At 69.5% G+C, this 56,158-nt stretch carries 55 protein-coding genes, 1 tRNA gene and 1 riboswitch (1 of these 57 cut by a window edge); of the genes, 23 read left to right on the forward strand and 33 right to left on the reverse strand.

The features are described from left to right. Nucleotides 1–181 precede the first annotated feature (181 nt). Nucleotides 182–1,414 carry a VCBS repeat-containing protein gene (locus LW840_RS11390; protein ID WP_291277003.1) on the forward strand — a complete coding sequence of 411 codons (1,233 nt, stop codon included), beginning with the start codon at nt 182–184 and terminating at the stop codon, nt 1,412–1,414. Beyond that, the gene (locus LW840_RS11395; protein WP_345780905.1) at nt 1,411–2,469 is read left to right on the forward strand and encodes a Gfo/Idh/MocA family oxidoreductase; all 1,059 of its coding nucleotides are present in this window, start codon (nt 1,411–1,413) and stop codon (nt 2,467–2,469) included. Before LW840_RS11390 ends, LW840_RS11395 begins: the two co-directional genes overlap by 4 nt. Before the next feature lie 17 nt (nt 2,470–2,486). On the opposite strand, the gene LW840_RS11400 is transcribed toward LW840_RS11395, so the two are convergent. The 3 genes from LW840_RS11400 to ptsP are packed head-to-tail and all read right to left on the reverse strand — an operon-like array spanning nt 2,487 to nt 7,733. Continuing rightward, complete coding sequence (locus LW840_RS11400) at nt 2,487–3,341, reverse strand: Cof-type HAD-IIB family hydrolase (protein WP_291262486.1); 855 nt, start codon at nt 3,339–3,341, stop codon at nt 2,487–2,489. After that, the gene (ptsG, locus tag LW840_RS11405) at nt 3,338–5,146 is read right to left on the reverse strand and encodes a PTS glucose transporter subunit IIBC (protein ID WP_291277005.1); all 1,809 of its coding nucleotides are present in this window, start codon (nt 5,144–5,146) and stop codon (nt 3,338–3,340) included. Before ptsG ends, LW840_RS11400 begins: the two co-directional genes overlap by 4 nt. Nucleotides 5,147–5,174: 28 nt before the next feature. Next, entirely contained in the window at nt 5,175–7,733 is a 2,559-nt protein-coding gene (ptsP, locus tag LW840_RS11410; RefSeq protein ID WP_291277006.1) for a phosphoenolpyruvate--protein phosphotransferase, read from the reverse strand. 121 nt (nt 7,734–7,854) lie between these two features. Between ptsP and LW840_RS11415 the strand changes: the two genes are divergently transcribed. Together LW840_RS11415 and LW840_RS11420 are read left to right on the forward strand one after the other, a co-directional pair. Continuing rightward, entirely contained in the window at nt 7,855–8,583 is a 729-nt protein-coding gene (locus tag LW840_RS11415; RefSeq protein ID WP_291267924.1) for a CIA30 family protein, read from the forward strand. A gap of 92 nt (nt 8,584–8,675) precedes the next feature. Next, nucleotides 8,676–9,407, forward strand: a complete 732-nt coding sequence (locus tag LW840_RS11420) for an AAA family ATPase (protein ID WP_291277007.1) — start codon at nt 8,676–8,678, stop codon at nt 9,405–9,407. On the opposite strand, the gene LW840_RS11425 is transcribed toward LW840_RS11420, so the two are convergent. The 5 genes from LW840_RS11425 to thiM all read right to left on the reverse strand — a co-directional run bounded on the left by LW840_RS11425 (nt 9,355) and on the right by thiM (nt 13,514). Further along, nucleotides 9,355–10,404, reverse strand: coding sequence for a hypothetical protein (locus tag LW840_RS11425; RefSeq protein ID WP_291277008.1), 1,050 nt, complete (start codon nt 10,402–10,404; stop codon nt 9,355–9,357). The two genes, LW840_RS11420 and LW840_RS11425, sit on opposite strands and share 53 nt — an antisense overlap. Before the next feature lie 77 nt (nt 10,405–10,481). Then, the gene (locus LW840_RS11430) at nt 10,482–11,246 is read right to left on the reverse strand and encodes a 3-oxoacyl-ACP reductase (RefSeq protein WP_291277009.1); all 765 of its coding nucleotides are present in this window, start codon (nt 11,244–11,246) and stop codon (nt 10,482–10,484) included. A gap of 2 nt (nt 11,247–11,248) precedes the next feature. After that, a complete protein-coding gene (gene thiD, locus LW840_RS11435; RefSeq protein ID WP_291277010.1) occupies nt 11,249–12,064 on the reverse strand; it encodes a bifunctional hydroxymethylpyrimidine kinase/phosphomethylpyrimidine kinase in 816 nt (271 codons plus the stop codon). After that, entirely contained in the window at nt 12,061–12,723 is a 663-nt protein-coding gene (thiE, locus tag LW840_RS11440; protein WP_298399220.1) for a thiamine phosphate synthase, read from the reverse strand. The genes thiD and thiE overlap by 4 nt, the downstream gene beginning before the upstream one ends. Then, nucleotides 12,714–13,514 carry a hydroxyethylthiazole kinase gene (gene thiM / locus LW840_RS11445; RefSeq protein ID WP_291268763.1) on the reverse strand — a complete coding sequence of 267 codons (801 nt, stop codon included), beginning with the start codon at nt 13,512–13,514 and terminating at the stop codon, nt 12,714–12,716. Before thiM ends, thiE begins: the two co-directional genes overlap by 10 nt. A 48-nt stretch (nt 13,515–13,562) precedes the next feature. Continuing rightward, nucleotides 13,563–13,660, reverse strand: a riboswitch (TPP riboswitch). 121 nt (nt 13,661–13,781) lie between these two features. Between thiM and LW840_RS11450 the strand changes: the two genes are divergently transcribed. From LW840_RS11450 to LW840_RS11465, 4 genes are read left to right on the forward strand one after another with little or no spacing between them, the layout of a single operon-like run. Then, nucleotides 13,782–14,720: an ABC transporter ATP-binding protein gene (locus LW840_RS11450; protein WP_291273224.1), complete on the forward strand. Its 939-nt coding sequence runs from the start codon at nt 13,782–13,784 to the stop codon at nt 14,718–14,720. Next, nucleotides 14,717–15,586 (forward strand): ABC transporter permease, encoded by an 870-nt coding sequence (locus tag LW840_RS11455; RefSeq protein ID WP_291277012.1) that lies wholly within the window; start codon nt 14,717–14,719, stop codon nt 15,584–15,586. Before LW840_RS11450 ends, LW840_RS11455 begins: the two co-directional genes overlap by 4 nt. Next, complete coding sequence (locus tag LW840_RS11460) at nt 15,583–16,524, forward strand: ABC transporter ATP-binding protein (protein WP_291260308.1); 942 nt, start codon at nt 15,583–15,585, stop codon at nt 16,522–16,524. Before LW840_RS11455 ends, LW840_RS11460 begins: the two co-directional genes overlap by 4 nt. Further along, entirely contained in the window at nt 16,524–17,315 is a 792-nt protein-coding gene (locus LW840_RS11465; protein WP_291260307.1) for an ABC transporter permease subunit, read from the forward strand. Before LW840_RS11460 ends, LW840_RS11465 begins: the two co-directional genes overlap by 1 nt. 234 nt (nt 17,316–17,549) lie before the next feature. Here the strand turns inward: LW840_RS11465 and LW840_RS11470 are convergent, their stop codons facing one another. Continuing rightward, nucleotides 17,550–18,185 carry an LON peptidase substrate-binding domain-containing protein gene (locus tag LW840_RS11470; protein ID WP_291260306.1) on the reverse strand — a complete coding sequence of 212 codons (636 nt, stop codon included), beginning with the start codon at nt 18,183–18,185 and terminating at the stop codon, nt 17,550–17,552. A 128-nt stretch (nt 18,186–18,313) separates the two neighbouring features. Then, complete coding sequence (locus LW840_RS11475; protein ID WP_291277013.1) at nt 18,314–18,799, reverse strand: MarR family transcriptional regulator; 486 nt, start codon at nt 18,797–18,799, stop codon at nt 18,314–18,316. 140 nt (nt 18,800–18,939) lie between these two features. Here LW840_RS11475 and LW840_RS11480 point away from each other — a divergent pair. The 5 genes from LW840_RS11480 (at nt 18,940) to LW840_RS11500 (ending at nt 25,164) form a co-directional block, all read left to right on the forward strand. Then, nucleotides 18,940–19,010 (forward strand) — tRNA-Cys (locus tag LW840_RS11480). 65 nt (nt 19,011–19,075) lie between these two features. Then, a complete protein-coding gene (locus LW840_RS11485) occupies nt 19,076–19,777 on the forward strand; it encodes a methyltransferase domain-containing protein (protein WP_291277014.1) in 702 nt (233 codons plus the stop codon). 155 nt (nt 19,778–19,932) lie between these two features. Further along, entirely contained in the window at nt 19,933–22,989 is a 3,057-nt protein-coding gene (locus tag LW840_RS11490; RefSeq protein ID WP_291260303.1) for a TonB-dependent receptor, read from the forward strand. A 25-nt stretch (nt 22,990–23,014) separates the two neighbouring features. Beyond that, nucleotides 23,015–24,367, forward strand: a complete 1,353-nt coding sequence (locus tag LW840_RS11495; protein ID WP_291260302.1) for a RagB/SusD family nutrient uptake outer membrane protein — start codon at nt 23,015–23,017, stop codon at nt 24,365–24,367. 26 nt (nt 24,368–24,393) lie between these two features. After that, entirely contained in the window at nt 24,394–25,164 is a 771-nt protein-coding gene (locus LW840_RS11500; protein ID WP_291260301.1) for a DUF4397 domain-containing protein, read from the forward strand. Between the two features lie 105 nt (nt 25,165–25,269). On the opposite strand, the gene LW840_RS11505 is transcribed toward LW840_RS11500, so the two are convergent. Continuing rightward, a complete protein-coding gene (locus LW840_RS11505; protein WP_291268757.1) occupies nt 25,270–26,199 on the reverse strand; it encodes a hypothetical protein in 930 nt (309 codons plus the stop codon). A 261-nt stretch (nt 26,200–26,460) separates the two neighbouring features. Then, complete coding sequence (nhaA, locus tag LW840_RS11510; protein WP_291260299.1) at nt 26,461–27,648, reverse strand: Na+/H+ antiporter NhaA; 1,188 nt, start codon at nt 27,646–27,648, stop codon at nt 26,461–26,463. Nucleotides 27,649–27,788: 140 nt separating this feature from the next. Here nhaA and LW840_RS11515 point away from each other — a divergent pair, with 140 nt between their 5' ends. From LW840_RS11515 to LW840_RS11550, 8 genes are read left to right on the forward strand one after another with little or no spacing between them, the layout of a single operon-like run. After that, nucleotides 27,789–29,309, forward strand: a complete 1,521-nt coding sequence (locus LW840_RS11515) for a S41 family peptidase (RefSeq protein WP_291277015.1) — start codon at nt 27,789–27,791, stop codon at nt 29,307–29,309. Next, nucleotides 29,306–29,818 carry a hypothetical protein gene (locus tag LW840_RS11520; protein ID WP_291260297.1) on the forward strand — a complete coding sequence of 171 codons (513 nt, stop codon included), beginning with the start codon at nt 29,306–29,308 and terminating at the stop codon, nt 29,816–29,818. The genes LW840_RS11515 and LW840_RS11520 overlap by 4 nt, the downstream gene beginning before the upstream one ends. A gap of 60 nt (nt 29,819–29,878) precedes the next feature. Continuing rightward, a complete protein-coding gene (locus tag LW840_RS11525; protein WP_291277016.1) occupies nt 29,879–32,074 on the forward strand; it encodes a hypothetical protein in 2,196 nt (731 codons plus the stop codon). Then, entirely contained in the window at nt 32,071–32,694 is a 624-nt protein-coding gene (locus LW840_RS11530; protein ID WP_291266226.1) for a class I SAM-dependent methyltransferase, read from the forward strand. Before LW840_RS11525 ends, LW840_RS11530 begins: the two co-directional genes overlap by 4 nt. 2 nt (nt 32,695–32,696) lie before the next feature. Then, nucleotides 32,697–33,530, forward strand: coding sequence for a serine O-acetyltransferase EpsC (epsC, locus tag LW840_RS11535; protein WP_291266234.1), 834 nt, complete (start codon nt 32,697–32,699; stop codon nt 33,528–33,530). A gap of 28 nt (nt 33,531–33,558) precedes the next feature. Beyond that, nucleotides 33,559–34,476: a cysteine synthase A gene (gene cysK, locus LW840_RS11540; protein WP_291266225.1), complete on the forward strand. Its 918-nt coding sequence runs from the start codon at nt 33,559–33,561 to the stop codon at nt 34,474–34,476. Next, the gene (locus LW840_RS11545; RefSeq protein ID WP_291266224.1) at nt 34,473–34,952 is read left to right on the forward strand and encodes a hypothetical protein; all 480 of its coding nucleotides are present in this window, start codon (nt 34,473–34,475) and stop codon (nt 34,950–34,952) included. Before cysK ends, LW840_RS11545 begins: the two co-directional genes overlap by 4 nt. A gap of 54 nt (nt 34,953–35,006) precedes the next feature. Further along, nucleotides 35,007–36,152 (forward strand): DNA recombination protein RmuC, encoded by a 1,146-nt coding sequence (locus LW840_RS11550; RefSeq protein WP_291260292.1) that lies wholly within the window; start codon nt 35,007–35,009, stop codon nt 36,150–36,152. Nucleotides 36,153–36,221: 69 nt separating this feature from the next. On the opposite strand, the gene LW840_RS11555 is transcribed toward LW840_RS11550, so the two are convergent. The 4 genes from LW840_RS11555 to LW840_RS11570 all read right to left on the reverse strand — a co-directional run bounded on the left by LW840_RS11555 (nt 36,222) and on the right by LW840_RS11570 (nt 40,436). Further along, nucleotides 36,222–36,851, reverse strand: coding sequence for a hypothetical protein (locus LW840_RS11555; RefSeq protein ID WP_291260291.1), 630 nt, complete (start codon nt 36,849–36,851; stop codon nt 36,222–36,224). Between the two features lie 89 nt (nt 36,852–36,940). After that, complete coding sequence (locus tag LW840_RS11560; RefSeq protein WP_291277017.1) at nt 36,941–38,695, reverse strand: putative ABC exporter domain-containing protein; 1,755 nt, start codon at nt 38,693–38,695, stop codon at nt 36,941–36,943. Beyond that, nucleotides 38,692–39,438, reverse strand: a complete 747-nt coding sequence (locus LW840_RS11565; RefSeq protein WP_291260289.1) for an ABC transporter ATP-binding protein — start codon at nt 39,436–39,438, stop codon at nt 38,692–38,694. Before LW840_RS11565 ends, LW840_RS11560 begins: the two co-directional genes overlap by 4 nt. A 35-nt stretch (nt 39,439–39,473) precedes the next feature. After that, entirely contained in the window at nt 39,474–40,436 is a 963-nt protein-coding gene (locus LW840_RS11570) for a hypothetical protein (RefSeq protein WP_291266221.1), read from the reverse strand. 89 nt (nt 40,437–40,525) lie between these two features. Between LW840_RS11570 and LW840_RS11575 the strand changes: the two genes are divergently transcribed. Beyond that, complete coding sequence (locus LW840_RS11575) at nt 40,526–41,785, forward strand: HDOD domain-containing protein (RefSeq protein ID WP_291268753.1); 1,260 nt, start codon at nt 40,526–40,528, stop codon at nt 41,783–41,785. A 48-nt stretch (nt 41,786–41,833) separates the two neighbouring features. Here the strand turns inward: LW840_RS11575 and LW840_RS11580 are convergent, their stop codons facing one another. Further along, entirely contained in the window at nt 41,834–42,703 is an 870-nt protein-coding gene (locus LW840_RS11580; protein WP_291268752.1) for a flagellar motor protein MotB, read from the reverse strand. Between the two features lie 3 nt (nt 42,704–42,706). Then, nucleotides 42,707–43,564: a flagellar motor stator protein MotA gene (motA, locus tag LW840_RS11585; protein ID WP_291260285.1), complete on the reverse strand. Its 858-nt coding sequence runs from the start codon at nt 43,562–43,564 to the stop codon at nt 42,707–42,709. Nucleotides 43,565–43,606: 42 nt separating this feature from the next. On the opposite strand from motA, the gene LW840_RS11590 reads away from it, so the two are divergent. Then, nucleotides 43,607–44,266: a hypothetical protein gene (locus LW840_RS11590; RefSeq protein ID WP_291260284.1), complete on the forward strand. Its 660-nt coding sequence runs from the start codon at nt 43,607–43,609 to the stop codon at nt 44,264–44,266. A 2-nt stretch (nt 44,267–44,268) separates the two neighbouring features. Here the strand turns inward: LW840_RS11590 and LW840_RS11595 are convergent, their stop codons facing one another. The 15 genes from LW840_RS11595 to LW840_RS11665 all read right to left on the reverse strand — a co-directional run. Next, on the reverse strand, nt 44,269–44,541 hold the full coding sequence (locus LW840_RS11595) for a carbon storage regulator (protein ID WP_291260283.1): 273 nt from the start codon (nt 44,539–44,541) through the stop codon (nt 44,269–44,271). A 2-nt stretch (nt 44,542–44,543) separates the two neighbouring features. After that, nucleotides 44,544–45,992, reverse strand: coding sequence for a flagellar hook-associated protein FlgK (flgK, locus tag LW840_RS11600; RefSeq protein ID WP_291266217.1), 1,449 nt, complete (start codon nt 45,990–45,992; stop codon nt 44,544–44,546). Nucleotides 45,993–45,995: 3 nt separating this feature from the next. Beyond that, nucleotides 45,996–46,541, reverse strand: a complete 546-nt coding sequence (locus LW840_RS11605) for a flagellar protein FlgN (protein WP_291266216.1) — start codon at nt 46,539–46,541, stop codon at nt 45,996–45,998. After that, nucleotides 46,541–46,888, reverse strand: coding sequence for a rod-binding protein (locus LW840_RS11610; protein WP_291266215.1), 348 nt, complete (start codon nt 46,886–46,888; stop codon nt 46,541–46,543). The genes LW840_RS11605 and LW840_RS11610 overlap by 1 nt, the downstream gene beginning before the upstream one ends. Further along, nucleotides 46,885–47,979, reverse strand: coding sequence for a flagellar basal body P-ring protein FlgI (locus tag LW840_RS11615; RefSeq protein WP_291277024.1), 1,095 nt, complete (start codon nt 47,977–47,979; stop codon nt 46,885–46,887). Before LW840_RS11615 ends, LW840_RS11610 begins: the two co-directional genes overlap by 4 nt. A gap of 2 nt (nt 47,980–47,981) precedes the next feature. Next, entirely contained in the window at nt 47,982–48,662 is a 681-nt protein-coding gene (locus LW840_RS11620) for a flagellar basal body L-ring protein FlgH (protein ID WP_291266213.1), read from the reverse strand. 8 nt (nt 48,663–48,670) lie between these two features. After that, nucleotides 48,671–49,210 (reverse strand): flagellar basal body P-ring formation chaperone FlgA, encoded by a 540-nt coding sequence (flgA, locus tag LW840_RS11625; protein ID WP_291268750.1) that lies wholly within the window; start codon nt 49,208–49,210, stop codon nt 48,671–48,673. A 24-nt stretch (nt 49,211–49,234) separates the two neighbouring features. Then, a complete protein-coding gene (flgG, locus tag LW840_RS11630; protein WP_291260276.1) occupies nt 49,235–50,023 on the reverse strand; it encodes a flagellar basal-body rod protein FlgG in 789 nt (262 codons plus the stop codon). A 37-nt stretch (nt 50,024–50,060) separates the two neighbouring features. Further along, nucleotides 50,061–50,801: a flagellar hook basal-body protein gene (locus tag LW840_RS11635; protein ID WP_291277018.1), complete on the reverse strand. Its 741-nt coding sequence runs from the start codon at nt 50,799–50,801 to the stop codon at nt 50,061–50,063. A gap of 178 nt (nt 50,802–50,979) precedes the next feature. Beyond that, the gene (locus LW840_RS11640) at nt 50,980–51,420 is read right to left on the reverse strand and encodes a hypothetical protein (RefSeq protein WP_291266210.1); all 441 of its coding nucleotides are present in this window, start codon (nt 51,418–51,420) and stop codon (nt 50,980–50,982) included. Nucleotides 51,421–51,481: 61 nt separating this feature from the next. Next, nucleotides 51,482–52,264, reverse strand: coding sequence for a FliA/WhiG family RNA polymerase sigma factor (locus LW840_RS11645; protein WP_291277019.1), 783 nt, complete (start codon nt 52,262–52,264; stop codon nt 51,482–51,484). Between the two features lie 2 nt (nt 52,265–52,266). Continuing rightward, nucleotides 52,267–53,142: a cellulose synthase operon protein YhjQ/BcsQ gene (locus LW840_RS11650; protein ID WP_291266209.1), complete on the reverse strand. Its 876-nt coding sequence runs from the start codon at nt 53,140–53,142 to the stop codon at nt 52,267–52,269. After that, nucleotides 53,142–53,999, reverse strand: coding sequence for a hypothetical protein (locus LW840_RS11655; protein ID WP_291260271.1), 858 nt, complete (start codon nt 53,997–53,999; stop codon nt 53,142–53,144). Before LW840_RS11655 ends, LW840_RS11650 begins: the two co-directional genes overlap by 1 nt. Next, nucleotides 53,992–56,085 (reverse strand): flagellar biosynthesis protein FlhA, encoded by a 2,094-nt coding sequence (flhA, locus tag LW840_RS11660; protein WP_291260270.1) that lies wholly within the window; start codon nt 56,083–56,085, stop codon nt 53,992–53,994. The genes LW840_RS11655 and flhA overlap by 8 nt, the downstream gene beginning before the upstream one ends. A gap of 10 nt (nt 56,086–56,095) precedes the next feature. Then, nucleotides 56,096–56,158 carry the 3' portion of an EscU/YscU/HrcU family type III secretion system export apparatus switch protein gene (locus tag LW840_RS11665; RefSeq protein WP_291260269.1) on the reverse strand. 1,035 nt of this gene lie beyond the right edge of the window, so the window shows 63 of its 1,098 coding nt (coding positions 1,036–1,098); its start codon lies beyond the right edge, outside the window; it ends in the stop codon at nt 56,096–56,098.

Raw genomic sequence — 56,158 nt, forward strand, 5'->3', positions numbered from 1 at the left:
CCGCCCCTCGGCACCGCCCGCGCCACCGGTGCCGCCCGCCGTTGTTGCCCAGCACCTGACGGCGACCAAGGCGCGCATTCTGCTCATGGTCGCGCTCACGAGGACGCAGGACCCGCGCGAGATTCAGCGGATCTTCAACGAGTACTGACGGGACTACGCGCCGGCGCCGTACCTTCTGCCGATGACCATGCTCCCGTTCGGCCGCCCCGGGTTCCGTCCCTTCATGGCGCTCGGGCTATGCGTGGCCGCAAGCGCCGCCGTGGCCTCGCAAACCAGCGCCCCCCGCGTCTTTGCGCGCGTGCTGTTGCTCGAGACGACCAGCGAAACCTCCGCCAGTGTCAGCCTCGGCGATATCGACAACAACGGTACGCTGGACGTGGTCCTCGCCAAGGGGCGGCATTGGCCGCTGGTCGACCAGATCCTGCGCAACGACGGCAGGGGGCACTTTTCCACCCAACCGCTGGCCGACTCCGCCGATCGCACGTACTCAGCGGCGCTCGCCGACCTCGATGGCGATGGCGATCTCGATATCGTGGCGAGCAACGACAAGCCCGACCGGAAGCTCATCTACCTCAACGATGGGGCGGGGCACTTTCGCGTTGGCGGCACCTTTGGCGAGGCCGCGTGGAACACGCGCTACGTCACCGTGGCCGACGTGAATGGCGACCAGCGCCCCGACTTGATCGTGGCCAACCGGAGTGCCAACCCGGCAGTTCCCCGGCCAAGTTTTGTGTGCCTCAACCGTGGCGCGGGCACATTTGATACGTGCGCGCCGCTCGCCACCCAGTCGGCCACCATTGTGGTGGCCAGTGATCTCGACGGTGACGGCAAGACGGATCTTGTGGTGCCGCACCGCGACGGTGGCCAGAACCTGATCTTCTGGAACGACGGCACCGGCGTGTTCCGTGACCCGCCAACACCACTTGGCCCGCCCACGTCGCAGATCCGTGCCGCCGCCGCGGCCGACATCAACGGCGACCGCGTGATCGACGTGGTGGTGGGCGATGAACGCAACGGACTCTTCGTGTACATGGGCGCGGGGTCGCGCGCGTTCGATGCGCCGGTTGCTCTGCCCTCGGCAGGCGGGGCGCCCTATTCGGTTGCCATTGCCGATATGAATCGCGATGCGAAGCCCGACCTCGTGGTGGGGCGGCAGGAGGCGGTAGGGTCGGTGCTCTTCAACACCGGTGGGGCGCGTGTACCGCGCTTTACCGATACGCCGTGGGGCGACGGCAAGGGTTCGGTGTACGGCGTGGCGGTTGGGGATTTGGACGGCGATGGCTGGCCGGATATTGCGGCGGCGCGTTCAGAGGCGCCGAACGCGGTGTGGTTCAGCGGCGCCATCCAGCAGCGTACGCCGAAGCGCAGTTACCAGTGGTTGCAACAGGTGAGCAAGAGCGGGGTGGTCCGATAATCCGCGTCGCGCTCATCGGGTTCGGTCCCGGCGGGGCATACTTTCACGCGCCGCTCATTGCGACGACGCCGGGGCTGACGCTCCGCGTTGTGGTCACAAGCGACGTGGGGCGTCGCGCGCAGGCGCTGCGCGACTATCCCGGCGTTCACGTGGTCGCCTCGGCGGCAGCGCTGTGGGATCGGTCGAGCGAGATCGACCTCGTGGTGATTGCCACGCCAAACCGCAGTCATGCCCCGCTCGCCTTGGCGGCGTTTGCCAACGGCATTCACGCGGTCGTCGACAAGCCGTTCGCCGTGAGCGCAGCGGAGGGACGGGGCATGGCCGGTGCCGCGCGCGCTGCCAACCGGCTGCTGATTCCCTACCAGAACCGGCGTTGGGATGGGGACTTCCTCACGGTGCGCGCGTTGCTCGCACAGGGAGCGTTCGGCACGGTCCATGGCTTCGAGAGCCGATTCGACCGCTGGCGTCCGCAGCCAACCGGCTCATGGCGTGAGTCCGGCGAACCAGGCGTGGCTGGTGGGTTGCTCTACGATCTCGGGAGTCATCTCATTGACCAGGCGCTGCTGCTCTTCGGACCCGTGGCCGCGGTGTACGCCGAATTGGACACACGGCGCCCGGGCGTGACGGCGGAGGATGACGTGTTCGTGTCGCTCGCGCACGTAAGCGGTGTGCGGTCGCACCTCCATGCCAGCGCGCTCGCGGCGCAGGCCACGCCACGCTTCCGTGTGAGCGGTTCGGCGGCGTCATTGGTGAAGTGGGGCCTCGATGTGCAGGAGGTAGCGCTCAAGGCGGGAGAGAAGCCCGGCGGTGCCGCGTGGGGCCACGAGCCGCCGGAGCGGTGGGGCATGCTTGGCAGCGAGACCGCGAAGGTGCCGGTGCCAACGCTCCCCGGCGACTATCCGGCGTTCTATGCGGGGGTCGCCGCCGCCATTCGCGGTGACGCGCCGCCGCCCGTGCCAGTGGACGAGGCCATTGCCATGCTCGATGTCATCAACGCGGCGCAGCGCTCGGCGCGTGAGCGTCGCGTGGTGGAGCTGGCACCCGCGCGCACGTAGCGAGCGCGTAGCGTCCGTCAGCCACGGCTGGCGATCGCCATCTCCAACGCCTCGGCCACCCCGTCCGCCTCCACGTCGGCCACGATATGCGCGGCCAGCGCCTTGGCCACCGGCTCGGCGTTGCCCATGGCCACGGGCCACCCGACGATGCCGAGCGCCGGGGTGTCGTTGAATCCATCGCCGACGTACATGACCTCGTCGAGTGCCACGCCATACTCGGCGGCGATCACGCGCAGCGCATACCCCTTGTCCACACCACGACGGGTGAGGTTCACGAAGACGTGCTCCGGAAGCGCCGGACCCGTTGCCGGCGAAACTTCCAGCCCATCGTGCGGCTCGGCGACGAGGGCGTTCAGCTCGTGGTGCGGCACGATCCACTGCGCGCGCACGATGGGCGGGGGAAGCGCTTCGTACCGTTGCGGCGCGTAGGGCAGGCCGAGCACTTCGGCATGCACGCGTGCCACACGCGTCTCGCTTTCCGTGACGTAGTGCGTATCGGTATAGAGTTCGAGCAGGCGATTCGTTTCGCGGGCGCGCGCAACGAGCCTGCGGATGATGTCGTCGTCCAGCACCGCCGACTGCGACTGGCCGTCGTGCAGGCGCACGATGCTGGCGCCGTTCTGGAAGCAGTGCCATCCCGTGGCGTTCACCCGGTGCGCCAACTCGCGCGTGACCCCAAAACCCGGACGTCCCGAGCACATGGTGAGCTGGATGCCGGCACGGCGCGCCATCTCCACCGCGTGCCAGACCGCATCGCGCACCGTACCGGACGCCCCGAGCATGGTGCCGTCCACGTCGAGGCACACCATGCGCACCGGGCGGCGTGAGTCGAGACCGATCGCCCCGGCCCGCTGCTGTTGCACGTTGCTCACCGCGCTGCCGACACGGAGGGGGCCATGGCCGCCGCGATCCCGGCGGCGTCTTCGCCAACGATGAGGTGTACCACGCCACCGTCCAGTGGCATCACCCCGCGCACACCGGCCGCCGTAAGCGCAGACTCATTGCGTCGTGACGCATCGTGCAACACGACGCGCACGCGAGTGAGTGCCACGATGTCGGCCTGGGTGATGTTGTCGGTGCCGCCGAGGGCGGCGGTGATGGCGGTCGCGCGGGTGCGATGCCCGTGTGTGATGACGACTGTTGGTGCGCCGAGGATGGCCGCCGATGCGACACGGGGTCCGCGTGCAGACGCCAGTGGCATCGTGCGCATGAACTCTTCCATGTCGGTCTTGAGGTTCTCCGACCGGGTCCCGAAGATGGCCTGCATGCCGTTGCCCACCTGCATTACGCCGGATGCGCCCAACCCCTTGAGGGCCGCGGCACTGGCGCGCGAGACGTCGTGCAGGTCCACCCGCAACCGGGTGATGCAGGCGTCGAGGTTGCGGATGTTGTCCGGGCCCCCGAAGGCCGCCACCAGTTGTGCCGCAAGGCTGCCGGGCGTGGCCGCGCCGGTGCCCGAGGGTTGCTCACCGTTCGCGCTCTCGTCGGGCACCGCGGCACTGTCCTCCACCTCGCGCCCCGGCGTCTTGAGGTCGCGCTTGAGGATCATGGTGCGGAACAGCGCGAAGTACATGGCCGCCCACAGGGGACCAAGCCAGAGAAACCACAACCCGCGCGTGGAGTTGGGAAAGAGCACGATGTAGTCGATCAGCCCGTGCGAAAACGTGGTGCCATGCCGAATGCCCAGCTCCACCGCCACGAAGTACGCCGCGGCCGCGAGCAGCGCATGCATGGCATAGAGCAGCGGCGCCACGAACATGAACGCGAACTCGATGGGCTCCGTGATTCCGGTGAGGAACGAGGTGAGCGCCGCCGAGATCATGATGCCGCCGACCTTCGTGCGATGCTCCGGCCGCGCGGTGCGCCACATGGCGAGGGCAGCGGCGGGGAGTCCCCACATCTTGAAGAGGTAGCCACCGGCGAGATAGCCGGCGGTGGGATCACCGGCCGCAAAGCGCGGGATTTCTCCGGTGAGCACCTGCCCCGTGGCCGGATCGGTGAACTGTCCCACCTGGAAGAAGAACGGCACGTTCCAGATGTGATGCAGCCCGAAGGGAATGAGTGACCGTTCCACGACGCCGTACACGGAGAACGCCAACGCGGGGTTGCTGCTGGCGGCCCAGTGCGAGAACAGGTCGATCTGGTGCCCAATGGGCGGCCACACCACGCTGAGCACGATGCCGGTCACGACCGCGGCGAGAGCGGTGAGAATGGGCACCGACCGCTTGCCGGCAAAAAAGCCCAGATACGACGGCAGCGTGATGCGATAGAACCGATTGAACAACAGCGCCGCGATGGTCCCGATGAGGATGCCGCCGAACACGCCCGTCTCGATGGACGGCATGCCCATGATCTGCTTGGGCTCATAGCCCACCAACGGAGCCATGACGCCCATGGTCGCCACCATGACCGCGAACCCCACCACGGCGGCCAGCGACGCCACGCCATCGTTGCCGGTGAGACCCAGCGCGACCCCGATGGAGAAGATCAACGGCAGGTTGCCAAAGATGGCTCCGCCCGCCTGCGCCATCACGCTCGACATGGCGGCCGGCAGGATGCTGAACTTGGCGCTGCCCACGCCCAGCAAGATGCCCGCGGCCGGGAGCACCGACACGGGAAGCATGAGCGACTTGCCGATCTTCTGCAGCCACCCGAAGGCGGCGCGACCCTGACTCATCTGGATGTGCTCCTCTTGGAGAGCCGCGTCATGAGTGACGCTGCGTGACGATCGCCCGCACCTCGGTACCATCGCCTGCCTCGAGGGCCAGGCGCGCCGTCTCCCGGCACTCGGCCAGCGAGAGCGAACGCACACGCGCCTTGACGGCCGGCACCAGCGGAATGTCGGCGCTGAGTTCGTCCACGCCGAGTCCCACGAGGATGGGCACGGCATGCAGGTCACCCGCCAACGCGCCGCAGACGCCCACCCAACGCCCGTGGGCGCGGGCGCCCGCCACGGTGCGCTCGATGAGCCGCAACACCGAGGGGTGCAGTGCGTCCACCTGCGGGGCGAGGCGCGGGTTGGTGCGATCCATGGCCAGTGCGTACTGCGTGAGGTCGTTGGTGCCGATGGAGAAGAAGTCGGCCTCGCGTGCAAACTGCTCGGCGATGAGCGCGGCGGCGGGGATCTCCACCATGATGCCCACGGGAATGGGCGCCACGCCCAGCGCCTCACGCTCACGCTCCACGAGCGCCTTCGCGGCCCGCCACTCCGCCAGCGTGGCGATCATGGGGAACATCATCGCCACCTTGCCGGACGCCGACGCCCGCAGAATGGCGCGCACCTGCGTGCGAAACAGCTCGGGACGCGCCAGCGTGAGACGAACGCCCCGCTCTCCAAGGAAGGGATTCAGTTCCACGGCGACATCGAGGTAGGGCAATGGCTTGTCCCCCCCCCCATCGAGCGTGCGAATGACGAGGATGCGCTCGGGACCCAGCGCGCGGGCCACGGTGCGATAGCTCTTGGCCTGTTCGTCCTCGTCCGGAGCCGTGCGCCGGTCCATGAAGAGGAACTCGCTGCGCAGCAGCCCCACCCCTTCGCCGCCAACGTCGGCGACGCGCGCACCCTCGCTCACGGCCCCGATGTTGGCCACCACCTCGACGCGATGCCCGTCGGTGGTGGTCGCGGGCTCGCGGGCCACGGCGAGCTCCCGCCCGCGGCGTTCGTCGTCCACCGCCTGCCGCGCGACGATACGGCTTTCGTCGTCGGCGCTGGGCGTGGTGTTCACGGTGCCGCGGTCGCCGTCCACCACTACCCGCGTGCCGGCCGGCAGGGCGAGAATGCGGGGATCCACGCCGGCTACGGCCGGCAGTCCCAGCCCGCGGGCGAGGATGGCCACGTGCGAGGTGGCGCTCCCCATGGTGGTGCAGAGCGCGCGCACCTTGGTGCGGTCGAGCGCGGCGGTGTCCGACGGGGTGAGGTCTTCGGCCACGACGATGGAGTCGGCGGGAACGTCCACCGGCGCCGATCCGCCAACGAGCAGGTGCAGCACCCGGCGCCCGACATCGCGCAGGTCGGTGGCACGGCCGCGCATGACCGCATGGGAAAGCGCCGAGAGCCGATCGGCCTGTGAGGTGTAGGCCTGTTGCCACGCCCAGGCGGCGGAGTCGCCCGCGCGCACCTGCGCGGCCGCGCGGTCGAGTACTTCGGGGTCCTCCAGCAGTTCCTGATGCGCCGCGAAGATGGCGGCGTGGTCGGCGTCGGCTTCCTCGATGAGGCGTTGCCGCAACCCGTCCAGCTGCAGATGCGCGGCACTCAGCGCCGACTCCAGTGCCCGCTGCTCCTGCATCGGGTCGGCCCCCCGCTGCTCGACTACCGCATCGTCGTGGCGCAGGTGGAAGACGTGCCCGATGCCCAGCCCCGGCGACGCCGCCACGCCGCGCAGCACCCCTTCGGCGACCGGCTCGGTGGTGGGGAGGGTGACAGGCATGGGGGCCGCGGGGGCAGGTTCCCCGTGCGTGGCGTCGGCACCCGCATCGAGATCCGTCGCGAGCAATCCGACCAGCGCCTGAATGGCCTCCGCGGCGTCGCTGCCGCGCCCAACCACCGTGAGGGTGTCTCCGCCGCCCACTTCGAGTGCCATGATGGAGACGACACTGCGCGCGTTGGCTTCCTGCCCGTCTTTGTGCAGACGCAGGTCGGCGGCAAAACGCCGAGCCGCCGCCGCGACCACCGCGGCGGGACGCGCGTGCAGTCCCGTGCGCGCCCCCACGACGACCGGGGGGGAGGTGATGGCCGTGTCCGCGGAGGCCGGCGCGGCGGTGGTGCCCGGGTCGGTCGTGAGTTCCACCTCGAAGAGCACGTCGTGGCCCGCCACCACCATTCCCGAGCGCGGCCGCAGCGTGGCTACGCGGTCCATGTTGGAAACGATCACCTCGGTGAGCAGCGAGCGGGCGCGCCGGGCGACGGCGTCGATGTCGAAACGGAGGAGCACCTCACCAGCGCGCACCGGCTGGCCGGCCTTGACCGCGGGGTGGAACCCGGCCCCCTGCAGCAGCACGGTATCCAGCCCTACGTGGATGACGATCTCCAGGCCGGACGCTTCGAGGGTCACGGCGTGCGAGGCGCGATGGACCTGCCGCACCACGGCATCGCAGGGGGCGACCACCTCGCTCCCGAGTGGGTCGATCGAGAGCCCGTCGCCGGCGAGCCGTTGGGCAAAGACCGGGTCGGGCACTTCGTCGAGGGGGACGATGACGCCCGAGACGGGGGCGAGCAGCGCGAGCGTCGCGCGACCGGTGGTCAACGCCAGGGGGGACTCCGGCATCAGATGGACGTGGCGGTGAGGGGCGAGGGCGGGCAGGAATCGTCGCTCCGATCGCAGCCGCACGGAAGGGGTTGGGAACCCGGTCCATCTGGTGCCGCTTTCTCGCTGTATGCATGCCGCGATGTGCTCACTCCTCCTGTCCCTGCCCTCCCTGTGGCTGGTGCTCGGCATATCTGCCGGGCTTCACGTTGCCAACAAGGAACCCGTGCCCGTGTCCGCACCAGTCACACTCTTCACCTTCGACCGCGCCGACGAGGCCGAGTGGAACGTGGTGAACGACGGCGTCATGGGTGGTCGCTCGGCGGGTTTCGTGGCCGTTGAGCAGGGCACCCTGCGCTTTACGGGCACGCTGGTCACGCAGGGCGGCGGGTTCACCTCGGTGCGGGCGCGACGCGCGGTGGACCTTACCGGTCAGCTGGGGATCGAGCTGCGCGTCCGCGGCAGTGGACGCCAATTCGAGGTGGAGCTCGACGACGGCGAGCGCGCCTATGGTCGCACCGTCTCGCGGCGGGCACCGTTCGCGACGTCGGCCGAGTGGACGGTGGTGCGCGTGCCCTTCAGCGCGCTGCGCAGCACGATTTTCGGGAGAGCGGTGAACGCCCCGTTCATTGACGTGGCGCGCATTCGTGGCATGGGGCTCTACATGGCCGACGGGCAGGACGGGCCCTTTCGCCTCGAAGTGGACTACGTGCGGTCGTACGGGGCGGGTCGCGATACAGCCCGCGTGTCGCAGCGGTACGCGCGCCAGCGTACCGGGGACACGACCCTGCGGCCGGTGTCTGCCGATGACGTCTCGGCATCGCCGCCCGCGCGCAGTACGATGTGTTGCCGGACGGCCAGCGCTTTCTGATGATGCGCCACCGCTCGGCCTCGCCGGGGGTCTACGTCGAGAACGGGTTCGCCGAGTTGCTGGCGAAGGCGAAGCCGTAGCCTTTGTTGACCATGCATGGCAGCCCCTTCCTGACACATCTGTCGTTACACCATGACCGTGTGCAGCCCGATCAGCATCCGTTCACGATCCCGCTGATCGAAAACGGGCTGTCACTGTCATTCACGACACCCGTGACCTTTCTCGTGGGCGAGAACGGCTCCGGCAAGAGTACCGTACTCGAGGCGCTCGCGTGGGCCACGGGTTTCGGGATGTACGGCGGCAGTCGCGACCATCAGTTCGTGAGTGGCGACGAGGGGCACGCCCTCGGGCGCGCACTCCAACTCACGTGGCGACAGCGCGTGACCGACGGGTTCTTCCTGCGCGCCGAAACGTTTCATCAGTTCTCGAGTCACCTCATCGATCTCGAGAGTACGTTTGCGCGCTACGGTGGCCGCTCGCTGCACGAGCAGTCGCACGGTGAAGCGTTTCTGTCGTTGTTCGAGAACCGCTTCGAGGATGGGTTGTACATTCTCGACGAACCGGAGGCCGCGCTCTCGCCACAGCGTCAGCTGGCGTTCATGCAGATTCTGCACAGTCTGGCCGGACAGGGGATCGCGCAGTTCATCATCGCGACCCATTCACCAATGCTGCTGTGTCTGCCGGGTGCACGTGTGCTCGAGCTCGAGGACGGCCACGTAACGGAGGTGTCGTATCGCGAGACCGAGCACTATCGGTTGTCGCGCGATTTTCTCAACGACCCCGATCGCTATCTGCGCCATCTGCTGGCCGACGACGCGTCGTAGCATCGGGCAGTCTCTGCTGGATCCACGCCGGGAGCAGCAGGTTGTCGGCAATGGCGGCAATCTCCTCCGCTTGTGCCCACGCGCGCTCGAGCGCCGCGAGGTCGCCCTCCAGCGCGGCCCGTTCGGTGTCTTCGTGGAGGGCCATTTCGAGGGCGAGATGCTGGTCACGGGTGCCCTCCTTCCACGAGCCGGAGAAGACACCCTTGCCCGTCCTGATGTACTGCTGAATGAACGCGTCCGCCGAGCCGGCCTCGGCGAGTCGCGTCACGGCTGAACGGACGGTGTCGGCGGAACCGCCTTCTTCGTTGGTGACCGTCAGCAACTTCCCCATGAGGCGCTTCGCCTCGTCACCCGTGACGATGCTGCGCCCCGACTTGTGCAGCACGTTGAGCTGCCAATCGCCGCTCGCGGCAGCACCAGCGCTGACCGCTTCAAGTTTCACGTTGCCGATGTCGGAGCGCCGCAAGGTGACCAGTTCGTTGCGGTAGGGTACGCGCGCCACGCGCTTGAGATGCAATCGGTACAGGTTCCAGTAGTTCAATGCACCAGGGATGACCCCGGCGAGCGGAATGGCGCCATGCAGCGAGGGGTTGATCCACTTGAGCCCCGTGAGCCCAATCATCAGGGCGGCGCTGCCACCGTAGATCGCCCACGTCCTGATTCGACGACGCTGGAGCTCGCCGCCGTACCGCCACGCCGCAAACTCGGGTCGGGTGGGTTGTCCCACCCGCACCAGCTGCAGCCCCTCACTCAGCTTGGCAAGGCCGATGTTGTCGGTGCTCGCCTTGAGGGGCGTGTCGCGATAGAGACGCTCACAGGTCTCGATGGCCTCCCACCGCTCTTCGAGCGGCGAGAGGTTCCACCGTGTGCAGCGAGGGCACACCGCCCACAGCCGCCCGCGTGCCGCGTCGAAGGCGAGCTTGCGCCCCACGGGGAAGTGCTCGACCACCTCATTGGCGCCCAGCGCGCCGTGGCAATAGACACAGGTGGCGTACATGCGCCGAACTTAACACGGAAGCGAGTGCGGACGGTGTGGTGTCCGCCCGGCGGAGTGCGGGCGGACACCACGCCACGTCAGCCGAACACCAGGCCGCCGTCTACGATGAGGTTCTGCCCGGTCACCGATCGGGCCCACGGGCTCGCGAAGAACAGCACCGTGTCGGCCAGCTCGTCGGGGGTGGTGACCCGCCGCAGCGGCGTGTTGGCGGCAATGAGGTCGAACACCACGTCGGGGGTGGCGGCGCTGGCATCGGTGGTCCGGAGCAACCCGCCCGACACCATGTTCACGGTAATGCCACGCGGCCCGAGTTCGGCCGCCGCCGTGCGGGTGAACGCCAGCAGGGCGCTCTTGGCCGCGGTGTAGTCGTGGTAGGGCACCACCGGGTTCTGCACCAGGTTGCTGCCAATGGTGATGACGCGCCCGAAGCCGGCCTGCGCCATCGCCGGCACGGCGCGCTGCAGCAGGGTGAGCGCGCCCACACAGGCCGTGTTGGTCTGCTCGAGCAGCTTGGCTGGCGTGAGGGTGGCGATGGTGTCGCGGGCGTCGCCGTTGAACCGGTAGTCGGCAAGCGCATTGTGAACGACGGTCGTGACGGGGCCCATGGTGCGCTCGACGGTGTCGAACATCGCGCCCACCTGCGAGGCGTCGCGCACATCGGCCTGCAGCGCCACTGCGCGCGCCCCCAGCGTGGCCGCCAACGCCTCGGCCTGGGCCCGACTGGCGCGATAGTTCACGACGACCTGCGCGCCCTCGCGGGCGAACGCGGTGGCAATGGCGGCACCCAGTCCGCGACCGGCACCGGAGACAACGACGACCTGCTCGGAGAGAGAACGGGACATGATCAGACCTGCCAGAGCGCGTGGAAGTGGTGGGTGGGACCGTGGCCGTGTCCCACGGTGAGCTGATGCGCCGCCGTAATGGCGGCCGTGACGTACGCCTTGGCGGTGTGCACCGCGTCGGGGAGTGCGGCGCCGTGGGCGAGTTGTGCGGCAAGCGCGGCCGACAGCGTGCACCCCGTACCGTGCGTGTGGGTGGTGGCCACGCGCGGCGACTCGAACCAGTGCACGCCGCCGTCGACCACCAGGCAGTCCGGGCTGGTGTGCGTTGCCAGGTGCCCCCCCTTGAGCAGCACCGCGCTGGCCCCCGCCTCACGCAGGGCTCGGGCCTGCTCCACCATGGCGTCGCGTGTTTCGGCAACGGCCGTGCCCGCGAGACGCGCGGCCTCCGGCAGGTTGGGCGTGATCACGGTGGCCAGCGGCACCAGGCGCGTGCGCACCGCGTCGATGGCGTCGTCGCGCAGTAGGGGGGCTCCTCCCTTGGCGATCATCACCGGGTCGAGCACGATCGGCACGCCGGGGTGCGCCTGCAGCACATCGGCGACCGCGTGGGCAATCTCGGCGGTGGCAATCATGCCGATCTTCACGGCGTCCACGCGAATGTCCTCGAAGATCGCCGCGAGCTGCTGCTGCACGAACGCCGGCGGTACCAGATGCACCCCCGACACGCCGCGCGTGTTCTGGGCCGTGAGCGCCGTAATGGCGGCCATGCCGTAGCACCGCTGGGCGGCGAAGGCCTTGAGGTCGGCCTGAATGCCCGCGCCACCGGAGGGATCGGAGCCGGCAATCGCCAGCACGTTGGGAATGCGGGAGTGGGTCACGATGAGGTCCCCGTGGGTGATGCCGTTCGGCGCGCCATGGCCATAGCCAGCGCGTGCGTCGCGGCGTGGACATCGGGCTGCCCGCAAATGGCGGACACCACGGCCACCCCGTCCACACCGGTGGCCAGCACCTGCTCGAGGTTCACGGCGTGCACCCCACCAATGGCGACGGCCGGCAACGGCGTGGCGGCCCGTGCGGCGGCCAGGTCGGCCAGCCCCATGGCCGCGGCGTGATCGGGCTTGGTGCTGGTGGCGAACACGGGGCCGAGGCCAACGTAGTCCAGCACCGACCGGTCGGCCGCCGCCGCGTGGGCGACTGTTTCGCACGAGAGGCCCACGATCGCGTGCGGGCCAAGGCGCGCGCGCGCCCGGTGCGGCCCCACATCCGATTGGCCCACGTGCACGCCGTGGGCGCCAATGGCAACCGCGGCCTCCAGGTCGTCATTGATCACCAGCGGGACGTTGGTCCCGGCCAGCACCTCCATGAGCGCTCGCCCCAGCGCCACGCGCTCCGCCGTGGTGGCGTCCTTGTCACGGAGCTGCACCATGGTCACCCCGCCACGCACGGCGTCGCGCACCGTGTCCACGACGCCCCGCGCCGCACAGAGCACCGGGTCGGTCACGAGATAGAGACGCAGCTGTGGGGTGATCACCCCCATGTGACACGCTCGGTGGCGGCGAGCTCCGCCGGGGAGGTTGCCGCCAGGGCATCGAGGAAGCGCCACCCGAACGATCCCGGGCCTTCTGCCTCGCGCCCTGCGCGTTCGCCCGCGTGGGCGAAAAGCACCAGCGCCGACACCGCCGCCTCGAATGGTGCGGCAATGGCGGCGTAGGAGCCAATGAGACAGGTCAGCGAGCAGCCGAGCGCCGTGACCTGCGGCATGAGCGGCGAGCCTCCCGTGATGGTGGCAACCCGGGCGCCATCGGTGACGAGGTCGATGGCGCCCGTCACCACCACCACGCCCCCCGTCTGCTGGGCGAGGGCGCGGGCGGCCGGTTCGGCGGCCATGACCGGATCGGCCGCATCGACCCCGCGCGCCGTGGTGTCGCCGCCGGCCAGGGCGAGGATTTCACTGGCGTTGCCACGCAGAATGGTGGGGCGCAGCGCCAGCAGCTCGCGCGCGGCCTGCGCCCGGTACGGCGACGCGAAGTGCGCCACGGGATCGAGCACCCACGGCGTGCCCACCGCGTTCGCCGCGGTGGCGGCGGCCAGCATGCCCTGCACCCACGCGGGGGAGAGCGTGCCGATGTTGATGGTCACGGCCCGCGCGATGCGCGCGAAGTCGCCACTTTCCTCCACGGTATGCACCATGGCCGGCGCCGCGCCCGCGGCGAGCAGCGTGTTGGCGGCGATGTTCATCGCCACGTAGTTGGTGATGCACTGGGTGAGCGGCGCTGCGGCGCGCAGCGCGCCGAGCGCGTCGGCCGGAGACAAGGTGGGTCGTGGCATGTGGCCTCGGGCGGCGCAGGCCGCCGCGCGCGCCGGGCTGCACCTGCGCCCATGGCGATCGCGACTCCCTCCGCCAGCATGATCTGGGTCAGGTTCAAAGGGTGCTTCTCAGCCCCGCGCAATACGGGACGCCCCTGTCGTGTACCGGGAAGGTAATCACCCGGTGCGCCGGGATCGACCCGGCGGGTGGAAACTCTCCCTGTCCCGTGGCGTAAGGGCGGTCTTCCGGGTTAGCTCTCGGAAGACCGCTTCCCTTTTTCCGTGACCGTGGCCGCTCCTCTCATCACCGCGCGTTCGCTGACGCGCCGTTATGGCGCCGTAACGGCGCTCGATGCGCTCACCGTGGCCATCGAGCCCGGGATCACCGGCCTCGTCGGCGCCAACGGCGCGGGCAAGAGCACCTTCGTGAAGATCCTGCTCGGCATCGTCGACCCGTCGGAGGGGGACGCCGAGGTCATGGGGTACGATGTCGTGCGTGAGCGCGCGAACATCCGGGCGCTGGTGGGCTACATGCCCGAACACGACTGCCTGCCCCCCGACATGAGTGCCACCGAGTTCGTGAGCTTCATGGCGCGCTGCAGCGGCCTGCCGGTGACCGCTGCCCGCGAGCGCACCGCCGAGGTGCTGCGGCACGTGGGGCTGTTCGAGGAGCGCTACCGCCCCATGGGCGGCTACAGCACCGGCATGGCGCAGCGAGTGAAGCTGGCCCAGGCGCTGGTGCACGACCCCCGGCTGCTCATTCTCGACGAACCCACCAACGGTCTCGACCCCGAGGGGCGTGACGAGATGCTGGCCCTCGTGAGTCGCACCGGTCGCGAGTTCGGCATCTCGGTACTGGTGTCGTCGCATCTGCTGGGTGAGCTCGAGCGCATCTGCGAACGCATCGTGCTGATTGAACAGGGGCGGCTGTTGCGCGCCGAGCAGGTGGGGGCGCTCACGAGCGAAACGGCCACGCTGGTGGTGGAGCTCGATGGCGATGAGGCGGCGCTGGCGGCGTTCGTGGCGCGGGTGTCCGCGGCGGGGCTGCTGGTGCAGGCCGAGCGGCAGCGCGTGCTGGTGGAACTGCCCGATACGGCCGCACCGGCAGCGCTGGATGCGGCCTACGATGCCGTGCGCGACGCCGCGGCCATGTCCGACACGGGTGTCCTGCGCCTCGAGCGCCGGCGCGGGCATCTGCAGGATCTGTTCACGGGGGCGGGCGCATGAGTCTCACCGACTCCACCATTCACGACCTCGGCTACCGCCGCTACGACGGTGAGCGTGAGGGGGCGCGCGGGGCATTCCGCGCGCTGTTCTGGCAGGGGTTCCGCGCCATGTTCGGCCTGGGGCGCCCCATGAAGACCAAGGCGGTGCCGGTCTTCGTGAGCGTCGTGACGATGCTGCCGGCGCTCGCCAGCGTGGCGGCCAGCGGCGCCACGCAGGGACAGCTGCCCATTACCTACGCGAATGTCATCGGGGCCCAGGCGCTGCTGTTCCTGTTGTTCAGCGCGGCGCAGGCGCCGGAGATGCTGTGCCGCGATCAGCATCATCGCGTGCTGCCGCTGCTGTTCACCCGCGACGTGACGCGCACGCACTACGCCCTGGCGCGGCTGCTGGCCCTGTTCACGGCCATGTTCCTGGTGGCCCTCGCCCCGCTGCTCATTCTTTATATCGGCGAGATCGGGGTGTCCAAGGACCCGGGTGCCACCTTCGCGAAGATGGGGAACAAGCTGGGGCCAGTACTGCTCTTCGCCACGCTGCTGGCGTGGGTGATGAGCACGGTGAGTGCGTTCCTGTCGAGTCTCACGGCGCGTCGTGCGTACGCCACGGCAGCCGTAATCGGTGGCTTTCTGGGCACGGTGGTGATCTCCCAGGGGCTGCAGGATTTGGCGGGCATGTCGGAGGCGGCGACCAAGATGCTCGACCCCATCGAAACGCTGCGGACCACGGCCATGCAGCTGTTCGGCGAATCGACGCGCTGGATGGAACTCACGCCGCCCCCGCCGGTCTGGGTGCACGTGACGGAGCTTGCGGCGCTTGGCCTCGTGGCCGCAGCGGCGCTCGTCTGGCGCGTGCGGCGGGTGTCCGTATGAGCGCGCCCGCGCTGTCCACCACCTCCGTGGCGCTGGTCTTCGACCACGTGTCGCATTGGTACGGCGACGTGGTGGCCGTGAACGATGTGACGGCCGAGGTGCAGGCGGGGATTACCGGCCTGCTGGGGCCCAACGGGGCGGGGAAGACCACCCTGCTGCAGCTGGCGGCGGGATTGATGGCACCGAGCGGGGGGACGGTGCGCGTGTTCGGCGAGACCCCGGTGCGCAACCCGGAGATCTTTCGCCACGTGGCGCTCGTGCCGGAGCGTGAGGCGCTGCCGGGGATGCTGTCGGCGCGTGCCTTCGTGGAGGCGCGCGCTACGCTGCTCGGGCTGCGTGACCCGCGCGCGGCGGCCAGGGCGGCGCTCGAGATGGTGGAGATGGACACCGTGGCCGATCGCGCGGTGTCCGGCTTCTCCAAGGGAATGCGCCAGCGTACGAAGCTGGCGGCGGCGCTCGTGCAGCAGCCCCGGCTGGTGCTGCTTGACGAGCCGTTCAACGGACTCGATCCGCGGCAGCGGCTGCACATGATGCAGCTGCTCGAGGCGCGCGCCGCCGACGGCACGGCGGTGCTGCTGTCGAGCCACATCCTCGAGGAGATCGAAGGGGTGGCGTCGCGCATCCTGGTCATGATTGCGGGGCGCCTCGCCGCCAGCGGCGACCATCGCACGCTGCGGCGCCTCATGACCGACCGACCGCACTCCGTGCGGATTCGCGCCAGCCATGCGCGCGCGTTGGCCGCGCAGCTCGTCGTGCTGGCGCCGGTGGTGAGTGTGGAGGTGGACGGTGCCGACGCCCTCACTGTGCGGACCACCGACTACACCGCCTTCTCACGTCTGCTCGTGCAGTGTGCGCGCGGCGCTGCGGTGACGCTGTACGACGTACAGCCCACCGACGAGTCGCTCGAACATGTGTTCGCCTACCTGGTGCAGCGCTGATGCCCCCCGTCGCCGCTTCCGCTGCGCCGCCGTTCGGGCGCGTGTCGTTTCCGCGCACGGCCCTGGTGCTCATGCGCCTCGCGTGGGCCCGCACGGGGTCGCCGCTGCTCATGCTGGGCGTCGTGGCGCTGCTGTGTCTGCCGGTGCTCTTCGCGCTCATGTTCGCGAGTCGCGGTGCCCTGTCCGGCGATCCCATCGACTTCCTGCTGGCGCGCTACGACACCATCGTGGCGGGGCTGGCCACACCGCTCATTGCGCTGCTGCTGGGCACCAGTGCGTTCAGCGCCGAAGCCGACGACGGTACGCTGCTCTATCTCGTCACCACGACCACGCCCCGCTGGTGGATCGTGATGGCGCGGCTGCTGTTCGCGTCACTGTTGACCGGGGTGCTCACGAGCCTGTCGGTGTTCGCCTCCGGCTTCGTGGCGGTGGGGCTGAGTGACCCGGAGGGGATCGTGACGGCGTACACCGTGGCGGTGTTCTACGGCGGCGTGACGTATGCCGCGCTGTTCACGATGCTGGCCCTGCTGACGCGGCGCTCGCTGGTGGTGGGGCTCCTCTACGTGCTCTTCTGGGAAGGGGCATTGAGCGACACCTTCCAGGCCATCCGCTATCTCAGCGTACGCCAGTGGATGAACGCCGTAGCCGAGCCGATGATCGCGGGCGCTGGTGACGGCGTCGGACCGTCGGCCACGTACGCGCTGGTGGGTGCGGCCGTGGTGGTGGCACTCACGGTGTACGTGGGCGGTCGTCGGTTGCACGAGCCGAGAATGGGGCGCATCGGGTCGTAACCGGCGGGAGTTCGACAGGCGTTCCATCGGCACCGGGCCACGGCACCGGGGCACGACACCGGGGCACGACATCGGGCCTGTTTGCGACTGACGGTGACTCCCGTTCAGGGTCGGTGGTCGGGAGTACAGGGTTTGGGGTGAACGGTACATCTCCCCATAACCCTGTACACACGACGCGTTACGCTGAACGGGTGTGCTGTCAGTCGCACACGCCCAAGCCATGGCGGCCACGGCTCAACTCTGTTTCCTCAGTGCGGCCTGCAGTTCCAACTCCGGGATGGCCTTGCGCAACACCGCGTCGATCGCGGTGAGCCGCGCCGCGGGATCACGCTCGGCGAGCAGCTTGTAGCGCGCGTCGAGATCGAGATCGATCATGGCGGCAATGGTCCACGCGAGTTGCGCCGGGTCGTCGGGGAGTGGTGGTACCGGACCGGTCTGCCCGTTGATGGCGTGGACCGCCTTGACCACCTGCGTGAAGTGCTGGACCACATCATCGCTGGCGACTGCCAGCGCCACGGCGTTCAGCGAGCCCTGGTCGGGAACGGCCGTCACGGCGGCCACGTGATAGGGGGTGTCGCTCTCGAGGAACTGCCCCAGGGCAAAGCGCTCGCGTCCCACGACGACGATGTTGGAGCGGCCGTCGGGCATCATCTCCACCTCCGTGACTTCGGCCACACACCCCAGGCGTCCCGGGGGAAGATCACGTTCAGCCACCCCGCTCATGGCGGTCAGGATGCCGAAGCGGGAGTCCCCGGCGCGCACATCGGTGAGCAACTGCCGATAGCGGGGTTCAAAGAGGTGCAGCGGGAGCGCCGTGCCCGGGTAGAGCACGACGCCCAGCGGAAAGATGGGAAGGGGCGGCAGCGGCATCAGCGAAATGTGGCGACGCGATCGACGGCGTGCCGGTGTGAGCGGACCCCGTCGTCGACCTGAAGGCCCAGCATGGCGATGGGGCTCGCCTTCCGGTCGGCCGGCAGATCGGAGTGCACCACCCGATGTCAGCTACCGGAGCTACCGGAGCTGTCGGAGTTGCCGGGGCAGTTGCGGCGGACTCCCTGAAGCAGCTGCAGCAACTGCTGGCGCTCGGCCTCGCCGAGTCCCGCGAAGACGGCCTGCTCCGCATTCGCGACAGTGGGGCCGGCGGCGGCGATGAGCACCCGCCCCTGGTCGGTCAGCCGGGTGTGCACGATTCGGCGGTCGAGCTTATCTCGGTATCGACTCACCAACGCAGCAGCATCGAGCCTGTCGAGCATTCTGGTGACATCGGGGCCCGGCACGGCAAGGTGCCGCCCCAGCTCGCTGCACCCCGCGCCGGACTCGGCGAGCCGGTCGATGACGAGCAGCAGCTCGAACTGCGCCGCCGTGACGCCGAAGGGCTCGAGCACCCGCGAGAGGGTGCGCTCCACATGGGCGGCCGCAGCACGCAGCGCGAATACGGTGCTGCTGAGACAGACCGCTGACCGCGTATCGGATGACGGGTGCATCTTGCCACCAATATCATTGTTAAAACGAATATTGTCAAGAAACTCAACGCGACAAAACGCCGTCTCCGCTACCCATGACTGTCCCGGCGCCATACATTGCGTCTCCTCGACGGGCGCCGGTCCGGGCCGTCGAATGGCACGGCGCCGTCGCCAAGTGGTAAGGCAGGAGACTGCAAATCTCCCACCGTCGGTTCGATTCCGACCGGCGCCTCTCGACCACCCGTCGCCCCTTCGCGGGGCGACGGGTTTCGTCTTTCCCCCGCCGAGTCGCCCGCCATGCCCAGCCCCGACGAGCAGATTCTCCGGACGTGGGAGGCGAATGTGCGTCCCTGGACCCAAGCCGTGCGCGCCGGAGCCATCGCCAGTCGCGTGGCGGTGACGAATGAGGCGGTGCTGGGCGCGGTGCGGGCGCTTCAGCCGCGCCGGGTGCTCGACCTTGGTTGTGGTGAAGGGTGGATGTGCCACACCCTTTCGACGGAGGGCGTCCACTGCGTGGGCGTCGACGCCATCGCCGGCCTGATCGAGGCGGCGCGGAGCGGTCACCCGGCCAGCGGCACGCCGGCCACCTACGCGGCGGTCCCGTACGCCGCCGTGGCCGCCGGTGCCCTCGCGGAGCGCCATGCCGGCGCCTTCGATGTCATCGTCTGCAACTTCGCCCTGTTCGGTGCCGAATCGGTGGAAGCGCTCGTGGCGGCCCTCCCGGCGCTGCTGACGCGGGATGGCCACTTCGTCGTTCAGACGCTGCATCCGGTCGCGGCGAATGCCGGCGCTCCGTACGCGGATGGCTGGCGCGACGGCTCATGGGCGGGCTTCAGCAGTGACTTCCGCGATCCGGCCCCCTGGTACTTCCGCACCATCGGCAGTTGGGTGGCGCTGCTCCACCGGTGTGGCTTTCAGCTGCGCGCGCTGCAGGAACCCGTGCATCCGCTGACCGAGGCCCCCGCGTCGCTGCTGCTGGTGGCCGCCCCCCGCCCCTGACGTACGACGTCCGGATCGGCGTGGCGTGGCGGCCGCCGGTGCCACGGAATTAGCGCGGCGCCCAATTGCTCCGATTGCCGGGTCCAACTAGCGTCCGCACACAACTCGTTCTGCAGTTCCCTCCCGACGAGTGTCCCCCTCCTCGGAGCGTGTGCATGCTCTTCCGATCGGTTCTGGGCCGCCTGGCCGTTCAAGGCGCCCTGCTGACCATACCCGTCGCCGGCCTGCCGGCGTTACTCGCGGCGCAGGCCGTGGCCCCAACGGGCACGGTGCGAGGCCGCGTGACCGACGGCGCGACCGGCCGCCCGCTGGCCGACGTGCAGTTGCTCGTCACCGGCACCCGCGTTGGCGCCGTGACCAACGCCAGCGGGGACTTCACCCTCGTGGGGGCGCCCACCGGCCCGCGCACCGTGGTGCTGCGCCGGATCGGCTACCAGCCCGTGACGCGCGCCGTGACCGTGAACGCCGGCGGTACCACCACGCTCGACGTCACGCTCACCGTGAGCGCGGTCAATCTGAGTGAAGTGGTGGTGACCGGCTCGGCGGCGCCCACCGAGAAGCGCAAGGTGGGCACGAGCATCGCGTCGCTCGACAGCACCATGATCAGCCGGGCGCAGGCGGTCACGGTGGACCAGGCGCTGCAGGGCAAGATCGCCGGTGCCCAGATTTCGCAGAACTCGGGTGGCCCCGGTGGTGGTGGCATTTCGGTGCGCCTGCGCGGCACCAACTCCTTCATTTCCGGGTCCGACCCGCTGTACATCATCGACGGCGTGATCGTGGACAACGGGTCGGGGCAGCTGGCCGACCTCGGGGGCCGCTCGAATCCGCAGAATCGCCTGGCCGACCTCAACCCGCAGGACATCGAGCGGGTGGAAGTGATTCGTGGCGCGGCAGCGGCGGCGCTGTATGGATCGCGCGCCAACAACGGCGTGGTGCAGATCTTCACGAAGCGCGGCAGCATCGGCAAGCCGCGCTTCTCGCTCAACACCCGCTACGGGATCAACGAACTGCGCGAACAGCAGCCGTTCAACCTGTACCCGTTCGACGTGAACGGCCTGCCGGTGTCGCGCTTCAACTATCAGGACGACATCTTCCGCCGCTCGCCCAGCTCGGAGCAGAATCTCACGATCGAAGGCGGCAACGACCAGACCCGGTATTTCATCAGCGGCAACTACGCCGATGACCAGGGGATCCTGCGCTCCACCAGTTCGCAGCGCACGGGCGCGCGCATCAATCTCCAGCAGCAGCTGGCGAGCAATCTGGTGGCCAACGTCACGTCGAACTTCGTGACCACGAACAACCAGTTCCAGGCGTTCGGCGAACAGAACGACTACGGCATCATGGGGTCGCTCTTCTTTGCCCCCACGAACGTGAACTTCCGCCCGGTCAACGGCGTGTATCCGCTGCCGCCGTCGCTGGGCACCAACCCGCTGCTCGCCATCGATCGGATCCGCAATCCGCAGACGATCAACCGCTTCATCGGCAGCACGAAGCTCACGTGGACGCCGCGCAGCAACCTGCTGCTCGACTACACGCTGGGTGTCGACAACTCGAGCTTCGAGCAGCGCCAGTTCGTGCCGCGCAACGCGGTGCTGGGCACGAGCCCGTTGGCGACCGGCCGGTCGCAGTCGGTGTTCCAGGACACGCGCGTCATCAACCAGGACGGCGTGGGTTCGTACAGCTGGCGTCTGGGTGACAACATCGGCCTGCGCACCACGGCCGGCTTCAACTACACCTCCCAGCGGCTCCGCACCACGGTGGCCACGGCCAACGGCCTCGCCCCGGTGGGTGAGCTGGTGAGCGCCGGCTCGGTGTTCGCCGCCGGCCAGACGGACATCGAGCTGCGCACGCTCGGGTTCTATGCGCAACAGGAAGTGGATTGGGCCAACCGCCTCTTCTTCACGGGCGCGGTGCGCTACGACGCCTCCAGCACCTTTGCGCCCAGCGAGCGTTGGCAGGCCTTCCCCAAGCTGTCGCTGTCCTATGTGGCGCTCGAGAACCGCGCGGGCCTGGTGAACAGCCTGCGCCTGCGCACGGCGCTGGGGTGGGCGGGTTCGCAGCCCGGCATCGTGAACGCCTACTCGCAGTACATCACGTATGCGCAGCTGCCCTTCGCCGGTCGTCCCGGTTTCGTGAACGACGTGACCTTCGGCAACCCCACGCTGCGCAACGAGCGCGCGCGCGAGGCCGAAGTGGGCGCCGAGGCCGGCTTCCTGAACGGCAAGGTGGGCGTGGAAGCCACCTACTACGACCGGCAGGTCAACGACCTGCTCTTCTTCCGCCCGCTGGCCACCAGCACCGGGTTCTCGCGCCAGTTCGCGCCCATCGGCGCGATGAGCAACAAGGGCCTGGAGCTGCTGGTGCGCACGGTGAATGTGGATCGCAAGAACCTCAAGTGGGAATCGACGATCACCTACACGCGCAACCGCAATCTCGTGGAGCGCCTGAACATCCAGGACTTCCAGTCGGCCGGCGGGTATCCCAACCGCATCCGGGTGGGTGAGCCGGCCGGTGTGTTCTACGGGTCGTACGCGGCCCGCGACTGCGTGACGGGCCGGCTGCTGGTGGACTCGCTCGGGCGGTATCGGCGCAGCAACCAGGCGGCCGACATGGGCGCCACGCTTGCGCAGCGCCGCGCGATCAGCAACGGAACCTGCAACGACTCGCTCAACGCGGTGATCGGCGATCCGAATCCGGACTGGATGGGCTCGTTGCTGAACGAGTTCACGATCGGCCGCAAGCTGCGCGTCCGCGTGCTGCTGGACGGCGTGTTCGGCAACGACGTGATGAATCTCTCCACGCGCGCGCAGAACGCCGGCATTGCCAGCAACTCGAAGACGTTCGAGAACGAGCTGCTGCCGTACGGCGACCCGCGCAAGACGGCGCCGGGGTTCAACGCCCGCACGCAGGGGATCTTCGAGTACTGGGTGGAAGACGGCAGCTTCGTGAAGCTGCGCGAGCTCTCGGCCACCTACGCGGTGGAGTGGGCGCCGTTGCGCCGCGTCTTCAAGGAAGGGGTGGATCTCACGCTCTCCGGCCGCAACCTCGCGGTGTGGACGAGGTACAGCGGCTACGACCCCGAGATCAACCTGTTCGGCACGAATGCCGGCGGCGTGGGCAGCGGGCAGACGACGGCGGCCGACCGTGGCTTCGACTTCGGCGGGTATCCCATTCCGCGCACGTGGTCGCTCAGCGCCCGCTTCACCTACTGACAACCGGAGACTCCACCTCATGCGCATGACATCTTCGCGCGCGGTGCTCTCCACCGCGCTTGCTTCCCTGGTGCTGGGTGCCTGCAGCCTCGATCTGCAGAACCCGAACTCCCCCACGGAAGTGCAGGTCACCACGAGCGCCGACGGCGTGATCGCCCTCGCCACGGGGCTGCAGGGGCGCTTCGCCGCCTCGTACGGCAACTTCGCGTACATGGCCGGCCTCGTGACCGACGAGTTCGCCTCCACCAGCGCCGCGCTCATTTCCATCAGTGATGCCGAGCAGGGTGCCGTGGCACCCGGCACCGGCATTGCCGACAACGTGTTCAACTCGGTGTATCGCACCGTGCGCACCGCCGACGACCTGCTGGCAGGCGCCAATGCGCTGTCGTCGCAGTTCGATCCGGGCACGCGCAGCGGACTGATCGCGCTGGCACAGGCGCTCAAGGCGGAAGCCATTGGCGAGGCGCTGCAGAGCTACCAGCGCGTGCCGATCACCACGTTCGGGCAGACCACGCCGCAGTACGTGGCGCGCGCGGAGGCGCTGCCCTACGTGCGGGCGCTGCTCGATTCGGCGAACGCGCAGATCACGGCCACCCCGCCGAGTGCGTTCTTCACCAGCAGCATCCTCACCCCGGGGGTGAACCTCAACGGCATGATCCAGCTGTTCCGCGCGCGCTATGCGCGGATGGCGAACGATCATGGCAATGCGGTGACCTTCGCCAACCTCGTGCCGCGCACGGGGCCGGCCGCGTTCTCGCTGCTGCAGTTCCCGGCTCCCACGGTGAACTTCTACGCGAATGTCACCGGCGGAACGAACGGCATTGCGCCGCGCCGGCAGTGGCGGACCGGCATGGCCTCGGGGGATCAGCGCTTCACGTGGTTCGTGGCGCCGTCCACCACGCTTTCCGGGCGTGTGGGGGCGCTGCTGGACAACTGGAACCGCTACGCGAACGCGCAGGCGCCGTTGCCGGTGTACTTCCCCGACGAGGCGTTGCTGATCAAGGCCGAAGGGCTGGCCCTGCAGGGGCAGCCTGCGGCAGCGCAGGCGGCGCTCGACTCGGTGCGCACCGATTGCACCGGCGGCCGCGGGCTGGATGATCCCAAGGCGTGCCTGGCGCCACTCACGGGCGCACTCACGCAGGCGCAACTGCTCGACGAGATCTACGTGCAGCGTCGCTACGAGCTGTTCGGGACCGGGCTGCGCTGGGAAGACGCCCGCCGTCGCAACGCCGTGCGCGGTCCCGTCGCGGCGCCGAGCGTGCCGCTGGACGGTCAGCGGTGCTGGCTGCCGTACGCCATTGGCGATCGCAATGCCAATCCGAATGTGCCAGCCGACCCGACGGAACCGACGTCGTTCCCCACCGGCTGCCAGCCGTGAGGCCGCTTACCATGACCAGACCTGCCATGATGAAGTCTTTCCGTCCCGCGCTGATGACGGCGCTGGTGTCCCTGACGGCGGCGCTGGCTGCCTGCGGCACCACCGACGCCGCCGACCCGCTGGCCCCCACCGGCCCCACGGGGCGCGTGCGCTTCGTGAACGTGATCACCGATACCACGCGCGGGCGGGTGAACGCGATTCTGGAGAACGTCCCGTTCGGGGTGAACCTGACGTACACCCAGAGCACGCCCATTACGCTCGCGGCGCCCAACACGGCCAACTACTCGCCCATTCTCGCGGGGAGTCGGACGCTGGTGCTCAAGCGCACGGCCGACACGAACACCGTGGTGGCCACGATCGGCTTCACGGTGACGGGCGGCCAGGATCAGACGATCTACGCCACCGGCGGCGCCGGCGCATCGGCCATCGGCAACTACATCACCACCGATGACAACGCGCTGTCGGCCACGCAGGCGCGGGTGCGCGTGGTGCACCTGAGCCCCACCGCCGGCGCGGTGGATGTGTTCGTCACGGCGCCGGGCGCCGACCTGGCGGCCGCCACGCCGACGCTGTCCAATGTGACGGTGCGGAGTGCGTCGGCGTACCTCGCGGTCAACCCCGGCACCTACCAGGTGCGGGTGGTGCCGGCTGGCACGCCGCCGGCGGGACGCGCGGCCGCCGTGGCCATCAACGTGGCGTCGTTGGCGCTGGTGGCCAACACGGTGCGCACGATCGTGGCGGCCGACAACAACGTGGGCGGCGCGCCGCTGCGCGCGTTCGTGCTGCTCGATCGCTGACGGCGCTCCACACGCGACACGGCGGCCCCCCGGAGAGACTCTCCGGGGGGCCGCCGTGTTTGCGCAACGGCGCACGGCACCGTCGCTCACGCAACCGTTTCGCGATCAGTTCCAGAACGCGCTGAGGTCGTAGAAGCTGGCGCCGCCTTGCGGATCGTAGATGCGGATGACGGCGGTAAAGTTGTTCCAGGCCGATGGCTGCTGCACGACCTGCACGTTGCCACGGCCGCTATGACGATCGACCGTAATGGTGAGATCGCGAGCCGGCAGGCCGTTGCCGCGCACATTGCTGTTCACGTCTTCCACTCGGCGCCCGCTGCGGGTGATGGCCTCCACGCGGCGGCCGTTGATGCGCAGTTCGACCAGGTCGTCGACGCGACCGCTCCAACGCAGCATGCCGCCGTCGTCGCGATCATCCCATCCCCCGCGATCGTGGCGATCACGCGCGTCGTTGCCGCGCCGCGGCCGGTCGTCGCAGTCGTCGCGGCGCCCGCCACGACCCCACCCCCAGCCGCTGTTGCCCCGGCCGCAGTCGTCGCGTTCCCAGCGATCATCCCGATCACGGTCTCGGTCACGGTCGCGCCCGTCGTTCCAGTCGTCACCCTGCCAGAAGGCGACCACCCGATAACTGTCGGCACCGCCGCGCGGGTCGGTAATGCGGATGGTCGTGGTGAAGCCGTTGCGAGCGGAGGGCTGCTCCACGACGCGCACATCCCCGCGACCGTCGAGCAGACGCACCACCACATCCCCACGATTGCGTGGCAACCCTTCGTTGACGCGCGCGCGGTTGGGCATTCCCGCATCGATGCCGCGCGTCCGCACATCACGCCCGCGCATGGTGATGAACACCTCGCGGTCCACTCGCCCGGTCCAGGTGAACAGCTGTCGATCCACCGGCGCCGTGTGCGCGGTGGCGACCTGCGCCGTGGCGGCAACGAGCAGTGTCGTGGCGGCCAACGCACTGGCCGCAAGCAGGAGACGGGAACGGCCTGCGGTGGACGCGGGAACGGCGCGGGTCGAACGATGCACAGTCATGGTGTCCTCGTGGTGACAGGTGCTCGTCGGTAGCGCATCGGCAATGCCATGCAGGACCGGTTGCTGGCCGTGTGGGTGCGCGACCCGCCCGTGCGAGGGCAAGCGCCTGTCGTTTCAATCGGTTACGCGTCACATGGGAGCGCGTAGCCGTGACTGACGTGTGCGGATCGACCGGCTGCGCTGTCCGGGATTGCGGACACTTGCGGCGAGCCAACGCGGACGATCGTGACCGCTCACCCGCGGCTCATCCCCGCGCCGGTCTCATCCCACAGCGCTCACCACCGCCGCGGCGGACCGACGGGCCTGGCGCATGAGCACGGCCGCGCCAAGGATGCCGGTCAGCAGGGAGCCGCTCAGCACGCCGATCTTGGCGGCATCGAGCTGGGGACTCTCGCCGAACGCAAGACCGGCGATGAACAGGGCCATGGTGAAGCCGATGCCGCCGAGTATGGCGACGCCGAAGAGGCCGCCCCAGGTGCAATCGGCCGGCAGGTCGGCCCAGCGCGCCTTCACGGCAATCCACGCCGCGCCGAAGATGCCCAGGGGCTTGCCGATGAGCAGGCCGAGCATGGTGGCCGTGACCGCAGGCTGGGTGGCGAACGCGGCAACGTCCGAGGGGAGGGTGACGCCGGCGTTGGCCAGCGCGAAGATGGGCACGATGCCGAAGTTGACCGGGCGTGCGAGCACCTGTTCGATGCGGTGCTGCACGCTGTGCTCGCCGCGCGACGGAATGGTGAAGGCCAGCAGGACCCCGGCGATACTGGCGTGCACCCCGGATTTGTACACGGCGATCCAGAGCAGCAGCCCGCCCAGCAGGTACGGCCACACGGCGTGGACCTGTCGCTTGTTGAGCCAGAAGAGCACCAGCATGATGATCACGATGGCGGCCAGGGCGAGGGTGGCCACGCTGGGCGTGTAGAACACGGCGATCACGAGGACGGCGCCGATGTCGTCGGCAATGGCGAGCGCCGCCAGGAAGATGCGGAGGGCGGCGGGGACGCGATTGCCGAGCAGGGCGACGATGCCGAGGGCGAAGGCAATGTCGGTGGCCATGGGAATGCCCCAGCCGCGAGCGGCCGGGGTGCCCATGGCCACGAGCGCGTAGATGGCGGCGGGGAGGAGCATGCCGCCGGCGGCGCCAACCACCGGCAGCGCCGCCTTGCGCACGGAGGAGAGCGCCCCGTCCTGCAGCTCGTGCTTGATTTCGAGGCCGACGAGCAGAAAGAAGACGGCCATGAGGCCGTCATTGATGAAGTGCAGCGCCGACCACCCGGCCACCTCGGCATGGAGGAGCCCGTGATAGCTGGCTTGCGCCGACGAGTTGGCCCAGACGAGGGCCACCGCCGCGCACAGCAGCAGCAGCAGCCCGCTCAGCGCCTGACTTGGCGGCGGCGCCTTTTCGGAAACGTAGCCTTCCTCGATCACGTCTTCGGCAGCATCATGCATCATCACAACCTATCCTTGCACGCGGCCGCCGCCCATGGCGCGGTTGACGGATCTCCGCGTCGTGCGTTTGGTATGTACAGGTTCCCGCGCGGAATCAATGAGCGATTTCCGCCCTCCGGTTCCGTGTCACGAGTGCTCCCGCGATGTCGCTGCGCCGCCTCACCCACCCGCTGGTTCGTGTTCCGCTCGCCGTCGTGGCGATCGGCGGTGCGTTCGCGGGCGGTATCCGGTATGAGCGCGAGGCCACCCGGTCGCGTGACGAATGGGCAGACGCCCGCCTGCTGTCCACGGCCATCGATTCCGTGCGCGCCAACGCGCTCGATTCCCTCCCCAGCGACGAGCTGATCCGCCGCGCCGTCTCGGGGATGTTGCGGGAGTTGCAGGATCCCTATGCGGCCCTGCTGAGGCCCGACGGTTATGCCCGCTACCAGGGAACGCTGCAGGGCACGGGGCAGGGCATGGGACTGGTCATGCACCGTGACGGGGGCAGCTATCGGGTGACCCGCGTCGCACCGGGATCGCCGGCGTTGGCGGCCGGCGTGCGCGCGGGTGATCGCGTTCTGGCGGCCGACGGAGTCCCGGTCTCGGCGGCGCGTGACAGCAATGGCCGGGTGGGCGACAGTACGCGCCTGTCCGCGCAGCGGGTGCGGCTCACCCTCTGGCGCGCGCCGCACGGCGACACCGTGGACGTCATCGTGCAGCGCGGCGCGTGGCATGTGCCGGCCGTGAGTGAGCAGGGCATGCTGGCCGACTCGGTGGGGTACGTGCGGCTCGCAACCATCACCGCCGGGGCGGCCGACGAACTCGAGCAGGTGGTGGATGGGCTGCGCCACCGCGGCGCGCAGGCACTGGTGCTCGATCTGCGTGGCAACACGGGCGGACTTTTCGAGGACGGGGTGCGCGCCGCCGGCCTGTTTCTGCCGCGCGGCGCACTCGTGTCCTCGCTGATCGGACGCGGCGGTGCCGACGCGCAGCCATACCGGGTGCGGCATTCGCGCTGGAGTGAGCTCCCGCTCACCGTCCTGGTCGATGGCCGCACGGCAAGCGCGGCGGAGGTCATTGCGGCGGCGCTGCAGGATCACGGGCGCGCCCTGCTCGTGGGCGCCCCGACGTACGGCAAGGGACTCGTGCAGCGTGTGGTCCGGTTGTCGCCGGAACTGGCGCTGCGTCTGACCACCGCGCGGTGGCTCACGCCACGCGGGGTGGCGCTCGAGCGGCGCACGGGCAAGGGCGCAGCGGCCCGCGGCGGTCTCGCGCCCGATGTGCTGCTGGATGATGCGTCGCGGGTCGATCCGGCCGGGATGCCGGTCGGGTGGAGCGCATCGGCCTCGCGCCGGGCCCAGATGGTGGCTGATACGCTCGCCATGCGCGCCCTGCGACACGGGTGGGCCACTCGTCCGGCGCCGCTGCTGGAAGCGCACCTGCGTGATTCCATCATGACCATGGCACCGGCTCCCCGGCCTCTGCGCGCGGGCCGACAGGCCACGGCGCGTGCCGCCGCCTACGCGGAGTGGCTGGGCGTGACCACGCGGATGGCGATGGTGCGGGTGCTCGAAGTGCAGCGCGAGAGCGAAGCGCTGCTGCGGTATGCCGTGCGCGAGGATGCGGCGCTGCGCGCGGGGCTGGACGTGGTGGCGCCCGGCCTTACCCTGTCGCGACGATGATCCGACGCCGGCTCTCCGGGGCGCTCCTCTGGGGTAGCCTGATATTGCCGGCTGCGGGGCCCGCACACGGGGGGAGTGACCGTCTCGATGCGTGGATCGTGACCCGCTATCGCGGGGCGCAGCTGTTCCCCGATGCGGAGTTCACGGCCACGTCGCTGGCCACCAGCGGCCCACGGCCGCGCGTCGAAAGCGTGATGGCTGGTGGTCGTACGGACACCCTGCTGGCGGTGCATTTCAGCGCCATGTGGGCGGCACCCGCGCTGGGCAAGGCGGTGCGGGTCCAGCTGGCCGGCCCGTCGGGCATGCTCACTCCGGTCACCGCCCGCATCGTGGGACGGCGCGCCTTCCGGGCACCGCGAACCCCCGGCCCCTCCACCCTGCGCCCGGACTCCAACTGGCGCTATGGCTGGGCCTATCTTGCGATCATGCCGCACGACCCGACTCGCCCCGTTGCCCGACTGCGCGGCTGGCTGCTGCTCGAGCCTTCCTCTTCCGCGTCGACTCCCTGAATGTGTGACCCGAAGCTTCCCGCGCGCCGGGTCTCGCTCTCCGGAAGGCGAGTACGCGGGGTGCGACAGGCGCTGCTGGCCTGTGTCCTCTCGGTCGTCGTCGCGCCCGAGGCCGCCGCACAGGAGGCGGGCGCGGCGCCGTCGTCGCGCGTCGCCGGCGGCGTCTGGCGTGACCCGGCCGCCGATTCGCTGGTGGCGCGCGCCATCGCGCGGCGCGGACGACAACTCGCCGACAGCACCCTGCTCAGCTACCAGGCGGACGCCCGCGGCTTTCTCGCGTTTCTGGCGCAGCTTGGGGAGGGCGTGGTGATTCCGCCGCGCGTGGTCCAGAGCGAGCAGCTCGCCCTGAAAATCTCGTGGTGGCAGCCGGGACGCAGTGCGCAGCGACTGGTGGGACGCCGAGATACCACGCTGCTTCCCGCCGATGTGGGCTACTACCGCGATCGCTACGGGGTGGTGCTCGACAACCTGCCCGATCGCATTCGTCTGGGTGACGGACAGGATGTGCGCGATGTGGCGCATCCGCTGGGAGCCACGGCGCCGCAGCAGTACGAGTACACCATGGGCAGCGCGGTGCGCATCGGCTTGCAGGGGCGCGACATTCTGGTGGACGAGGTCAAGTTCCGGCCGCGCGACGGCACGTTGCCCGGCGCGATCGGTTCGGTGTACCTCGATCGCGAAACGGCGGCGGTGGTTCGCCTGTCCATGACGTTCACGCGCGCGGCCATTCTCGACAAACGGATCGAGACCCTGGTGGTGACGCTCGAGAACGGTCTCGTGCGCGAGCGGTACTGGCTGCCGCGCCGTCAGGAAGTGGAAGTGTCACGCGGCAGCACCTGGTTCGACATTCCGGCGCGCGGCATCGTGCGCGGCCGGTGGGAGATTGCCAACTACGACGTGAACGAGCGCATCCCACCCGAAACCATGCTGCTGCCACGCTGGAGTTCGGTGCCGCGGGATTCGCTGCGGGCGCACCCGTTCGAAGGGCGGGTCGTGGACGCGTTGCCTCCCGAGATCCAGATGGCCAGCAGCGAGGAGGTGGTGCGCGCGCGTGTGGAGGCGGAACACGCCGTGCGCGCCGCCATGCTGGTGCGTCCCGCCACGGCATCGGTGACCGGGCGCGGTATCAGCGACTTCGCGCGCTACTCCCGCGCCGAAGGACTTGCCCTCGGCGTGGGCGGCGCGCACACAACCCGCTCGGGGCTGCTGCTTCAGGCGCGTGTCCGCGTGGGGTTCAGCGACGAGCAGCTCAAGGGGCAGCTCAGTCTGGCGCGCGTGCCTACGTTCGGGCGCGTTCCCCCGTGGCAGCTGTTCGTGGAGCGCGAGTATCGGGATCTCGCCTTCGCCGAGCGCTCGGGGGTGGCGAACTCTCTGGCGGCAGGGCTCTTCGGCAGCGACTTCACCAACCAGGTGGATACGTGGGCCGCCGGTGTGCAATGGCGCACGCATCCCGCCAGCCGGTTCACGTGGCGCGTAGCGGCCGAGCGAGATCGCGCCACCGATGTCTGGTCATCGGGCCCGCTCCGCGGACGCTTTGAACCGACGCTCAAGGCCTGGCCGCTCACGGGTGCTCGCGCCGAAGTGCGTGGAAGTGGGGGATGGGTGGCGGCCGAGCCCATGGGGTGGCGCGGTACCTGGCAGCTCCTGGCAAGTGCCGGCGCGTATCGCGGGCGCTTCACCACCATGCGCTCCACGGTGCTCGAGGCGCAGACGCGCACCGTGGAGCCGGTGGTGGGCCGGGTGCAGGGGCTGCTGCAGCTGACCCGGCCGCTTCCCCACGATCAGGCGCTCTTCTTCCAGAGCTTCGCCGGCCTCGGGGGTGGTCAGGTCGTGCCGCCGCAGTGGCGGCTGTTTGCCGGCGGCCCATGGTCGGCGCCAGGATACGAGTACCTGTCGTTCTCGTCGGGGGCCATGGCGTCGCAGCGCGTGGAGTGGCGTCTGCCGGTGTGGGGGCCGTCGATTCCGCTGGGGCGATTCGGCAAGAGCCCGCCTCGCGTGGTGCTGGCGCCCTACGCGCAACTGCTCGTCACCGCGCGCACGCGCGTCTTCGATGCCGGTGACCCGTCGTTCCTCGTCACGCCGCAGAGCGGCGGGCCGGCGCTGCGTACGCCGCGCCCTGCCGGTGGGTACGGGTCTGTGGGACTCGGCGCGCTCTTCTTCTACGACCTCGTGCGCGTGGATGTCGCGCGCGGACTTCGCGGCGGGACATGGCGCTTCAACGTCGATATCGATCGCAGCTTCTGGGGCATGCTGTGAGCACGACCGGCGCAACCAAGGCGTACGACCAGGCCTACTTCGACAAGTGGTATCGCCATCCGCGGCACCGGGTGAAGTCGGCAGCGGAGCTGGCGCGTCAGGCCGCCTTCGTGCTGCGCACGGCGGAGTTCGTGCTGGGGCGCCCCGTGCGCACTGTGCTCGACGTGGGCTGTGGCGAAGGGCAATGGCGCGCGGCGCTGCGCCGGCATCGTCCATCGGTGCACTACGATGGGGTGGATCCCAGTGCGTATGCGGTGGCACGCTACGGCGCGCGTCGCCGCCTGCAGCTGGGGGGGATCGAGTCGCTCGACACGTTGGCGCTGCGAAACGAATACGACCTGGTGATCTGCTGCGGCATGCTCAACTACCTCGACGCCGCCGCGCTCACTCGCGGGGTGGCGCAGGTGGCGCGCCGCACCGGTGGGGTGGCCTACCTGGAGCTGTTCGCCCGCGAGGATGCATTCGAGGGGGATACCGACTGGCCGGCGCCGAAGCCGGCGCAGTGGTACCGCGACCTCATGCACGAGGCGGGGCTGCTGGCCATCGGTATGCAATGCTACGTGACCCAGGCGGCACGCGACCGGGTGTCGGCGCTGGAACACCTCGAGACGTCGGCGTGACCATGCAGCACGATGCACCGTCGTGGCGCGATTTCCTGGCGGCGCGCAAGGCCGAGCGTCAGGCCTGCGACGCGCCGCGTCCGTTGCGGGCGCTGGCCGAGGAGTTCGCCTTTCGCACGCTCGCGCTCCTGTTCCCGCAGTTCGCGCATCCGTCGCGGCTGGGCGCCCACGGCGTGGATGACGAGGCCGCGCATCTGGAAGCGCTGCTGCGGGCCGCCATCACGCCGCTGGTGCCCCACGCCGAAGGCGTGGTGGACACCGTGCTGTCGCGGCTGCCCGCGGTGCACGCCGCGCTGGTGCTGGATGCCGAGGCCATCCTGCGCGGCGACCCGGCGGCAGAGAGCCTCGAGGAGGTCATCGTGGCGTATCCGGGCTTCCTGGCCACGGCGGTCCACCGGGTGGCGCACGAGCTGTACCGGCTCGACGTGCCGTTGTTTCCGCGTGTGCTGTCGGAGTGGGCCCACCGGGAAACCGGCATCGACATTCACCCCGGGGCGCGTATCGGCACCGGGTTTGCCATCGACCATGGCACCGGCGTGGTGATCGGTGAAACGAGCGAGATCGGTGATCGGGTGCGCCTGTATCAGGGCGTCACGCTGGGGGCGCTGGCCGTGAGCAAGAAGCTGGCGAACCGCAAGCGGCATCCGACGATCGGTCACGACGTGGTGATCTACGCCAACGCCACGATCCTGGGGGGCGACACGGTGGTCGGCGAAGGGTCGGTGATCGGCGGCAACGTGTGGCTCACCACCTCGGTGCCGCCGCGCAGTGTGGTGCAGTTCAGCAGCCGCGTCGAGCAGCGCGGCGGTGATGATGGATTGGAGTTCCACATCTGACGGACCACCTGCGACGCGGGGCCACGTGATGAAGGCACACACCATTCTGGAGACGATCGGCCAGACGCCGCATGTGCGGTTGCAGCGCCTGTTCGATGCACGCCTCGAGGTGTGGATGAAGCTGGAGCGCGCCAATCCCGGCGGCAGCATCAAGGATCGCATTGCCCTGGCGATGATTGAGGATGCCGAACGCCGGGGCGTGCTCACGCGGGAGAGCGTGATCATCGAACCCACGTCGGGGAACACGGGGATCGGTCTGGCCATGGTGGCGGCGGTGAAGGGGTACCGGCTCGTGCTCGTGATGCCGGACAGCATGAGCATCGAGCGTCGGCGCATCATGGCGGCGTACGGCGCCACGTTCGACCTCACGCCGCGCGCGAACGGCATGAAGGGGGCCATTGCGCGCGCGCACGAGTTGGTGGCGCAGACGCCGGGGGCGTGGATGCCGTCGCAGTTCGACAATCCGGCCGCCGTGCGGGTGCATGCCGACACCACCGCCCGGGAGATCGTGGCCGACTTTCCGGAGGGCTTCGACTACCTCATCACGGGGGTCGGGACCGGCGCACACATCACGGCTGTCAGCGAGGTGCTGAAGGCGCAGTGGCCCTCGCTGCAGACCCTGGCCGTGGAGCCTGCGAAAAGCGCGGTCATCAGCGGGGGCGCGCCCAGCCCGCACCGCATTCAGGGCGTGGGAGCGGGATTCATTCCGGGCAATCTGCGTCTGGACACATTGAATGGCACCGTGCCGGTGAGTGAGGAAGACGCGTTCACGTACGCCCAGCGGGCCGCGCGGGAAGAGGGGCTGTTCATCGGCATTTCGAGCGGCGCCTCGCTGGCCGCCGTGGCGCAGAAGGCGCCAGAGATGCCGGATGGTGCGCGCGTGCTTACGTTCTGCTACGACACCGGGGAGCGGTATCTGTCCATCGAGGGCCTCTTCCCGGCGTGATCCCCACTCCGGTCGTCGATGCCGTCGTAATGCCCACTGCCCAGCACCAGCTCGATACGTTCCTCGACAAGTTCGCCCCGGAGATCGCCGCGCATGCGCGCGCGGTGCTCGACCGTGCCCGGTACTTCGTCCCCGGCGCCATCGAGTTGATCTATGACAATTATCATGCGCTGGTGGTGAGTTTCGGGCCCACGACGCGCGCCGCCGACGCGGTGCTGTCGGTGGCCGTGTATCCGCGGTGGGTCACCCTGTTCCTCATGCATGGCGCGGCGGTGGACGATCCGTTTCGTCTGTTGCACGGGACGGGGAGCGCGGTGCGCGGGGTGCGCATCAAGTCGCTGGCGCAGTTCGACGACGAGCACTTGCAGATGCTCGTGGAAGCGGCGGTTGCCATGGCCCCCAAGCCCATCGACGAGACGCGGGAGCGCCTGCTGGTCATCAAGTCGGTGTCGGACAAGCAGCGGCCGCGTCGCTGAGATCGCTGCCGCGCGGCGCGGCTTTTGTCCGTCCGGCGTGTAGACTGCATGCCCATGGACACACTCTCTGCCCTGCTGTTGGTGGCCTCAGGCGCGCTGGCAGGCGCGCTCATCGCGTGGATCGTGACCCGGCGCATTGCCGGGGCTGAGCAGGCGCGCGCGCTGAGTGAGGCCGAGGCCAGGGCGCGGTCGGAGGAAACCGTGCTGCGAGAGCGGCTCGCCCGTCACGAAGCGGAAGCGGCGCTGACGGCACGCCACGGCAATGTCGCGGAGCTCCTGGCGCCCATTCGTGACACGCTGATGCGCTACGACGAAGCCCTCGGGCAGCTGGGGCGTGCGCAGGCGCAGGTCGCCGGCCAGATCGGCGAGCGACTCGAATCGGTGGTGCTGTCGGGCGAGCAGCTGCGCCGCGAAACGCAGCAGCTGTCGCAGGCACTCCGTGCGCCAACGGTACGTGGGCAGTGGGGGGAGTTGCAGCTCCGCCGGGTGTGCGAGCTGGCGGGCATGCTGGCGTATTGTGACTTCGAGCCGCAGGTCACCGTGCGGGGAGACGACGGCGCGCTGCGCCCCGACCTCATCGTGCGACTACCGGGAGCGCGCCGCCTGGTGGTGGACGCCAAGGCACCTCTCAGCGCGTATCTGGAAGCGTCGGCGGCGGCCGACGAGCGCACCCGGGCGGCGCGGTTGAGTGAGCATGCGGCGCACGTCAAGAGTCACGTGCAGAAACTCAGCGCGAAGCGGTATTGGGCGCAGTTCCCTGATGCGCCCGACTTCGTGGTGCTGTTTCTGCCGGGCGAGGCGTTCTTTGCGGCGGCACTCGATGCCGACCCCACGTTGCTGGAGAGCGCACTGGGTGAGCGCGTGCTGCTGGCCACGCCAACCACCCTCATTGCCCTGCTCAAGGCGGCCGCCTACGGATGGCGTCAGGAGCGGATCGCCGAAGAAGCGGAGCAGGTGGCGCTGCTGGGGCGTGAGCTGCACGATCGCCTGGCCGTGTTTGACGACCAGTTGATGGAGCTCGGCAAGGGGCTGCAGCGCGCCGTGGCGAGCTACAACCGCGCCCTCGGCAGTCTCGAGACGCGGGTGTTGGTGACCGCGCGCAAGCTGGGAGAGCGCGCGGGGGTGGCGTCTGCGCTCGCGCCACTGGAGCCGCTCGATGTCGACGTGCGCCCCCTCGGGGAAGAGCGCCACACCCCCTGAACACCGGGGCACTCGGCGAAGCCGATGCCGGTCTGCACGCTCGGCACGGCGTCGTTCCGAGGTGCGTGTTCAGAGCGAACCGAGCAGATCGTCGATGGCCTTGCGGTCGGCATCCTCCAGCGATTCGGCGCCGTGAATGATGCGCTGCAGGATGTCCACGGCTTCCGCGGCCAGATCATCCGGGTGACGGCGATCCTTGGCAAAGCGCACGATATGGCCGAGCAGGATCGTTTCGAAGGGCGTCTCCTCTCCCTCCTCGTCCTCGTCGTCCTCGTTCCCGTCGTCCTCGTCGTCGTCCTCGTCGCCGGCGCCCAGTGACGCCTCATAGCTGGGCACGCTTTCCTTCCACGGCTCGGCGTTGTGCACGTCGGACTCGAGCAGTGAGCGCGGCACGAGAGCAAAGAGCCGGCACTGCAGCCCCGGGGCTTCTTCGTATGCGAAGAGGCCAAGCGGTACCGGCTCATCGAAGAGCCGCAGTTCCACGAGGCGGGCGATCGCCTCGGCCGGCATGGCGCTGCGCGCCACCATACGGCCATCGATGTACGCCGCGAGTGCAGACGACTCGGGCGCACGCGCATCGTCGAGCTGGGCGATGCTCACCGACACGGGTTCGCGCGTGGTCACGAAGACCGCGGGGCGGGCTTCACCTTCATCGGGCGCGGGGAGGTCGTCGGCGGGATCGAATTCGTCAGCGGACATCGGCAGAGAGCGTCACAAGCGCGGGAATACCAGTTACTGCCGCAGGTTAGATACCTGACCGGCGCCCCGGAAGGGGACTTCACGCGGCCTCAGGGGGCCGCGGCCACCTCGTTCACATCAGTCTGCTCGAACACCGTGCCCAGCCATCGCAGGACGGGCCACAGCTCCACGGCGATGATCGTTGCCGCGAGCGTTGTGGCGGCGAGGACTGACCAGCCGCCCCAGTCGTTGGCCAGCCAGAGGACGAGCGCCCCGGCCCCCACCGGAAAGACCAGCGCAACGGCGGCCACCAGCGTGGTCGCCGCGGTGGTGAGCAAGTTCTGCCCCATGGTTTCGAAGCCGCGACTCTCGGTGCCAAGGCGCACCCAGGCAGGGAACAACAGCGCCGTCCCGTTCTGGATGGTGAACATGAGCGCGTTGAACGCCGGCACGCCCACCATGACGGAGACGAGCATGGGCACCGTGGCGCCGCTTTGGACCAGCAATCCCGGGTCCTGCAGGAACATGACCACCGGTACCAGCAGCAATGCCCAGATGGTGATGGAGTGCAGTACGGTTACGGCCGCGATTTCTGCCGCGACAATACGCCACCCGTCGAGCGGATAGGTCTTGAGGACGGCGAGCCGGGGAAGGTCGAGCCGCAGGTCAAAGCGCATCCAGAGGGGGCCGATGAAGAGCAGCATGGCCCCCCACCCGATGGCTACCCCCATGAAGGCATCACCGGCGCGCGGGGAGGCTTGCCGGGTGATCAGGGCGAGTGCCGTGAGCCCCACCACGAACGTGATCAGCTGGGTCTTCCACGCGCCCCCGCGCAGGGCGGCGGCGACGTTCTTCCAGGCGATCGCCACTTCGGGACGACCGTGCAGCGCCAGCGCGGGGACTGCGACCAGCGTGCCCTTCCGGGAGCGCGCCTGGCCCATCTGCGAGGCGCGGAAACGCTCCAGGCGGGCCGCCCGGTGTTGTGTGGCCTCCAGCGCCGCTTCCTCGAAGGCGGAATCGAGACGCACGAGCCACAGGTAGTGCCCCAGCGCGATGAGCGTACCCCAGAGCAGCGCCACCGACCACGCCGGCGTACCGGCGCGTACGATGGGGTCGATGAGCAGGCGAACCGGAAACAACGCCGCTGCCGGAATGGGCGACTGCAGTGCGTCGGTGAGGGTGCGCATGACCACCGCGATGCCGCCGTCGCCGGCATCACGCAGATCGGGGATGGCGGTCACGATCCCGAAGACCACGGCCCCCACGAGCCCTGCAAAGATGATGCCGGGGACCAGCACACGACGCCAGCCGGCACGTCCATGCTCGACGGCGCTCGCGCGCACGATTGACGCCCCCACGCGGTGCATGGAGAGCGTGGAGAAAAGCAGCCACCACCCCAGTGCGCGCTCCCAGGTCGCCAGCTCACCGGCATTGCCGCGGAAGATGACGCTGAAGACGATGGTGTTCACGAAGATGGCCAGCTGCATGCGCAACAGCTTCGTGTGCACGAGACCGCGCCGACTGATGGGGGCAGGAAAGAGGAACTGCACCTCGGACGGTGTGAAGGCGAGCACACTGCGATCGGCACCGAAGAGCCACCAGCGTGCCGACGACAGCAGCACCAGGGTACTCACGAGGACCACCGTGGTATCGGCACGCAGCAGCTGCGTGAGCGAGGGCCCGTTGGCCTGCGTGTTGCGAAAAAGCGCCCAGTACAGATACAGCACGCCCAGCACGACGGCGACGATGTAGCGCGGACTCCGGATGCGCGCCGCCTGGGAACGCGCCCGGTTCACGAAACTGCGCGCATACAGGAAGAGCAGGGCCGCCGCGGGGGCGGGGTGACGCTGGCGCCCGTCGATCACGCGGCGGAGAGGTCGGTGCTCGCGGTATCGCCGGTGAGCGCGATGAAGATCTCCTCCAGCGTGCGGCCGGCCAGCTCGGGGCGCTCGGCGACGATGTCGGCGATGGTGCCCAGCGCGACCATCTGCCCGCGGCGGATGACGAGGAGGCGCGTGCAGAGCTCCTCGACCAGGTGCAGGAGGTGGGAGCTGAGAATGACCGCCGTGCCTTCGCGCGCCCGCGCCGTGATGGTCTCCTTCATGCGGCGAATGCCCACGGGGTCGAGCCCGGTGAGCGGTTCGTCGAGCAGCAGGGCCGCTGGCCGATGCAGCAGCCCGCAGGCAATCGCCAGCTTCTGCTTCATGCCGCGCGACAGTTCGGGCGGGAGGGCGTCGCGCTTGCCGGAGAGTTCGAGTTCCTCGAGCAGCAGCGGAATCTGCGGCGCCGCATCGGGGACGCCGTAGAGGCGTGCCACGAACTGCAGGTGTTCGGTGACGGTGAGATAGTCGAACAGCTGCGGTTCATCGGGGATGAACGCGAGCCGGGCCTTGGCGGCCACCGGATCACGCTGCAGGTCGATGCCGTCAACGGCGATGCACCCCGAGGTGGGCTGGAGGATGCCCGCCAGCGCACGCAAGGTGGTGGTCTTGCCGGCCCCGTTGGGCCCCACCAGTCCCAGCACATCTCCGGGCGCCACCTGAAACGAAAGCGACTGCACCGCCACGGTGTCGCCGTAGAGCTTCGTGTACCCGGAAACGTCGATCACTTAGAAGAGACGGCGGAGGGGAGCCCGGCAACGACTCATGGGGCGGGCGGCAGCGACACCGGCGACGAGAGGGTGGCGGTCAAGGTAGCGCCTGCGGCGAGGCATCGCTCGGTGGTTCGGGCGCGGGCGGCCATGACGGTACCGGCCGCGGCACCACCGGCCGCCCCGATGACGGCACCGCGCGCCCCTCCTCCCATGACCCGCCCCATGATGCCGCCGATGATGGCCCCCGTAATGACTTTCCCCTTGTCGCTGCCCCCCGTGGAGACCTGCCGCTCGGTGACACTCGACGTGGTCACGCGCACCGAGCCGTCGGCGGGAATGAATTCGCCCTGGAGCTGCAGCCCGCGCAGCCGGAACTGGACTTCGCCAGTGAGTGAATCGACGCGGGCGATTTCCACCAGCACCGGCGTGCCGGCGGCCAGCGACACGCCGTCTGGGGACGTGACCTCCTGACCCAGCGACATGACGAGGCGATCGCCGCGGCGATAGGTCATGGTGCAGATGGCTTCCCGGGTGGCGCCGGTCAGCTCCGTGCCCGCCGCCAGTGTGCGCCCACGGCCGGCGGGCGCCGGCGTGTCGGTGGCACCGCCGCCGTCCATTGGTGCGGGTGCCGCCGCCGCCGGCGCGGGTGCCGCCGCCGGCTGGGGCACAGGCTGGGGTACAGGCTGGGGTACCGGCTGGGGCACGGAACGCGAGGGCGCCGCGACGGGGGCTGGCGCCGGTCGTGGTGTCGCTGCGCTGGCGGGAGCCGGCGCCGGCCTCATGGGCGCGGGGCTGGACACCGCAGTATCACCGATGGCGACGGTCGAGGTGGTCGATGCCGCCAGCGTGAGGTCGCGCGCGAGCGCCGTATCAATGGCGGCGGCGTCCGCAGGGGGCGACTCGCCACACCCGGTCAGCAGGATCCACCCCAGCAGGGGGGTGGCCGCGCGGTGGAGGATTCCGCCGCGCCATCGGCCGCCACGCACGCCGCGCCGAAAGTGAAGTTGCGCCATATGGAAGACGATAGTCGAAACATGGAGTGCCGCGCCACCGCTTCGTACGCCCGGGCGCGGCTTGCGTTCCCCCAGCCCTATCCCGGTTGATGCCGTCCAGCTCTGTCGACGAGACACCGCGCACCGCCGTGCAGCAGGTCTTCGTTGCCCGCCAGCCGATCTTCGACGTTCAGGACACCCGCGTGGCCTACGAACTGCTGTACCGGGCCACCCGCGAGGCGACGCACGCGCATGAGGGGGCGCCGTCCCAGACCCTCCTGTGCGGGGATACCGCCCTCCATTCGATGCTGTCCATCGGCCTGGAGCGACTGACGGGCGGAACGACGGCCTTCGTCAACATGACCGAAGCGCATCTGCTGGGGGGGCTGTACAAGATCTTCGAGCCGCGCACGGTGGTGCTCGAGTTGCTGGAAACGGTGGACGGGACGCCGGAGGTCGTGGCGGCCTGCGAGGCCGCGGTCGCCGCGGGGTACACCCTCGCGCTGGATGACTACGACGGACGGGCGTCCCTGGACGTCCTGCTGCCATTCGCGACGATCGTGAAGGTGGACGTGCTGAACCGCGACCTGCACGCGCTGGCTCCCATGATCCGGGGCTTGCTGGGGCGCGGCCTCGTGGTGCTGGCGGAACGGGTGGAGTCGCGGGAGGTGCTGGCGACGGCGCGCGAAATCGGCTGCACCCTCTTTCAGGGGTACGTGTACAGCCGGCCGGAGACGCTCGATGGGCGCACCGTCAACGTGCACCAGGCAGCCGTCTTCCAGATCATGGCCCTGCTCAACAAGCCGGAGACCCCCGAAGCGGCGCTGGATGAGGCGTTTCGCAGTCACCCATCGCTCTCCCTGTCGCTCCTGCGCATGGTCAACTCGGCGTCGTTCGGCGGGCGGGGGGTGGATTCCATTCCGTACGCCCTCCGCGTCGTGGGACGCGAAGTGCTGTCGCGCTGGATGCTGGTCATGCTGGCGGTGAGCGTCAGCAGCCGCAGCGCGGTGGCCCACGAAGCCGTCCTGCAGGCCCTGGTGCGCGGACGGTTTTGCGAATTGATCACCGCGCGCAGTGCCACCGGTGACCCGGGAGCGCGCTTCCTGGTGGGGTTGCTCAGCCGCATGGATGCGCTGCTGGGCCTCCCGATGGATCAGGTGCTCGACCGCCTGCCGGTGAGCGACGAGGTGCGCGCAGCGCTTCTGGAGCGGACCGGTATCCATGCCCCGACGCTCCGGCTGGCCGACGCCTATCAGAACGGCGAGTGGGCGGTGGTGGACGCGCTCGGCGGGGACGCGGCGCTTTCCGGTCTCTACGCGGAGTCGGTCCTCTGGGCGCACGACCGCCTGTCGCCAGGGACGCCGTCGTAACGCGCCTGATCAGCCCCCTGCCTGGGGGGCGCCCTCGTCACGCGTCCGTCAGAACGCCTTCTTGAGGGGGGCCGTCAACGAGGTGACCAGCGAGTCGCGCTTCTGCGTGGCCAAGGCCTCGGCACTGGGAGCGCTTTCGGGCGTTTGGGAATACGGCAACAGAATGGAGATGCGGCGGTTGCTCGGGGCCATGCGATCGTCCGGCACCCGCGGGTGCGTGTCCGCGTAGCCGCGCACTTCCACCACCCGACCGGGCGCCACGCCCGCGGCCTGCAGGACGCGACGTGCGGCATTGGCGCGGTCGGTCGAGAGTTCCCAGTTGGTGTACGCCGCATCCTGCCCGAACATCGCCCCGTCGGTGTGTCCCTCCAGCACCACCGGATGGCCGCTGGCCCCCAGTTCCGTTCCCACCAGCTGCAGCGCGAGCATGGTGGCGGCATTCATGCGCGCCGAGCCGAGCGCAAAGTACACGTCGCCGCGGCCCGATTCCACCAGCTCGATGCGCAGCCCCTCGCGGGTCACCTGCACATCCACCACCGCATTGAGCTGCCTCATTGAATCGCTGGCGGCCAGCTTGTCGAGGATCGTCTTGCGCAACTGCTCGAAGGTGCGCTGCTCGGTGGTGCGCAGCATCATGCGCATGGGCGTGCGCTGGATGGGTGAGGGCGCCGTGCCGACGCTGAGCGGACTCGACCCCGAGCCGAACCCCTTCTTGTAGCCGACGGGGTTGGAGAAGTAGCCCTCGACGGCCTGCTTCGTCTTCTCGTCCATGCCCAGGATCCACATCACCATGAAGAAGGCCATCATGGCCGTCACGAAGTCGGCGTACGCGACCTTCCACGAGCCGCCGTGATGCCCGCCGCCGCCGGCGACCTTCTTCTTGACGATGATGATCTTCTTGCCACCGCGTGCCGCCATGACTCAGGCCACCCGCTTGCGCGTGAGTTCCTCGAGCTCGGCGAAGCTGGGCCGCTCATGGGGCTCGATGTTGCGGCGCGAGAACTCCACCGCCGTCATGGGCGCATCGCCACGCGCAAACGACAGCAGTGCCGTGCGGATGCACAGCATGTAGTCATGCTCCGCGTGGATGCGGGTCTCCATGGCCTTGGCGATGGGGCCGAACACGCCGTAGGCCAGCAGGATGCCGATGAACGTGCCCACGAGCGCCGCGGCCACCTTCTCACCGATCTCAGAGGCCGCGCCGCCGATCGAGCCCATGGTGATGATGACGCCGAGGACGGCCGCGACGATGCCGAACCCCGGCATGGCGTCGCCCACGGTGGTGATGGCGTGCGGTGCCAGCATCTGCTCGTGGTGATGCTTCTCCAGATCGACGTCCAGAATGTCCGCGAGGTTGTGATCTTCCACCGTGCCGGTGAGCAGCACCTTCAGTGTATCGCAGAGCAGCGCCGTGGCGTGGTGATTGGCCAGGAAAGAGGGATACCGCTGGAAGATGTCGCTCTTCTCGGGCTCCTCGATGTGCGCTTCCAGGCCCACCAGACCGTCCTTGCGCACCTTCTGGAAGACCTCGTAGAGTACCTCCAGCAATTCCGCGTACGCTTTGGAACCATACGGGTTGGGCTTGAGCAGCCCCAGCAGCTGCGCCACGCACGCTTTCAGCACCGCCGGTGGGTTGCCAATGATGAGCGTCCCCAGTCCCGCGCCGCCGATGATGATGAACTCGGTCGGCTGCCAGAGCACCGCGACTTCGCCATGGTGCATGACGTAGCCACCGATGACTGAGCCGAAGACGATCACCAAGCCGATGATGACGAACACGCGAACGATTCCGGGGTGCGGGTGAAGGGGGCAGAGAGCGTCGTGCCCGATCCGGAAACCGGGGCCGAGCGCTGGCTCTCCATTCAGGACGAATTACTGCGCAGTCTGGCACACACGATCAGCAACCGGCTGGCGACGATCAGCGGCATGGCCGGTCTGCTCGAGGGCGGCGAGGTGCCGGAGGCCCGGATGCTCGATGGGCTGCGGCAGGCGGCGGAGCGGCTCGAGCATGCGCTGCAGCAGCTCCGGCGGTTACCGCGCCGTCCGGACGCCGCGCCCGAGCCCATGCTGCTGGCCGATGGTCTCGACGCGGCGCTGGAACTCGTCGCGGAGCATCCGCTGCTGCGATCGCGCGCCGTGGGCCGGGAGGTCGTCGGGGACGTCCTGCCGGTGCGGGCCGAACCCCAGGCGGTGGTGCACGCGGCGTGCGTGGCGCTGCTGGCGGCGGCCAGTCGTGGTCCCGGGGCGCTGGTCGTGTCGCTGGAGACGGTGGCCGATCGTGTGTACCTCAGGGTGCGGCGTGAGGGGCCGGCCGACGCCGACCTGGCCGTCCCAGAGGGCGAGATCGATCCGGCGCCGCTTACCGATGCCGGCGTCCTCGCCTGGTTGCTGGCAGCCAGCAATGGCCACGCGGTGGCCGTGCCCCACGGCTGCGGGTTTTCCCTCCCCACGTTGGCGGCAGCACGGCGACGCGGGGGGTAACACTACGCCGTGGTCCCGGGATGGGCAGCGGGCCCCGGGGGGACCGCCGCGCCCGGTGGACCGAGAGTGGCGAGCCACGCCTCGGCCCCCGAGACACTCGCGGCACGCTGGTTCTGCTGTGCCACCTGCTGGGCGATCTCGCCGCGGAGAATCTTGACGTCGGCCGGGGCCTCGATGCCCAGGCGCACCCCGCCACGATCGCACGACACGACCACGATGCGGATGCCGCCGTCGATCAGAATCGCGTCGCCCTCACGCCGTCCGAGAATGAGCATCGTCAGACCAGATTGACCAGCGTATCCAGCATCTCTTCGGCGACCTTGATCATCTTGGCCGCCGCCTGAAAGGACTGCTGGGCACGCAGCATCTTCACGAGCTCCTCGTCGGTGCTCACGCCGCTCACGGCCTGCCGGCGCAGGTCGGCCTGATCCGTGAGGGTCGTGGCCACGGTGGCCTCGTCGGCGGCCGACGCGGTCTGCAGGCCAACCCGTGTCACGAGGCCGCGGAAGAACCCGACGAACGAGCCGGTCTCCGTGGCGCCGGTGGGCGTGGTAAAGGAGACCGTGTTCTCCGCGGTGCGCAGCGCCGAGAGCGCCTGCGCCACCGTGTTGTCGGTCGGGGCGTTGGCGTTGCCGGAGGCCGCGATCCTCGACGGATCGGCGATGATCGTGCTGTGCAGCTTCAGGGTGGCGGCCGAGACCGGCACGGCCAGGGTGCCGGGGTCGAAGAAGTTGCCGGCGGCGACGCCGGGGATCGCGCTGCCGGTGAACGTGAAGCCCCCGCTGTGCGCCGTGTTCACGGCGCTCACCAGCTGGCTGGCCATGGCGTCGAGCCGATTGCGGACGCCAGGGATCTCGGTGTTGATCACCGTGGCCATGGCCTTCAGCTCACCCGCCAGCGGGAACAGCCGGTCGGGGGGATTCCCGAGGCGGATGCGGACCGGCAGGTCGGTGAGCGGGGTCGCCGGCAGCGGGTCGGGGATCTCCAACTCCATGGACACCGCCACCGCGGTCGCGCCGTCAACGAGCGTCGAGTTGCCGATCAGCACCGACACCGTGCCGTCGGGCTGCGGCAGGGCCCGCGCCCCCGCGAGCTTCGAGAGCTCGTCGAGCTTCAGATCGCGCAGGTCGCGCAGGTCATTGGCGCTGTTGCCGCTCGACTCCGCACCCACGATGCGCACATTCAGGTCGGCCACCTGGGTGGCCAGCGCCGAGATGCGCTCCACCGTGTTGCCGAGCCGTTCGAGGGTGCTCGAGCGCAGCGTGGTGAGCTGCGTGTCATAGCCATTGAACAGCTGGCCCAGCTGCCGACCGCGCTGCTGCACGACGGCGCGCGCGGCGAGGCTGCTCGGCTGGGCCGAGAGATCGCTCCACGCGTTCCAGAACTGGTCGAGCGCGTTGGTCATGCCGGCGTCGCTCGGTTCGCCAAAGACCGCCTCGAGCTCCTGCATGAGGTCACGGCGCATCCCGGCATCGCCCGCCTGCCCGTTGGCGGTCCGGAAGGACTCGTCGAGGAGGATGTCGCGCTTGCGGACTACGGTGGACACGTTGACGCCGGTGCCCACGTTTCCGTAGGGCATGCGCAGCGGCGTGTTCGCCGTGAGCACGGCCTCCTGACGCGAGTAGCCTGGCGTCTCCGCATTCGCGACGTTCTGCGCGATGGTCTGGAGCGCGGTCTGGTGCGCGACGAGCGCGGAGCGGGCGATGCTGAGCAGGCCGGTGTTCATGGGTCAGGCTCGGCGATTGACGAGCACGCCGCGCGGCGCGCCCGGCCCCGGGGGCACGAGCCCCTCGGTGGCATAGGTGGTCGGACTGGCAGGCCCGCCGACGAGCGTCTGGACATGCTGGTCGGTGCTGGTGAGCGCCTCCCGCAGCAGCTGGCGGTTCATGCTCACCTCCCGGGTGAGGGTGTCGGCGGCCTGCTGCAGGCGCTGCCGCGCCTCGTGGAACTGCTCGTCCACCAGGTCGCCGAGCACATCCTCCACCTCGCGCAGGGTCATCTCCTCGGAGCCCCCGACCAGCACGTTGAGCTGGCGGCGGCGCTGCCGGGCCTGGCCGAGGGTGGCGAGGATGCGGTGGGTGGCGAAGGTGCTGTCGTCGACCCCCTGAATGTCGTCGGCGCTGACGGCGGCCCGTTGCCGGCGCATCTGCGCGATGAGCTCATCGAGCAGGCGCCGTTCGCTGACCAACGCATCGTGCAGCGCGGCGAGCAGTGCCGAGGCCTGCAGTCCGGCGCGGGGCGCGGTTTCCTGGGCGTACATGGTCGAGAGCGACATCAGCGGATCGTGGAACTGGAAGGCGATGGGGAAGGCGCGGCCGCCAGGCGACCACGCAGTTGGCGATATACGGACTCGGCGAGCCCGCCCTCCCATTGGTTGGGAGTCTCGGCAGCCAGATGCTGATCCATCAGTCCCGTGAACATGTCTTCGCCGGCGTTGGCCGAAACGATGCCGTCCTGCTGGGGAACGGTCTCGCGCATCGCCTTGAAGAGCTGTTGGACGAACAGGCCCTCGAGCTGCTTGGCGGTCTCGCGCAGCGCCCGATCGGTGGCCGGCGCGATCGGCGGGGCCACGGGGGGCGTGACCGTCACCACGGAGGCCCGGGGGCGTACGGGATCGGTCACCGGACGATGATCTCCGCGCGCACAGCGCCCACCTCGCGCAGGGCGGCAAAGATGGCCGCAATCTCACTGGCCGGGGTCTGTACCGCGTGCAGGGCCGAGGCCACGCGCTGGACCGGGATACCGGCGGGCAGGCGCACGCTGCCCGGAATGGCCGCCGTGTCGTTGGGCTCGAGGGCGCCGATGGCGAGCGTGATGGCGCCGTGGCTGATGGTGGCGGCGCCCACCACCATATCGCCGCCCGCCACCACGGTGCCGTCGCGCCCGTCGATAATGATGCGGGCCCGGGCTTCCGGGGCCACGGCCAGATCCCGGATCCTGGCCATGGCAACCGGCTTGGCCACCGAATCGGCAAGGGTGACGATCACGGACCCCTCGTCCTCGACGACGGCAGTCTTCTCTCCCATCGCGCCGTTGATCGCCGTGGCAATGCGGCTGGCCAACCCCAGATCGGGCTCGCGCAACAGGAGCCGCGAGGTGGCGCCGATGGTCGGACGGGGCAGGTCGGCCTCGAGGACACCGCCCGTGGGAATCCGCGCGGCGGTCTCGTGCGTTGGCGCGAAGCGCGTCGTGCTGCCGCCCTGACTGATGAGGAGGGCGCCCTGCGCGCTCGCGAGCGGCGGTCCGTTCGGGTCGGCCACGAGCGGCGTCATGAACAATGTCCCGCCCTTGAGCGAGCGCGCATCCCCCATACTGGACACCTGGACCTCGAAGCGTCCCCCGGCGCGGAGAAACGGAGACACCTCCGCCGTCACGAGCACCGCCGCGACGTTGCGCATGCGAATGAGGTCGGCCGGCACTTCCACGTTGAAGCGGCGGAGAATGTTGATGACACTCTGCACCGTGGGGCCGCCGGTCTGTCCCCCGATGGCCCGGTCACCGGTGTTGTCGAGCCCTACCGCGAGCCCGTAGCCCACCAGGCGCACCGGCAGGGCCCCTTCGGCCTGGGTCAGGTCCCGGATCTTGACGTCGTTCTGGGCGACGACCAGTGACGGCGTGAGGAGCAGCAGGGCGATGGCCGCTGCGACGGTGCGGAGCAGGCGGACGGTGTCGTGGGCCACCACGCGGCCCCTGCGCGAGCGGAGCAGCAACATGTTCACGGCCACACCATCCCGAGGACCTTGCTGATGATGCCCTGCTTGGGTTTCCCGAGCGGGCCCGGCGAGGCGTAGCCCAGTTGGGCGTCGGCCACGCGGCTCGACTCGATGAGGTTGGTGACGGAGACGTCCTGCGCCCGCACCCACCCGGTGAAGACGATGTCCTGCATGGCCCGGTCCACGTCGATCTTCTTGGTCCCCTTCACCTGCAGCAGGCCGTTCGGCCCCACCGCGACCACGCGCACACTCATTTCGTTCTGGAACCGGTTCTCGCGCCGCGCCTGGCCGCGCTGCGTCTGGTCGGCGTTGTTGCGGGCGTCGATGTTCGCGGATTGGCTGCTGCCGGGGATGCGCGCGTTCAGTCCGAAGCCGCGGTTCCGCAAGTCCTGGTTGAGGTTCTCCTTGACCGCCGTGCTGATCGTGTAGTCGTCGATGAGCACGGTGATGATGTCGCCGACCGCAAACTGGCGACGGTCGCTGACCCAGGCGTTGCGCGGCGGAGGAGCGGTGATGACCGGGGCGTTGGCTGCCGGGGCGTTGGCTGCCGGGGCCGTGGCTGCCGGGGCCGTGGCCCCGGCGGCCTGACCACTGGGGGGTTGGGATGCCGCCTGCGCAGACACCGCGAACGGGGCGAACGCGAGAGCGGCGGCGAGGGCGCGCGGTGAGCGCTGACGGGACATGGGGAGTCTCAGCGAAGGCGAACGGTATTCGGCGCCACGGCGATGCCGTCGAGCCGGCGGGTGCGATCGATGCGGACGCCCACGGGGGCGCCAAGGGCGGCGGTATTGGTGGCGACGCCACTCAGGACGAGCGTAAGCGGCCCATCCTGCCAGACGGCGGTCACGGTCGTGCCACTCGCAATTACAGGCGGCGGCGTAACGGCCGGGGCACGGAGCACGTCGCCGACGGCGATGGGCCGCCGTGCGATCCACCCGACCTGTGCCCGCGTGGTGTCGGGGGCGATGCCGTTCCAGCGCCAGGTGATCACGGTGTCCGCCACTCCGATATCCTCCGCGCGCAGCGTGTCCCCCCGCCCGAGCGGGCGGAGCGCAACCGCGACGGTTACCCGGCGCTGGTCGGCGCGCAGCGCGCCGGCCATGTCGGGCCGCGCGCGTGGCGCCTGGGCCGCGAGCCCCATGGGCAGCAGCCCCGCGAGTCCCGCGACCGCGAGGAGCGACCGCCGGGACGCGGCGGCGCGCGTGGTCGGGCGATGGGTTGGCGAGTGCATCAGAACGTCCGTGTCCCGTGCGGCTTAGTTCACGATGTTGTTGGCGATCTGGCCCATCTCGTCGGCCGTCTTGATGGACTTGGAGTTGATCTCGTATGCGCGCTGCGCGGCGATCATCTCCACCATCTCCTGCACGATTTGCACATTCGAGCCCTCGAGGCTTCCCTGCTGCAGGCGCCCCATGCCGTCTTCATTGGCGAAGCCGAGGATCGGCTGGCCCGAGGCCGTCGTGGCCATGAGCATGTTCTGGCCGAGGTTGAGCAGGCCGCTCGGATTGGCGAAGCGCGCCAGTTCAATGCGTCCCACCTCGGTGGGCAGCAGCTCCGTTCCCCGCTTGACGCTCACCACCCCCGCGCCGGAGATGGTGAGCTCGCTGCTGTCTACCGGAATGCGTACCGGGGGCTGAACGGCGTAGCCGGCGCTCGTGACGAGGACGCCCTGGTCGCTGATCTGAAAGCTGCCGTCGCGCGAGTACCCGAGCTCGCCGTTGGGCAGCTGCACCTGGAAGAAGCCCTCGCCTTCGATGGCCACGTCAAGGTTGCGCCCGGTCTGTTCGATGGGGCCCTGCTCGTGCAGTCGCTGGACGCCGGAGAGCCGGGTGCCGCGGCCGACCTGGATGGCCGGCAGCGTCTCCGCTTCCGTGCCGCCGATGACCTGCTGTCCCTGAATGGTCTGGTAGAGCAGGTCCTCGAACTGTGCCCGGCTGCGCTTGAAGCCGGCCGTGTTCACGTTGGCGAGGTTGTTGGCGATGACTTCGGTGCGGGTCTGCTGCGCCATCATGCCGGTCGCGGCGGCGCGAAGTGCGGGATTCATGGATCAGGTCTCCGGTGCGTGCTCGTGGCGGGCGTGCTTAAACGGGCTTGGCGAGGTCGGTCACGGCGATACCGCGCACCGCATCAATGGTGGACAGCGTTTTCTGCGCGGCCTGATAGCGGTGCAGCACGCTCAGCATGTCGGTCATGGCCGCCATCGGGTTGACGTTCGACTCCTCGAGGAATCCCTGCTGCACCCGGCGTTCGGCGGGTGGGATGGCTTGCCGGGAGGCCTCGGGCACGAACAGGCTGCCTCCCTCGTGCTGGAGGTCGGTGCCACTCGGCACCCGCTCGAGGCGCAGGCGGGTGAGCGGCTTGCCATTCACGGCGATCTGACCGGCGGCGTCGATCTCCACCACGCCGCTGGGCGGAATGGTGATCGGTCCGTCTTCGCCCAGAACCGGATTGCCGCGGCTGTCGACCAGCTGGCGTTCGGGGCTGAGGCGGAAGCTGCCGTTGCGCACGAACCGTTCCCCCCCGGGCGTGTTCACCACGAAGAATCCGTCACCCTCGACCGCGAGGTCGAACGGGTTGTGGGTCTGGGTGAGCGTACCGGCCGTGAGGTCCACGGCGGTGTCGGTGGCCGCCAAGGCGTTGTCCATGAGCCGCGAGAAGGCCATTTCCGCCTTGAAGCCACGGGTGGACGCGTTGGCGAGGTTGTTGGCGAGCACCGCCTGCCTGCGCTCCAGCATCTGGAGCGCCGCCGCCGCACTGCTCAATCCGTTGGTTTGGACGGGACCTGGCATGTCGTAGTCGGTAAGGGGACACGAACTCGCCACGGAGAAAAGCAATGGTCGGGCCACGAGGGCCCGACCTGAGGAATTGACTGTAAGCTATTGAAATACAACAGCTTGAAGTTCTGCTGGGTTCGGGTGGCGGCGGCGCTGGACCAACCGCCGGCACGGCAATTCATGCCGGCACCCGGTGGGGGCGGCTGCTATTGCCGTGCGGCAGGCGCTACCGTGCCGCGAGGGGGCCGCCGTGGATCTCGAGCAGCATCGAGACGGCGTCGAGCGGCAGGCCGGTTTTCCTCGCGATCTCGGCCGGGGCGGCGCCAGCGGCGGCCAGCGCCCGCACGGTGCGCGGTGTCTTACCGACCCGTCCGCCGCGCAGGGAGATCGTCGGGGGCGCGGCCGTGGCCGGGCGCGGTGCGCCATGGTGCGCGTGCGCCAGCGCAGTGCGGCGTCCCCGCCGTTTCCGGAGGGCGCTCCCCATGTGGCGCAGCGGTTCGGCGAGCAGCGCGGCGGCGGTCGCCGCTGCCAACGTGGCGAAGGCCGCGAGCCGCTGGTCCGGCGACACGCTGGGCGACATCAGGAACGCGCCGATGGCCAGCCCGATGATGCTGACGCCGACGCCGAGGGCGGTCATCTGCAGGGTTTCCTTCCAGACCTTCGACATGCGGAGCCTCAATGGTAGGGTCGGGCCGTGCGCGGCAGGCGCCGGCATCGGGGGTCGTGCGTCAGACGTCGCGAAGTGGCTTGAGCTCTACACGCAGCTTGCTCAGCGCCTTGCTGCGAATCTGCGAGACGCGGCTTTCCGTGAGCTCGAGCACCTTGGCGATCTCGTGCAGCTTGAGCTCCTCGAAGTAGTAGAGCGAAAGGACGATGCGCTCCTGCTCCTTGAGCCGGAGGATCGCGTCCTTGAGATGGGCGACCTCCTGCTCGTGCGTGAGTGACGCCTCGACGTCGCTCGCCTGCTCACTGGTCAGAGTTTCCGCCGGCACGGGCGCCGTGCTTTCCCGGTCGCCCGGGGCCCGGTCGAGCGGCACGTGATGGGCGCCTTCGACGTCGGCCTGCCATCGCCAGAGCGTGTCCACATCCACGCCCAGCTGGGTGGCCAATTCGCGGTCCTCTGGTGCGCGGCCATGCGCCCGCTGAAAGGCTTCCCGGGCGCCGGTGATTTCGCGGGTTTTGCGCCGGACGGAGCGCGGCACGTGATCCTGCTTGCGCAGCTCGTCGAGAATCGCACCACGAATGCGTGGCGCCGCGAAGGTGCTGAAGGCCAGGCCGCGGGTGGCATCGAAGCCTTCGAGGGCGGTCATGAGGCCGATCGTCCCGGCGCTCACGAGTTCGTCGAAGTCGGTCCGCACGGCGAGCGTGCGCGAGACTTGCCGGGCCACGTGATGCACGAGACCGAGGTGCTCTTCGAGCAACCGGTCGCGGGCAACCGCGTTCCCTGCCTGATAGGATTGCCAGAGATTGGCGTTCATGGCCGTGGAACCGGAGGGAGCAGCGAAAGACACGATCAGGTACCGGGGCGGGAGAGGGGTCGTTCGGCCAGCACGCGCATCACGACGTGGTGTGCGGCGGTGGCGGCCGGCGATCCGGCGGCGGCGTCAGGAAAGGGCATGCCCGCGCGCAGCGCGGCATCGAGGGTGGGGTCGGCCGGAATGGCCCCGGCCAGGCGTGGCGTGAGTCCGAGGAACTGCCGGGCCCCGGCGTCGATGGCATCAAAGCAGCGAGCGGCCTCGCTCCCTTCATGGCGGTTGACGAGCACCTCGACCGGCAGGGCCGGGCGGGAAAGCCCGACGGCCTTGCAGAGGGCATAAGTGGCCGCGAGGCCCACGGGATCACTGCCGGCGGAGACGGCCATGAGCCGCTCGCTGCCAGTGGGTGTGACGGCCCCGAGCACATGATCGAGCCGGGCGCCGCAGTCGATGACCACGAGGTCCATGGCCTCGGCGAGCGTGCTGACCCGGCGCATGCAGGCCTTGCGTTCGGCGGCGCTCATTGGCGCTGCGGTGCGCGGGGCGTCGGCCAGCCGCGGGGGACCGCCGGCGACCAGGGTGAGAGTTGCACTCACCGGGGTGGCGACATCCGCCGGCGCGGCGCGCCCGGCGCGCAAGTCGGTCCAGCTGCCACGCGGGGAGATGCCAAGGGTCAGCGCCAGCGCCCCCACGAAGTCATCGGCGTCCACCAGCAGCACGCGCCGCCCTTCGCCGGCGGCACTCATGGCCAGCAGCGCCGACAGCAGCGTGGCCCCGGCCCCGCCGCGCCCGCTCGCGACGAGCAGCGTCGGCGCCGCCCCGCTGCGGGCGCCGCCGGCGCTCCGCGCGCTGCGCACGCCGTCGGCCTGCGTCGGTGGTACCGCTCCGCGCGGCACGGTCATGAGCAGCGACATCAGGCCGGCGCCCAGTCGGATTCGGCGTCGGCTGTCAGCCCCCACGAGCGCAGCAGCCGCGGCACGCCGGGCTTGAGATCGGCGGGCACGTCCTGACCGTCGGTGATCCAGCGCGTGGGCAACTCGAGCGACAGCGCCAAATCGGTGACCCCCGATTCCCGCGGCACCTCGTCGAGCTTGGAGAGCAGCAGGTGCGTGGCGCCACAGTGGGTGCGCGACGTGGCGTAGGCGCGGGCGATGTCCACGGCGAGGTCGGCGCGCAGACTCGCCGGCAGGACCAGGTGCACCTCGTCGGGGGCGATGACGTCGAGCAGCGTACGCCAGCGCTCCGTGAGCTCCGTGCTTGCCGGGCTGCGCCCCGGCGTGTCGATCAGAATCACGTCACAGTCGGCCGACAGTCGCTTCATGGCGGCGTCGATCTCCCGGGCCTCGTAGATGACTTCGAACGGGATGTCGGCGAGCTCGGCGTAGGTGGCCAACTGCTCCATGCCGCCCACCCGATAGGTGTCGAGCGTGAGGAGACCCGGGCGCGCGGCCCCGAACATGCCGCGGCGCACCGCGAGCTTGGCGGCGGTGGTCGTCTTGCCAGCCCCGGTGGGGCCCACCAGGGCGATGCCGTAGGGGCGGCCGTCGGCCTTGCGCAGCGTGGGTGGCAACGGCGCCGCGTCGAGGCGCGCGCGGACGGACTCGAGGGCGTGGCTCGGCGTCGCGAGCACCTCCACCATCGGTACCCCGCCCTCGCGCACGGTGCGCGTGTGGAGAATCATCACATCGTCGCCCAGCGTGCGCCGCGCGCGATCGGCCACGCGCGACAGGTCGACACCACGGAATCGTTCGACGGGCAGCAGACTAGCCATTGGGCATCTCCCAGGTAGCCACGCTGCTCAGCGTGATCTGCGCGGGGAGCTCGGCGAGCGAGACCACCGGCAGGCTGGGCAGCACGGGTTCAATCAGGCGCCGCACGCCCACGCGCAGCGACGGCGGTGTGATGAGCGGCAACGGACGGCCATCCACCGCATAGGTGGTGGCGAGATGGTTCAGATCCCGCAGCATGCCCGCGAGGGATTCGGGGGTGAGCATCGGCGTGGCCGCCTGGGCGGTGCGCGGCGAGAAGAGCCCCAGCAGGGCGCTCTCGAGGCGTGCCCCGATGGTGATCCCGCGCACGGTGCCCGTGGGGTCGGCGAAGAGCCGGGCGATGACGTTGGTGAGCGCCTTGCGGACCACTTCCGTCAGCACCTCGGGATCCTTCGTCGCCTCCGCGCCGTCGCCGACGGCTTCGAGGATGGTGACGAGGTCGCGAATGGGGACGCGCTCGCGCAGCAGGCGCTGGAGCACGCGGTGCAGCACGCTCAGCGACACTTTCCCGGGAATGATCTCCTCCACCAACGCCGGGTGCGACTTCTTGAGCGTCCCCACCATCTCCTGCACTTCCTGGCGACCGAGGAGCTCGGCCGCGCTGCCCTTGAGCGTCTCGAGCAGGTGCGTGGCAACCACGGTCGTGGGCTCCACGACCACGTAACCCAGCGCTTCCGCCTCGGCGCGGCGAGAGGCCGCGACCCAGCGCGCCGGCATGCCGAAGCTCGGGTCGATGGTGTCCATGCCGTCGATCTCCGCCACCACCCCGCCGGTGTTGAGGGCCATCATGAAGCGCGGCAGCACCTCGGCGCGGGCAACCTCGCTGCCGCGCAGTTTGATCACGTACTCGTTGGCCGGCAGCCGGATGTCGTCGCGGATGCGAATGGGCGGCACGAGGATGCCCAGCTCGAGGGCGGCCTGCTTGCGCAGCAGTGAAATGCGCTCGAGCAGGTCGCCGCCCTGCCCTTCGTCCACGAGCGGGATGAGGGCGTAGCCCACCTCCAGTTCGATCGGGTCGATCTGGAGCAGATCCTGCATGGGATCGGGGGTCCCCGCGCCCTCCGGGGCGTCACTCACCACCGGGGACAGCACCAGCGCCTCGGCAGCGCGCTGCGCCTCGGCCTGCGCCGACAGCTTCGCCAGCACGGCGGCCCCCGCGGCCATGGTGAGGAAGGGGAACATCGGGAGCGCGGGAATGAGCGAAAAGGCGCCAAGCACGCCCGCCACCATCCACATGGCGCGCGGATGGCCGCCGAGCTGGCGGCTGAGCACGGTGCCGATCCGGTCGGTGCTCGTCGCCGCCGTGACCATGATGCCGGCCGCGGTGGAGATGATGAGCGCCGGGACCTGGGACACGAGCCCGTCACCCACCGTGAGGATGGTGTACGTGCTCGCCGCCTTGCCCACATCCATGCCGCGCTGAATGACGCCGATGAAGATGCCGCCCACGATGTTCACGATCACGACGAGGATGCCGAGAATCGCGTCGCCCTTCACGTACTTCGAGGCCCCATCCATCGCGCCGTAGAAGTCGGCGGTGCGGGCGATCTCGTCGCGGCGGGTGCGGGCCTCCTTCTCGTCGATCAGGCCGGCCGAGAGGTCGGCGTCGATCGCCATCTGCTTGCCGGGCATGGCATCGAGGGTGAAGCGCGCCGCCACCTCGGCGATGCGACCGGCACCCTTGGTGATGACGATGAAGTTGATGCCGATCAGGATGAGGAAGATGACGATCCCGACGGCGTAGTTGCCGCCGATGACGAACTGACCGAACGCCTCGATGACCTTGCCCGCGTGCGCCTCGGTGAGGATGAGGCGCGTGGACGACACATTGAGGCCGATGCGGAAGAGCGTGAGCAGCAGGAGCAGCGCGGGGAAGCTGCTGAAGTCGAGCGGGTTCGTGGTGTACAGCGCGACCAGCAGGACGACCAGCGAGGAGCCGATGCTGGCGGCGAGGAACAGGTCGAGCAGCACCGGTGGCAGCGGCACGATGATGAGCGCGAGGATCATCACCACGACGAGGGCGACGGCGATCTCGGCGAGGCGCATCTTCGGCGCGCCGGGGCTGAGGGGCAGGGCAGCGGACGTCATGCGGGTCTCCTCAGGCGGCGGCCGTGCCGCGCCAGCCGGCGCCATGGCGCTGCTTCTCGCGCATCACGAAGGC

Origin of the sequence: Gemmatimonas sp., from assembly GCF_021298855.1 — a bacterium.
In the GTDB taxonomy this organism is placed as follows: Bacteria; Gemmatimonadota; Gemmatimonadetes; order Gemmatimonadales; family Gemmatimonadaceae; genus Gemmatimonas.

Excerpts from the sequence above, each read along its gene's own strand:
- LW840_RS11570 (WP_291266221.1), bottom strand. The coding sequence starts at position 40,436 with ATGGCGCAACTTCACTTTCGGCGCGGCGTGCGTGGCGGCCGATGGCGC.
- LW840_RS11640 (WP_291266210.1), bottom strand. The coding sequence starts at position 51,420 with ATGTCGAAGGTCTGGAAGGAAACCCTGCAGATGACCGCCCTCGGCGTC.
- flgK (WP_291266217.1), bottom strand. The coding sequence starts at position 45,992 with ATGAACACCGGCCTGCTCAGCATCGCCCGCTCCGCGCTCGTCGCGCAC.
- LW840_RS11455 (WP_291277012.1), top strand. The coding sequence starts at position 14,717 with ATGAGTCTCACCGACTCCACCATTCACGACCTCGGCTACCGCCGCTAC.
- LW840_RS11550 (WP_291260292.1), top strand. The coding sequence starts at position 35,007 with ATGGACACACTCTCTGCCCTGCTGTTGGTGGCCTCAGGCGCGCTGGCA.
- flgA (WP_291268750.1), bottom strand. The coding sequence starts at position 49,210 with ATGCACTCGCCAACCCATCGCCCGACCACGCGCGCCGCCGCGTCCCGG.
- LW840_RS11595 (WP_291260283.1), bottom strand. The coding sequence starts at position 44,541 with ATGCTCATTCTCGGACGGCGTGAGGGCGACGCGATTCTGATCGACGGC.
- cysK (WP_291266225.1), top strand. The coding sequence starts at position 33,559 with ATGAAGGCACACACCATTCTGGAGACGATCGGCCAGACGCCGCATGTG.
- ptsG (WP_291277005.1), bottom strand. The coding sequence starts at position 5,146 with ATGAGTCAGGGTCGCGCCGCCTTCGGGTGGCTGCAGAAGATCGGCAAG.
- LW840_RS11605 (WP_291266216.1), bottom strand. The coding sequence starts at position 46,541 with ATGTCGCTCTCGACCATGTACGCCCAGGAAACCGCGCCCCGCGCCGGA.
- LW840_RS11420 (WP_291277007.1), top strand. The coding sequence starts at position 8,676 with ATGCATGGCAGCCCCTTCCTGACACATCTGTCGTTACACCATGACCGT.
- LW840_RS11655 (WP_291260271.1), bottom strand. The coding sequence starts at position 53,999 with ATGGCTAGTCTGCTGCCCGTCGAACGATTCCGTGGTGTCGACCTGTCG.
- thiM (WP_291268763.1), bottom strand. The coding sequence starts at position 13,514 with ATGCCACGACCCACCTTGTCTCCGGCCGACGCGCTCGGCGCGCTGCGC.
- thiE (WP_298399220.1), bottom strand. The coding sequence starts at position 12,723 with ATGGGGGTGATCACCCCACAGCTGCGTCTCTATCTCGTGACCGACCCG.
- LW840_RS11475 (WP_291277013.1), bottom strand. The coding sequence starts at position 18,799 with ATGCACCCGTCATCCGATACGCGGTCAGCGGTCTGTCTCAGCAGCACC.
- LW840_RS11520 (WP_291260297.1), top strand. The coding sequence starts at position 29,306 with ATGATCCGACGCCGGCTCTCCGGGGCGCTCCTCTGGGGTAGCCTGATA.
- LW840_RS11615 (WP_291277024.1), bottom strand. The coding sequence starts at position 47,979 with ATGTTGCTGCTCCGCTCGCGCAGGGGCCGCGTGGTGGCCCACGACACC.
- LW840_RS11490 (WP_291260303.1), top strand. The coding sequence starts at position 19,933 with ATGCTCTTCCGATCGGTTCTGGGCCGCCTGGCCGTTCAAGGCGCCCTG.
- LW840_RS11575 (WP_291268753.1), top strand. The coding sequence starts at position 40,526 with ATGCCGTCCAGCTCTGTCGACGAGACACCGCGCACCGCCGTGCAGCAG.
- flgG (WP_291260276.1), bottom strand. The coding sequence starts at position 50,023 with ATGAATCCCGCACTTCGCGCCGCCGCGACCGGCATGATGGCGCAGCAG.
- LW840_RS11425 (WP_291277008.1), bottom strand. The coding sequence starts at position 10,404 with ATGTACGCCACCTGTGTCTATTGCCACGGCGCGCTGGGCGCCAATGAG.
- LW840_RS11650 (WP_291266209.1), bottom strand. The coding sequence starts at position 53,142 with ATGTCGCTGCTCATGACCGTGCCGCGCGGAGCGGTACCACCGACGCAG.
- epsC (WP_291266234.1), top strand. The coding sequence starts at position 32,697 with ATGCAGCACGATGCACCGTCGTGGCGCGATTTCCTGGCGGCGCGCAAG.
- LW840_RS11500 (WP_291260301.1), top strand. The coding sequence starts at position 24,394 with ATGATGAAGTCTTTCCGTCCCGCGCTGATGACGGCGCTGGTGTCCCTG.
- nhaA (WP_291260299.1), bottom strand. The coding sequence starts at position 27,648 with ATGATGCATGATGCTGCCGAAGACGTGATCGAGGAAGGCTACGTTTCC.
- LW840_RS11485 (WP_291277014.1), top strand. The coding sequence starts at position 19,076 with ATGCCCAGCCCCGACGAGCAGATTCTCCGGACGTGGGAGGCGAATGTG.
- LW840_RS11460 (WP_291260308.1), top strand. The coding sequence starts at position 15,583 with ATGAGCGCGCCCGCGCTGTCCACCACCTCCGTGGCGCTGGTCTTCGAC.
- LW840_RS11515 (WP_291277015.1), top strand. The coding sequence starts at position 27,789 with ATGTCGCTGCGCCGCCTCACCCACCCGCTGGTTCGTGTTCCGCTCGCC.
- LW840_RS11465 (WP_291260307.1), top strand. The coding sequence starts at position 16,524 with ATGCCCCCCGTCGCCGCTTCCGCTGCGCCGCCGTTCGGGCGCGTGTCG.
- LW840_RS11470 (WP_291260306.1), bottom strand. The coding sequence starts at position 18,185 with ATGCCGCTGCCGCCCCTTCCCATCTTTCCGCTGGGCGTCGTGCTCTAC.
- LW840_RS11430 (WP_291277009.1), bottom strand. The coding sequence starts at position 11,246 with ATGTCCCGTTCTCTCTCCGAGCAGGTCGTCGTTGTCTCCGGTGCCGGT.
- LW840_RS11555 (WP_291260291.1), bottom strand. The coding sequence starts at position 36,851 with ATGTCCGCTGACGAATTCGATCCCGCCGACGACCTCCCCGCGCCCGAT.
- LW840_RS11505 (WP_291268757.1), bottom strand. The coding sequence starts at position 26,199 with ATGACTGTGCATCGTTCGACCCGCGCCGTTCCCGCGTCCACCGCAGGC.
- LW840_RS11390 (WP_291277003.1), top strand. The coding sequence starts at position 182 with ATGACCATGCTCCCGTTCGGCCGCCCCGGGTTCCGTCCCTTCATGGCG.
- ptsP (WP_291277006.1), bottom strand. The coding sequence starts at position 7,733 with ATGCCGGAGTCCCCCCTGGCGTTGACCACCGGTCGCGCGACGCTCGCG.
- LW840_RS11415 (WP_291267924.1), top strand. The coding sequence starts at position 7,855 with ATGTGCTCACTCCTCCTGTCCCTGCCCTCCCTGTGGCTGGTGCTCGGC.
- LW840_RS11580 (WP_291268752.1), bottom strand. The coding sequence starts at position 42,703 with ATGGCGGCACGCGGTGGCAAGAAGATCATCATCGTCAAGAAGAAGGTC.
- flhA (WP_291260270.1), bottom strand. The coding sequence starts at position 56,085 with ATGACGTCCGCTGCCCTGCCCCTCAGCCCCGGCGCGCCGAAGATGCGC.
- LW840_RS11620 (WP_291266213.1), bottom strand. The coding sequence starts at position 48,662 with ATGTCCCGTCAGCGCTCACCGCGCGCCCTCGCCGCCGCTCTCGCGTTC.
- LW840_RS11495 (WP_291260302.1), top strand. The coding sequence starts at position 23,015 with ATGACATCTTCGCGCGCGGTGCTCTCCACCGCGCTTGCTTCCCTGGTG.